General features: G+C 72.7%; 52 protein-coding genes, 2 tRNA genes and 1 pseudogene (2 of these 55 running past the window's edge). 27 read left to right on the top strand and 28 right to left on the bottom strand.

Annotated features, from left to right (window positions below; translation table 11 throughout):
* From GSY65_RS32915 to GSY65_RS32880, 8 genes and pseudogenes are all read right to left on the bottom strand, one after another.
* Nucleotides 1–387, bottom strand: partial view of a TIR-like protein FxsC gene (locus GSY65_RS32915; protein WP_159775381.1) — the 5' end (the start) only. 951 nt of this gene lie to the left of the window's left edge; 387 of the gene's 1,338 nt are visible here — the first part of the coding sequence; its start codon is at nucleotides 385–387; its stop codon lies beyond the left edge, outside the window.
* A 330-nt stretch (nucleotides 388–717) separates the two neighbouring features.
* Nucleotides 718–1,965, bottom strand: a complete 1,248-nt coding sequence (locus tag GSY65_RS32910) for an FxsB family cyclophane-forming radical SAM/SPASM peptide maturase (protein WP_236580158.1) — start codon at nucleotides 1,963–1,965, stop codon at nucleotides 718–720.
* Nucleotides 1,962–2,144 carry an FXSXX-COOH protein gene (locus GSY65_RS32905; RefSeq protein WP_159775379.1) on the bottom strand — a complete coding sequence of 61 codons (183 nt, stop codon included), beginning with the start codon at nucleotides 2,142–2,144 and terminating at the stop codon, nucleotides 1,962–1,964. The genes GSY65_RS32910 and GSY65_RS32905 overlap by 4 nt, the downstream gene beginning before the upstream one ends.
* Nucleotides 2,145–2,318: 174 nt before the next feature.
* Nucleotides 2,319–2,659 (bottom strand): annotated as a pseudogene (locus tag GSY65_RS32900) (hypothetical protein).
* A 750-nt stretch (nucleotides 2,660–3,409) separates the two neighbouring features.
* On the bottom strand, nucleotides 3,410–4,321 hold the full coding sequence (locus GSY65_RS32895; protein WP_159775377.1) for a YceI family protein: 912 nt from the start codon (nucleotides 4,319–4,321) through the stop codon (nucleotides 3,410–3,412).
* A 39-nt stretch (nucleotides 4,322–4,360) separates the two neighbouring features.
* Entirely contained in the window at nucleotides 4,361–5,428 is a 1,068-nt protein-coding gene (locus GSY65_RS32890; protein WP_159775375.1) for a maleylacetate reductase, read from the bottom strand.
* Nucleotides 5,425–6,324 (bottom strand): intradiol ring-cleavage dioxygenase, encoded by a 900-nt coding sequence (locus GSY65_RS32885; protein WP_159776659.1) that lies wholly within the window; start codon nucleotides 6,322–6,324, stop codon nucleotides 5,425–5,427. Before GSY65_RS32885 ends, GSY65_RS32890 begins: the two co-directional genes overlap by 4 nt.
* Before the next feature lie 66 nt (nucleotides 6,325–6,390).
* Nucleotides 6,391–8,148 (bottom strand): FAD-dependent oxidoreductase, encoded by a 1,758-nt coding sequence (locus GSY65_RS32880; RefSeq protein ID WP_159775373.1) that lies wholly within the window; start codon nucleotides 8,146–8,148, stop codon nucleotides 6,391–6,393.
* A gap of 315 nt (nucleotides 8,149–8,463) precedes the next feature.
* Between GSY65_RS32880 and GSY65_RS32875 the strand changes: the two genes are divergently transcribed.
* Nucleotides 8,464–10,299, top strand: coding sequence for a helix-turn-helix domain-containing protein (locus GSY65_RS32875; RefSeq protein WP_443043283.1), 1,836 nt, complete (start codon nucleotides 8,464–8,466; stop codon nucleotides 10,297–10,299).
* Here the strand turns inward: GSY65_RS32875 and GSY65_RS32870 are convergent.
* Entirely contained in the window at nucleotides 10,287–12,386 is a 2,100-nt protein-coding gene (locus tag GSY65_RS32870; RefSeq protein WP_159775371.1) for an ABC transporter ATP-binding protein, read from the bottom strand. The genes GSY65_RS32875 and GSY65_RS32870 overlap by 13 nt on opposite strands.
* A gap of 253 nt (nucleotides 12,387–12,639) precedes the next feature.
* Nucleotides 12,640–12,713: transfer RNA gene (locus GSY65_RS32865), tRNA-Pro, on the bottom strand.
* Between the two features lie 100 nt (nucleotides 12,714–12,813).
* On the opposite strand from GSY65_RS32865, the gene GSY65_RS32860 reads away from it, so the two are divergent.
* The 3 genes from GSY65_RS32860 to GSY65_RS32855 all read left to right on the top strand — a co-directional run bounded on the left by GSY65_RS32860 (nucleotide 12,814) and on the right by GSY65_RS32855 (nucleotide 14,765).
* Nucleotides 12,814–13,341: a DUF309 domain-containing protein gene (locus GSY65_RS32860; RefSeq protein WP_159775369.1), complete on the top strand. Its 528-nt coding sequence runs from the start codon at nucleotides 12,814–12,816 to the stop codon at nucleotides 13,339–13,341.
* Nucleotides 13,342–13,535: 194 nt separating this feature from the next.
* On the top strand, nucleotides 13,536–13,658 hold the full coding sequence (locus tag GSY65_RS34410; RefSeq protein ID WP_268978243.1) for a hypothetical protein: 123 nt from the start codon (nucleotides 13,536–13,538) through the stop codon (nucleotides 13,656–13,658).
* 258 nt (nucleotides 13,659–13,916) lie between these two features.
* On the top strand, nucleotides 13,917–14,765 hold the full coding sequence (locus GSY65_RS32855; protein WP_159775367.1) for an HAD-IIA family hydrolase: 849 nt from the start codon (nucleotides 13,917–13,919) through the stop codon (nucleotides 14,763–14,765).
* Here GSY65_RS32855 and GSY65_RS32850 read toward each other — a convergent pair.
* Nucleotides 14,751–15,524 carry a sulfite exporter TauE/SafE family protein gene (locus tag GSY65_RS32850; protein ID WP_159775365.1) on the bottom strand — a complete coding sequence of 258 codons (774 nt, stop codon included), beginning with the start codon at nucleotides 15,522–15,524 and terminating at the stop codon, nucleotides 14,751–14,753. The two genes, GSY65_RS32855 and GSY65_RS32850, sit on opposite strands and share 15 nt — an antisense overlap.
* A 279-nt stretch (nucleotides 15,525–15,803) precedes the next feature.
* On the opposite strand from GSY65_RS32850, the gene GSY65_RS32845 reads away from it, so the two are divergent.
* The 4 genes from GSY65_RS32845 (at nucleotide 15,804) to GSY65_RS34405 (ending at nucleotide 17,951) form a co-directional block, all read left to right on the top strand.
* Entirely contained in the window at nucleotides 15,804–16,613 is an 810-nt protein-coding gene (locus tag GSY65_RS32845; RefSeq protein WP_159775363.1) for an alpha/beta hydrolase, read from the top strand.
* Between the two features lie 150 nt (nucleotides 16,614–16,763).
* Nucleotides 16,764–17,069 carry a WhiB family transcriptional regulator gene (locus GSY65_RS32840; protein ID WP_159775361.1) on the top strand — a complete coding sequence of 102 codons (306 nt, stop codon included), beginning with the start codon at nucleotides 16,764–16,766 and terminating at the stop codon, nucleotides 17,067–17,069.
* A gap of 21 nt (nucleotides 17,070–17,090) precedes the next feature.
* Nucleotides 17,091–17,576, top strand: a complete 486-nt coding sequence (locus tag GSY65_RS32835; RefSeq protein ID WP_159775359.1) for a Dps family protein — start codon at nucleotides 17,091–17,093, stop codon at nucleotides 17,574–17,576.
* Nucleotides 17,577–17,672: 96 nt separating this feature from the next.
* A complete protein-coding gene (locus GSY65_RS34405; RefSeq protein WP_328707526.1) occupies nucleotides 17,673–17,951 on the top strand; it encodes a DUF3140 domain-containing protein in 279 nt (92 codons plus the stop codon).
* A gap of 108 nt (nucleotides 17,952–18,059) precedes the next feature.
* On the opposite strand, the gene GSY65_RS32825 is transcribed toward GSY65_RS34405, so the two are convergent.
* Together GSY65_RS32825 and GSY65_RS32820 are read right to left on the bottom strand one after the other, a co-directional pair.
* The gene (locus tag GSY65_RS32825; protein ID WP_159776655.1) at nucleotides 18,060–18,527 is read right to left on the bottom strand and encodes a potassium channel family protein; all 468 of its coding nucleotides are present in this window, start codon (nucleotides 18,525–18,527) and stop codon (nucleotides 18,060–18,062) included.
* Nucleotides 18,528–18,529: 2 nt separating this feature from the next.
* Nucleotides 18,530–20,386: a glycoside hydrolase family 15 protein gene (locus tag GSY65_RS32820; protein ID WP_159775357.1), complete on the bottom strand. Its 1,857-nt coding sequence runs from the start codon at nucleotides 20,384–20,386 to the stop codon at nucleotides 18,530–18,532.
* A 246-nt stretch (nucleotides 20,387–20,632) separates the two neighbouring features.
* On the opposite strand from GSY65_RS32820, the gene GSY65_RS32815 reads away from it, so the two are divergent.
* The 7 genes from GSY65_RS32815 to GSY65_RS32785 all read left to right on the top strand — a co-directional run bounded on the left by GSY65_RS32815 (nucleotide 20,633) and on the right by GSY65_RS32785 (nucleotide 27,382).
* Nucleotides 20,633–21,880, top strand: coding sequence for an NAD(P)/FAD-dependent oxidoreductase (locus GSY65_RS32815; RefSeq protein ID WP_159775355.1), 1,248 nt, complete (start codon nucleotides 20,633–20,635; stop codon nucleotides 21,878–21,880).
* On the top strand, nucleotides 21,877–22,176 hold the full coding sequence (locus GSY65_RS32810) for a (2Fe-2S)-binding protein (protein ID WP_159775353.1): 300 nt from the start codon (nucleotides 21,877–21,879) through the stop codon (nucleotides 22,174–22,176). The genes GSY65_RS32815 and GSY65_RS32810 overlap by 4 nt, the downstream gene beginning before the upstream one ends.
* Complete coding sequence (locus GSY65_RS32805) at nucleotides 22,166–23,707, top strand: FAD-dependent oxidoreductase (protein ID WP_159775351.1); 1,542 nt, start codon at nucleotides 22,166–22,168, stop codon at nucleotides 23,705–23,707. The genes GSY65_RS32810 and GSY65_RS32805 overlap by 11 nt, the downstream gene beginning before the upstream one ends.
* A gap of 153 nt (nucleotides 23,708–23,860) precedes the next feature.
* Entirely contained in the window at nucleotides 23,861–24,790 is a 930-nt protein-coding gene (locus tag GSY65_RS32800) for a dihydrodipicolinate synthase family protein (RefSeq protein WP_236580157.1), read from the top strand.
* A 40-nt stretch (nucleotides 24,791–24,830) separates the two neighbouring features.
* Nucleotides 24,831–25,832 carry a proline racemase family protein gene (locus tag GSY65_RS32795; RefSeq protein WP_159775349.1) on the top strand — a complete coding sequence of 334 codons (1,002 nt, stop codon included), beginning with the start codon at nucleotides 24,831–24,833 and terminating at the stop codon, nucleotides 25,830–25,832.
* 198 nt (nucleotides 25,833–26,030) lie between these two features.
* A complete protein-coding gene (locus GSY65_RS32790; protein ID WP_236580156.1) occupies nucleotides 26,031–26,768 on the top strand; it encodes a GntR family transcriptional regulator in 738 nt (245 codons plus the stop codon).
* Nucleotides 26,769–26,845: 77 nt separating this feature from the next.
* A complete protein-coding gene (locus GSY65_RS32785; protein WP_159775347.1) occupies nucleotides 26,846–27,382 on the top strand; it encodes an NUDIX hydrolase family protein in 537 nt (178 codons plus the stop codon).
* Between the two features lie 179 nt (nucleotides 27,383–27,561).
* On the opposite strand, the gene GSY65_RS32780 is transcribed toward GSY65_RS32785, so the two are convergent.
* Nucleotides 27,562–29,016: a tetratricopeptide repeat protein gene (locus GSY65_RS32780; protein WP_159775345.1), complete on the bottom strand. Its 1,455-nt coding sequence runs from the start codon at nucleotides 29,014–29,016 to the stop codon at nucleotides 27,562–27,564.
* Nucleotides 29,017–29,424: 408 nt separating this feature from the next.
* Between GSY65_RS32780 and GSY65_RS32775 the strand changes: the two genes are divergently transcribed.
* The 4 genes from GSY65_RS32775 to GSY65_RS32760 all read left to right on the top strand — a co-directional run bounded on the left by GSY65_RS32775 (nucleotide 29,425) and on the right by GSY65_RS32760 (nucleotide 34,351).
* Complete coding sequence (locus GSY65_RS32775; RefSeq protein WP_443043312.1) at nucleotides 29,425–30,891, top strand: Y4yA family PLP-dependent enzyme; 1,467 nt, start codon at nucleotides 29,425–29,427, stop codon at nucleotides 30,889–30,891.
* A complete protein-coding gene (locus GSY65_RS32770; RefSeq protein ID WP_159775343.1) occupies nucleotides 30,888–32,222 on the top strand; it encodes a pyridoxal-phosphate dependent enzyme in 1,335 nt (444 codons plus the stop codon). The genes GSY65_RS32775 and GSY65_RS32770 overlap by 4 nt, the downstream gene beginning before the upstream one ends.
* Nucleotides 32,223–32,226: 4 nt before the next feature.
* Nucleotides 32,227–33,426, top strand: a complete 1,200-nt coding sequence (locus tag GSY65_RS32765; RefSeq protein WP_159775341.1) for an aminotransferase class V-fold PLP-dependent enzyme — start codon at nucleotides 32,227–32,229, stop codon at nucleotides 33,424–33,426.
* A 154-nt stretch (nucleotides 33,427–33,580) separates the two neighbouring features.
* Nucleotides 33,581–34,351: a class I SAM-dependent methyltransferase gene (locus tag GSY65_RS32760; RefSeq protein ID WP_159775339.1), complete on the top strand. Its 771-nt coding sequence runs from the start codon at nucleotides 33,581–33,583 to the stop codon at nucleotides 34,349–34,351.
* Between the two features lie 422 nt (nucleotides 34,352–34,773).
* Here the strand turns inward: GSY65_RS32760 and GSY65_RS32755 are convergent.
* Nucleotides 34,774–34,847, bottom strand: a tRNA-Pro gene (locus GSY65_RS32755).
* Nucleotides 34,848–35,010: 163 nt separating this feature from the next.
* Between GSY65_RS32755 and GSY65_RS32750 the strand changes: the two genes are divergently transcribed.
* Together GSY65_RS32750 and GSY65_RS32745 are read left to right on the top strand one after the other, a co-directional pair.
* The gene (locus GSY65_RS32750) at nucleotides 35,011–35,730 is read left to right on the top strand and encodes a transketolase (protein ID WP_159775337.1); all 720 of its coding nucleotides are present in this window, start codon (nucleotides 35,011–35,013) and stop codon (nucleotides 35,728–35,730) included.
* A gap of 90 nt (nucleotides 35,731–35,820) precedes the next feature.
* Entirely contained in the window at nucleotides 35,821–36,741 is a 921-nt protein-coding gene (locus tag GSY65_RS32745; protein ID WP_159775335.1) for a transketolase family protein, read from the top strand.
* Nucleotides 36,742–36,771: 30 nt separating this feature from the next.
* Here GSY65_RS32745 and GSY65_RS32740 read toward each other — a convergent pair whose 3' ends face one another.
* The 11 genes from GSY65_RS32740 to GSY65_RS32690 form a co-directional block, all read right to left on the bottom strand.
* Nucleotides 36,772–37,131, bottom strand: coding sequence for an MmcQ/YjbR family DNA-binding protein (locus GSY65_RS32740; RefSeq protein WP_159775333.1), 360 nt, complete (start codon nucleotides 37,129–37,131; stop codon nucleotides 36,772–36,774).
* A 30-nt stretch (nucleotides 37,132–37,161) separates the two neighbouring features.
* On the bottom strand, nucleotides 37,162–37,722 hold the full coding sequence (locus GSY65_RS32735; protein ID WP_159776647.1) for a GNAT family N-acetyltransferase: 561 nt from the start codon (nucleotides 37,720–37,722) through the stop codon (nucleotides 37,162–37,164).
* Entirely contained in the window at nucleotides 37,722–38,300 is a 579-nt protein-coding gene (locus GSY65_RS32730) for a helix-turn-helix domain-containing protein (protein ID WP_443043282.1), read from the bottom strand. Before GSY65_RS32730 ends, GSY65_RS32735 begins: the two co-directional genes overlap by 1 nt.
* Nucleotides 38,301–38,358: 58 nt before the next feature.
* Complete coding sequence (locus tag GSY65_RS32725; RefSeq protein ID WP_159775331.1) at nucleotides 38,359–39,258, bottom strand: LysR family transcriptional regulator; 900 nt, start codon at nucleotides 39,256–39,258, stop codon at nucleotides 38,359–38,361.
* Between the two features lie 77 nt (nucleotides 39,259–39,335).
* On the bottom strand, nucleotides 39,336–40,535 hold the full coding sequence (locus GSY65_RS32720) for a glycine C-acetyltransferase (protein WP_159775329.1): 1,200 nt from the start codon (nucleotides 40,533–40,535) through the stop codon (nucleotides 39,336–39,338).
* Nucleotides 40,536–40,642: 107 nt separating this feature from the next.
* The gene (tdh, locus tag GSY65_RS32715; protein WP_159776644.1) at nucleotides 40,643–41,671 is read right to left on the bottom strand and encodes an L-threonine 3-dehydrogenase; all 1,029 of its coding nucleotides are present in this window, start codon (nucleotides 41,669–41,671) and stop codon (nucleotides 40,643–40,645) included.
* Between the two features lie 317 nt (nucleotides 41,672–41,988).
* Complete coding sequence (locus GSY65_RS32710; RefSeq protein ID WP_159775327.1) at nucleotides 41,989–42,546, bottom strand: GAF domain-containing protein; 558 nt, start codon at nucleotides 42,544–42,546, stop codon at nucleotides 41,989–41,991.
* Nucleotides 42,543–43,142, bottom strand: a complete 600-nt coding sequence (locus GSY65_RS32705; RefSeq protein WP_159775325.1) for a GTP-binding protein — start codon at nucleotides 43,140–43,142, stop codon at nucleotides 42,543–42,545. Before GSY65_RS32705 ends, GSY65_RS32710 begins: the two co-directional genes overlap by 4 nt.
* Nucleotides 43,120–43,491, bottom strand: coding sequence for a DUF742 domain-containing protein (locus GSY65_RS32700; RefSeq protein ID WP_159775323.1), 372 nt, complete (start codon nucleotides 43,489–43,491; stop codon nucleotides 43,120–43,122). The genes GSY65_RS32705 and GSY65_RS32700 overlap by 23 nt, the downstream gene beginning before the upstream one ends.
* Before the next feature lie 2 nt (nucleotides 43,492–43,493).
* The gene (locus GSY65_RS32695; protein WP_159775321.1) at nucleotides 43,494–43,925 is read right to left on the bottom strand and encodes a roadblock/LC7 domain-containing protein; all 432 of its coding nucleotides are present in this window, start codon (nucleotides 43,923–43,925) and stop codon (nucleotides 43,494–43,496) included.
* 83 nt (nucleotides 43,926–44,008) lie between these two features.
* On the bottom strand, nucleotides 44,009–46,216 hold the full coding sequence (locus GSY65_RS32690) for a sensor histidine kinase (protein ID WP_201452746.1): 2,208 nt from the start codon (nucleotides 46,214–46,216) through the stop codon (nucleotides 44,009–44,011).
* A 723-nt stretch (nucleotides 46,217–46,939) separates the two neighbouring features.
* Here GSY65_RS32690 and GSY65_RS32685 point away from each other — a divergent pair.
* Nucleotides 46,940–49,099, top strand: coding sequence for a glycoside hydrolase family 9 protein (locus GSY65_RS32685; protein ID WP_201452745.1), 2,160 nt, complete (start codon nucleotides 46,940–46,942; stop codon nucleotides 49,097–49,099).
* 127 nt (nucleotides 49,100–49,226) lie between these two features.
* Here the strand turns inward: GSY65_RS32685 and GSY65_RS32680 are convergent, their stop codons facing one another.
* Nucleotides 49,227–50,000, bottom strand: coding sequence for an SDR family oxidoreductase (locus GSY65_RS32680; RefSeq protein WP_159775317.1), 774 nt, complete (start codon nucleotides 49,998–50,000; stop codon nucleotides 49,227–49,229).
* Between the two features lie 185 nt (nucleotides 50,001–50,185).
* Here GSY65_RS32680 and GSY65_RS32675 point away from each other — a divergent pair, with 185 nt between their 5' ends.
* Nucleotides 50,186–51,064 (top strand): helix-turn-helix transcriptional regulator, encoded by an 879-nt coding sequence (locus GSY65_RS32675; protein ID WP_159775315.1) that lies wholly within the window; start codon nucleotides 50,186–50,188, stop codon nucleotides 51,062–51,064.
* Nucleotides 51,065–51,119: 55 nt separating this feature from the next.
* On the opposite strand, the gene GSY65_RS32670 is transcribed toward GSY65_RS32675, so the two are convergent.
* On the bottom strand, nucleotides 51,120–52,055 hold the full coding sequence (locus tag GSY65_RS32670) for a LysR family transcriptional regulator (protein WP_159775313.1): 936 nt from the start codon (nucleotides 52,053–52,055) through the stop codon (nucleotides 51,120–51,122).
* A gap of 143 nt (nucleotides 52,056–52,198) precedes the next feature.
* On the opposite strand from GSY65_RS32670, the gene GSY65_RS32665 reads away from it, so the two are divergent.
* The 4 genes from GSY65_RS32665 to GSY65_RS32650 form a co-directional block, all read left to right on the top strand.
* Nucleotides 52,199–53,386 carry a CaiB/BaiF CoA transferase family protein gene (locus GSY65_RS32665; RefSeq protein ID WP_159775311.1) on the top strand — a complete coding sequence of 396 codons (1,188 nt, stop codon included), beginning with the start codon at nucleotides 52,199–52,201 and terminating at the stop codon, nucleotides 53,384–53,386.
* 66 nt (nucleotides 53,387–53,452) lie between these two features.
* Nucleotides 53,453–54,619 carry an acyl-CoA dehydrogenase family protein gene (locus tag GSY65_RS32660; RefSeq protein ID WP_159776640.1) on the top strand — a complete coding sequence of 389 codons (1,167 nt, stop codon included), beginning with the start codon at nucleotides 53,453–53,455 and terminating at the stop codon, nucleotides 54,617–54,619.
* A complete protein-coding gene (locus tag GSY65_RS32655) occupies nucleotides 54,616–55,395 on the top strand; it encodes an electron transfer flavoprotein subunit beta/FixA family protein (RefSeq protein ID WP_159775309.1) in 780 nt (259 codons plus the stop codon). The genes GSY65_RS32660 and GSY65_RS32655 overlap by 4 nt, the downstream gene beginning before the upstream one ends.
* 144 nt (nucleotides 55,396–55,539) lie before the next feature.
* Nucleotides 55,540–55,870 carry the start of an electron transfer flavoprotein subunit alpha/FixB family protein gene (locus GSY65_RS32650; RefSeq protein WP_159775307.1) on the top strand. Its footprint extends 632 nt past the window's final position, so 331 of the gene's 963 nt are visible here — the first part of the coding sequence; it begins with the start codon at nucleotides 55,540–55,542; its stop codon lies off the right edge, out of view.

Here is a 55,870-nt window from a genome sequence, read left to right as displayed (position 1 = left end):
GGCACCTGCCGGAATGCTCTGTACGGGCTCCCACAGGACGGGGATGAGGGCCTTGGCATCCACTCCGGCCCGTTCCCGGTGGCTGCGCTGTCGGTCCTCGAATGCCTTCCATTCGCGGCCGCAGAAGTCGCTTCTGAAGTAGTCCGGGGTGTAAAGCGCCAGCATGGTGCGGCAGTGGCCCAGGGCGTCCCCGAGGGCCGCGTTCCAGTCCTGGCCGATTTGAATGGACTGGACGTCCAGAAAAGGAGGGTCGAAGGCCGCAGGCTTGCCCGTGCGTAATCGCCGTAGTTCTTGGCGCAATTCTGCGCACAGGTCGTCGTAGAACCGCTTGACGAGGACCCGTGGTCCGCGTCTGCGTGCATAGCTCAGGAAGAAGTACGGTTCCACCGAGCCCCCGACGTGCCGCGATCGCGGGGTCCCTACCGTGGGGTGGATGGATTCTCGCGTCCTGGAAGGTGACCGACACCGGCGGAAGTGCGCGTTGTCCGGTTGCCTCCCACACCTCCTCACCCCCCAACCGGTACCCCTCAGCCATTGTCTTGGTTGAGTCGTGCCGAGACAGAGAACTGTACCCCTGTCCGGCCTGACGGGCCCCTTCTCGGCGGGGCCCGATGCATGCATTCCCCTGATCTCCGCTTCCAACGCCCGTTCCCCGCATGCTTGTTGCCAGGATGCGCCGCACAGGGCACACGTGTGCGCCCTGGTCGCGCTCCGGGCTCAGGGGAGGACTGACGGCTGTTCCGGAGGGGTCTCGGTGGTCCTCGTGAGTTCCGTGTGGATACGGGAGTTGACGTGCGTGATGAATGCGGCGAGGTCGTGGCAGTAGACCGACGGATTGTCGAAGTCGGTGGCCGGGTGGTGGCGGTGGGTGTACAGGCCGCCGCCGCAGACGCGGACCAGGGTGCAGTCCCGGCAGACGGGGGCGAGGCCCTGGAGTCCGGACTGTCTGCGGCGGACCGTGCGCGTCGCCAGCGCCTCGGAGAAGGAGTGGTGGAAAACGTCGAAGCCGGTCTCGGGTGCGCCCGGTGCGACGACCTTGAGTGAGTCGGAGTGTTCCAGGGTCCCGTCGGTCTCGACGACGACGAGGTCGACGGGGGCGAGTCCGAAAGCCTCCGTGTTCACCGCCCCACCGAGCACCCCGGACATCACCTCCTCGAACATGCGGACCCGGGTCTCCATGCGCGGCGCGTCGAACCACCGGTCGAACGCCGTGCCGAGCCAGCGCGCGTACGGGGTCGGCCCGTCCGGGGGCGACCCGACGGACGGGGGGCGCTCCGGAGGGGTCACGCGGTTCTCCAGGCCGGGCGGAGGGTGCCGCCATGTGCCGTGCGGCAGCAGGAAGTCGACGCGGGGCGGGGCGAACTCCAGCAGGGCCTCGAAGGTAGCGATCGGGTCGTTGTGCAGGTCGATGGTGCACAGCAGTCCCACGAAGAGGTCCCTGTGGCGGGGGTCGTTGAGCAGCCGCAGCCCTTCGGCGACACGGGCGTGGCTGGGGCGACCGCCCGCGAACCGGCGGTGCCGGTCGTGTGCCGCCGGGTCCCCGTCCAGACTGACGGCCACGCCCACGCGGTGGCGGTGCAGGAGGGTGAGGAACTCCTCGTCGAGGAGGATGCCGTTCGACTGCATCGAGCAGCGGACCTCGACCCCAAAGGCGGCGAGGCGTTCGGCGAGGACGGTGAGGAGCTGGTCCAGGTGTGCCTTGCCCACGAGGAGGGGTTCGCCGCCATGGAGGATGACACGGACGGCGGGCAGCCGGTGTTCACGGGCGTGCTCGGCGATCCGGTCGGCGGTCTGCCGGACGATGTCGAGCGACATCGCTCCGGGCCGTCTGCGCCAGCTCTGGTCAGCGGCGAAGTACACATAGCAGTAGTCGCACGACAAGTTACATAAACTATGCACTTTCAGCAGGAACTGCCGGAAGGGAACCACGGGCGCGTCCCCCGAACCGGCGTCCGTCGTCGTCACAGCGCACTTTCGAAGACGACGTCGATCGTCCTCACCGAGCCGTCTCGCTCCCGGAGGTGGCGTCGCACGGCGTGACCCCACGCCGTGTTCTTCCGGGCCACCACCATCAGCCGACGGGTCGGCACGGTGGAGATGTCGACCAGTCGTGTGCTGTCGTGGCTGTTCTGAGGCGCGTCCATGCCGTGCTGCCTCCCTGAGAGCCGCTGGATGCGGAGATGGTGCCCCGCCCGGATACATTCCCTGTCCATGCTCTGTCAGTGCTGTTCGCTCGTCCACAAGACAGTTGGCGTCAACCGGGCCATGGAGGTGCCGGGGCGCTTCCCTCGCTGATTTGCCGGGGTGGCCGAATTCGGTCAGGGGGTGTTGGGGAAAAGGTTGGTCTTTGTGGTTGACCGTCCAGGGAAGTCGCGGGTGGCCAGCCAGATGGTGAGGTCGTTGACGATCCCGGCGATGCGGTTGTCGGTGTCGACCTCGTGTTCGCGGCGTGTGCTGTCGCGGCGGACGATTTCGTAGCCGCCTTCGTCGAGGACGGCCACGGAGACGAACCAGGGGGGTCGTCCTCGTCGGGCTGGATGACGACGAACGTGTCGTCCGCGTCGTTCAGTTCGCTGATCAGGTCGTACAGAGCGTCCTCGGACGGGTCGTCGAGGTGGCGGCCGTCCTCGCCGTCGGCGCGGTAGTGGGCTGCCTCCACGGTTCGCTCTCCTCTTGTACCGACGTTCCTGCCGGGTTGCCGCCGTCAGCATCGCACGCAGGCCCGACGGACTCCGGTCGGTCACAGTGACTCGTTGACCGTGGGGATGCGGACGATGGCCTCCACCGGGTGGCGGCGAACCCATGGCGCTTGAGGTGGCTGACACCGCACCCGATCGCGTGCCGGGATGAGCAACCCTCGCGACCGAGGGCCCGAGGACGTGCGCTTCTTCGGCCAGGGCGCTTGCGGTGCGGGCGTGGTTGGCGGGTGAGGAGTACACAGGGAGACAGTGACATTCAGGGCTGGTACAGGCCGTGATGAACGCCTGGGTTTGCAGCGGATGCAGCGGATCCGGCCATGGGACTCATGAGTCGCTTCCGGGCAGGCGCGGTGACCGAGGGCTGGACGGTCCTACTCGACGACGATGCTCCTGGTGAAGGGCTGGTCACTCTGGTGACCAGCCCTTCACCAGGAGCATCGTCTGTCTGGACTCCCGCCATGGGGCAGCCCGAGACTCCCGCGGTCGTCGAACGACGGTGTGGACGTGATCGGCTCCGTCACCGCGGAGCCAGTGGTGATCCCAGGGGCTGCGCGCGGCAGGCGCTGGATGAGTGGGAGGAGAAGAGTGCGGAGCGAGAGACCTGACCAGGCACGAAGACGCGGGACGGGATGCCGGCCTCGGGGGCCGGTGTGAGGAGGGCCGTCGGTCCTGGCCCCCCTCGGTGCGCTTCAGTGAGCCGCGGGGCAGGTCTACTCCGGCGGCGTGGGCGTGTCGTGGGTGCGGTACATCGCCTGGACGTCGAGCTCCAGTTGGACCGTGGGGCCCACCACGGCTATGCCTCGGGCGAGCATCGTGCGCCAGTTCAGGGTGTAGTCCTCGCGGTGGAGTTCGGCCTTGGCGAGGGCGGCGCAGCGCAGTTCCTCGCCGTAGCCGCCGTTGACGGTGCCCAGGTAGGTCGTGTCGAGGGCGACGGAGCGGCTGACGCCGTGCATCGTGAGGGTGCCCTGGAGCGTCCACTTGCTGCCGCCCCGGTAGGCGAAGCGGTGGCTGGTGAAGTCGATGTGCGGGAAGCGCTCGACGTCGAGGAAGTCCGCTGAACGCAGGTGCTTGTCACGGGTGTTGTTGCCGGTGTTGATGCTGGACGCGTCGATGCGGACGTGGACGCGCGACTCGGTGACGTCCTGGGCGACCTGCAGTCCGCCCTCGAAGCGTTCGAAGCGGCCGTGGACGTGGGCCATGCCGACGTGCTTGGCGATGAAGCGGATCGCGGTGTGCGGCGGGTCGAACATCCAGGTGCCGGGGACGGGGAGCTCCAGCTGGCGGGCCGAGCGCAGCGAGACGCGCTCCGGGGCAGGGGCGGCGTCCGGGACGATCTCCACGGACTCCCGGTGGGGTTCGAGCCCCTCGGCCACGACCAGCAGGCTGTAGACGCCCGGCGGCAGGACGGCCATGAAGTAGCCGTACGGGTCGGTGGTGCCGCGTGCCGCGACCCGGTGGCTGCGGAGTTCCGTGACCGTCACCTCGGCCGCGCCCATGGGCTGGTTCACCGGGTCCAGGACCTCACGGACGAGGGCCCCCGCGCCGGGCGGGACGGGAAGCGTCAGGCCCGCGGCTCCCCGGGTGGCTTGTGAGGATCGCCGCCGGAGCAGTCCGAGGGGCATGCTGTTCACCTTTCAGTCGTCGATGTGCCGTAGGTCGGGTCAGGTGGGTGACGGTCGGTCGCCCGCGTACGCCGCTGTGAGGACGGCCAGGACGCCCGTCTCGGTGACCTCGCGCGGATTGGGATACGCCTGTCCGGCTGCCTGCGCCGCGGCCACCGCCAAGTCGGTCTCCTTCAGACCGAGTTCGGCGAGCGAGCGCGGGGCGCCCAGACGGCCGGACAGCTCCCACAGGGCGTACGGGGCGTCGTCGGCGTCCAGGGCCGCGCCGAGCGCCGCGAGGGCCTCGGGGGCCGCGGGGGCGTTGTGGGCCAGCGCGTACGGGAGGACGACCGTGTGGGTCTGCGCGTGGGGCAGGCCGAAGGTGCCGCCGAGGACGTGGCAGAGCTTGTGGTGCAGGCCCATCGTGGTCGCGCCGAGCGCGGTACCGCACAGCCAGGCGCCGTAGAGCGCGCGGCCCCGGGCGTCGACGTCCCGCGGATCGGCCGCCAGGTCGGGCAGCGCGCGCGTCATGGCGCGGGCGCCCTCCGCGGCCGTCAGCGACACCAGCGGGTTGGTGTCCGGCGCGTAGAGGGCCTCCGCGGCGTGGGCGACCGCGTTGATGCCGCTGGTCACGGTCAGCGGCAGCGGGAGGGAGAGGGTCAGTTCGGGGTCGTAGACGACGCTGCGGGGCAGCACCGACGGGTCGCGTCCGGTGCGTTTGGCGCCGTGCTCGGTCAGGCCCCAGACGGGTGTCATCTCCGAGCCCGAGTACGTCGACGGCACCGCGATCAGCGGCAGGCCGGTGCGCAGGGCGATGGCCTTGCCCAGGCCGATCGCGGAGCCGCCGCCGACGGCGACGCACCCGTCGGCCCCGGCGGCGCGGGCCACGTCGACGGCCCGTTCGGCGACCTCGACGGGCACATGCATACGGGCCTCGGTGTGCAGCCCGGCGCAGGCGTCGCCGAGGGAGTCCGCGACGGCGCGGGCCGTGTGCGCGCCCCGCGGGCCGGACACCACCAGCAGGCGTCGCAGGCCCAGGCGTTCGGCCTCGCCGGGCACGGCGGTCACCGAGGCGCCGGCGCGGAGGACGACGCGCAGGGGCGGTGACTCGTGGACGAACTCCCTCACGCCTCCTCCCGGTCGAGCGTGTCGAGCACGAGGTCGAAGCGGGCGTGCCGGAACGGTTTCGGGATGCCGAACTCCCGTGCCAGCTCCGGGTCGTCGGTCTCGGTGAAGTCCTGGACGAGGCTCTCCTTGACGGCGAACACCGCGTCCGAGTCGAGGTGGTCGCTGCCCGCCACGAAGATGTGCGTGGTGACCGTCCGGTGCCCCTCGGCGGAGCCGATGAAGTGGATGTGGGCCGGGCGGTAGGGGTGGCGGGCCGTGGCCTTCAGCAGCGCGCCGACCGGGCCGTCCGTCGGGATCGGGTACGGGCTCGGCACGCAGGTGCGGAACCAGAAGCGGCCCTCGTCGTCCGTCGTGAACAGTCCGCGTCCGTTGCCGGGCGGCTGCACGTCCGGCTGCTGCACGTCGTAGAAGCCCTCGGCGTTCGCCTGCCAGACGTCGAGGACCGCGCCGGGCAGCGGGGTGCCGTCGCGGGAGAGCACACGCCCGCTGATCACGCACGGCTCGCCGCCGCCGACGAGGTCGATGTCCGCGCCGAGCGCGCGGGCCGGGGACTCGGTCATGTGGAAGGGCCCGAGGACGGTCGACTCGGTCACGCCGTCGCCGCGCCGGTCCTCACCGCCGCCCCGCTCGCTGTTGATCGTCTCCACGAGCATCGAGACGCCGAGCACGTCCGAGAGCAGCACGAACTCCTGCCGGGTGGCGGTACAGGTCTGTCCGGTCGCGGTGAGGAAGGCGATGGCCCGCTCCCACTCCGCCATGGTCGGTCCGGTCTCGCGGACGAAGGCGTGCAGGTGGCGGGTGAGGGCGGCGAGCAGTTCCCGCAGCCGGGGGTCGGGGGTGCCGGCCATGCTGTCGACGACCGCTTCGGTGATCCGGGTCGTGAACGCGCTGCTCATGTCGTCGCCCGTCTCGTCGCTCATGTCGGTACGCGTGTCGGTGGTCATGTCCGGGCATCCTTCCCGTCAGGCGTGTCCGAGGATCCGACGCAACGCCGCCGTCAGCAAACGCTCCGCTTCCTCGGCCGACGCGGCGGCCGTGGCGTGCCGGAAGGCGACGAATCCGTCGGGGCGGACGAGCAGGGCTCCCCCGTCGGCCGTCCCGCTCAGCCGCGCCCAGTCGCCATACGGGTCCTCGTACTGCCGGCCGGGGCCGATGACGACCGTGGTGATCGCCAGGCCCTGGGCCTCGGCCGCCCGCGTCCAGTGGTCGCCGCCGATGCCGGTGATCAGGGTGAAGCGGCCCTGCCCGACGGTGTCGAGGGTGGACAGCGCGCGGGTGCCGGAGGTGATCCAGGCGTGCGGGAGCCGGGCGCCGGGGCGGGTGCTGGGCTGGTGGTACAGCTCGGGGTCGCGGTCGAAGCCGGGTTCGGGGGTGCCGTCGGGGACGATCGCCTGCGAGGTGTACCGCTGGTTGAGGTCGACGCCGTGCGCGTTGAACTCGTACACCTTGAACGCGATGGCCTCACGCAGGCGCGCCCGCTGCTTCTCGGCGGCCTCGGTGGCGTCCTTGCGGGCGGCGATGTTGGCCCACAGCTGCTCGGGGGTCTGCGGGGCGAGCCCGTCGAGGGCCTCGAAGACGGGCGCGGTCTCGCCGATGGACTTGTTGGCGCGGGTGACGATCTGCCGGCCGATCGGGGCCCGCTCGGCGGTGTAGGTGTCGAGCAGCCGGGGGGAGGCCGTGCCGTCGAGGACGAGTTTGAGCTTCCAGGCCAGGTTGTAGGAGTCCTGGATGGAGGTGTTGGAGCCGAGGCCGTTGGACGGCGGGTGCCGGTGCGTGGCGTCGCCGGCGCAGAAGACCCGGCCGTTGGAGTACGTCTGCGCGTACATCTCGTTGACCGTCCACGCGGAGGACGACTTGACGGTCACCGGGATCTCGTCGTCGCCGATCAGCTTGCGGACGACGCTCTCGGCGTACTCGGTCGTGAGGTCGGGGGCGCCCGCGGTGACGTCGTACCCCCACACGATCAGCCACTCGTTCCAGGGGCGGACGCAGCGCACGAGGCCCGCGCCGATGCCTCCGACGGTGGCGCCCGGGGCGAGCACCCAGTAGAGGGTGGACGGCCGGTGCGCGGTGTACTTCGCGAGGTCCGCGTCGAAGACGATGTTGATGCTGCCGGCCACGCCCATCTGGCCGCCCATGGGCAGTCCCGCGTCCTCCGCGACCTGGGAGCGGCCGCCGTCGGCGCCGATCAGGTACTTCGCGCGGATCGTGTACGTGTCGCCGCGCAACCGGTCCTCGACGGTGACGGTGACGCCGTCGGCGTCCTGGACGAAGGACCTGTAGACGGTGCTGAACCGCAGGTGGGTGCCGCGGGCGACGGCCGCGTCGATCAGGACGGGCTCCATGAGGTGCTGCGGCATGTCGCACATGCGGGTGGGGCTGGCGAGTTCGTGCGCGGCCTGCACGAGCGGGTCGTTGCCCCAGGAGCGGACCCGGCCCAGTTCCTCACCGGCGAGGCTGGTGCAGAAGGTGGTGTCACCCATCAGGTGCTGCGGGGTGGCCTTCGCGACGACCTCGTCCTCGACGCCGAGGTCCCGCAGGACCTCCATGGTGCGCTGGTTGGTGATGTGCGCGCGGGGCGTGTCGGCGAGACGGGCGTGGCGGGTGACGACGATGTTCGGCACGCCGTACGTGCTGAGCGCGAGCGCGGCGGAGGCTCCGGCGGGGCCGCTGCCCACGATCAGTACGTCGGTCACGACATCGGGCTCGACGGTGTGCACGGGGAACGCTCCAGGGACATGAGGACGGACACCGACCGTCGAAGATCATGGACGCGGGTGCGGGAACGTGGGTGTCTCAGTTTGAGACAGTGCGGCGCCGATGCCGGGCGGCGCGTCAGGGGACGCGGAACCCGGGGCGTTCGCGTCCGGGCTGCCCGCGCCCTGCGGCGCGGCGGCCGTGGGCTTGGGAGCCCAGGATGTGAGGGCCCGGGGGTGCAAGGGCCCGGGGTGTCCGCTGGGACTGCCCACGCCGCGATGTACGGAAACGGGGCGCTTGTTGCTCATTCAACTGGTGCCGGTACGGTGAATGGCGTCGTGACCACCACAGAGCAGCCCTCCGTCTCCGACCGCCCCGCCCTGACCTCGCTGCGCAGGGCGCGGGAGTCGTTCCTGCTGGGGCGGCAACTGCCGGACGACGTACCGGAAGAGGTCGTCGCCGCGTGGAGGCGTGCCCGGTTCTTCGGCGTACGGCACGACATGCCGGCCCCGGTCCCGGACCCCGCGCCGCCTCCCGTACGGCCCGAGGACCCGGCCCTGCTGGCGGCGGCCCGGCCGGTGCTGGAACGGATCGCTCCCGCCCTCGGCACGGAACAGGCGGCCCTCCTCCTCACCGACGAGCGGCTGCGGGTGCTGTGGGCGGCCGGCGGCGGACGGCACGACCTCAGCCGCCTCGACCTCTCCGAGCGCACGGTCGGCGTCAACAGCGCGGCCCGCGCGCTCAGCACGCGCCGGCGGGCCGAGGTGCACGGGCCCGAACACTTCCTCGACCTCTGGCAGGACGTGTCCGCGGTCAGCGTGCCGGTGCTCTCCCCCGACACCGGGCGCCCGCTGGGCACGGTGACCGCGGCCTCCACGCTGTGCGCGGAGTGCGGCCCGCATCCGGGTGCCGCACTCGCCGAGGCCGCCGCCGACGCCGTCGAGGCCGAACTCCTCGCGCGGTCGCAGGGGGCGGAACGGGTGCTGCTGGACGCGTACTTGGCGGCGCTGCGGGGTGCCCTGCCCCCGGGCCGGGACGGTACCGCGGGTCCGGAGCGCGGCGGGACCGGGCGCCCGCCGGCCGGGCGGGCGGTCGTCGCCCTCGACGGACGCAGCCGGCTGGTCAGCGAGGCGGCGGGGCGGCTGCTGTCCCCGGAGGGCTTGGAGGCGCTGGAGCGCGCCGCGGTCGCCGCGAGGAGAGGCGCGGCCCGCGCGGCCGTGCCGCTGCCGGAGGGGTCGAAGTGCCGCGCGACCCTCACCCCGGTGACGCACATGGGCTCGGTGATCGGCGCGGTCGCCGTGCTGGAGCCGGTGGGGCGGACGGCCACCTGGGCGGACGGGCCGGGCGGCGCGACGCCGGGCGGGCCCCGTTGTGGCGGCGGTGACGGTGTCGGCGTGGGGGTGGGCGGACGTTCGGTGGCCTGGCGGCACGCGGTCGACCGGGCGACGGAGCTGGCGCGGTCGTCGTCGGAGCCGCTGCTGCTCGTCGGGGAGCGCGGCACCGGGAAGGCGTCGCTGGCCCGGGAGTTGACCGAGGGGCCGCTGCTGACGGCGGACGCGGCGGAGGGGGCGGTGCACGCGGCGCTGGAGGAGTGGGCCGGTGGTCGGGCGGTCCTCGTCCGGCACGCCGAGCGTCTGACGCAGCGCGATGTGGCGGCCCTCAACTCGCTCCTCGAAGCGCCTCCCGCCGCGCTCCTGCTGGTGACGTACACCCCGGGCCCCCCGCCCGGCCCCTGCCTCCAGCGACTGCTGGACAGCCTGGCCGCGCGTTCGGTGACCCTGCCCGCGCTGCGCGAACGCCCTGAGGACATCAGGGACTTGCTCGACTCCGTCACCCCCCGGCCGGCACCCGGGCAGCCGCCGCTCACCTGGTCGCTGGACGCGCTGCGCGCTCTGGAGCAGCATCCATGGCCCGGCAACGTCACCGAACTGGTGCACCTGGTACGGGCGTTGACCGAGCAGCGCCGGGCGACGGGGCCGGTCCGGCGGACCGAGCTGCCGGACCCGGTGCGGGAGGGCCCGGCAGCCCGGCAGCTCAGCCCGATGGAACGGGCCGAGCGCACCGCCATCCTGGACGCCCTGCACCGCCATGGCGGCAACAAGGCCCGTACCGCGATGGCCCTGGGCATCGCCCGCGCCACGTTGTACCGGAAGCTGCGGGGCTACCGGGGCTGAACGCCCAGCGGATCGGCCGGCCGGTCATGGGCGGAGGTCGCGTCGGCGGACGGTTGACCAGGACCCTCGGTGCCGGTGGGCCCGGCATCGACGGGCGGGGCCTCGGTGGTCCCGACATCGGTGGTCGCGACATCGGTCGGCGTGATGTCGGTCGGCTTGCTGCCCGCGGGCTTGGGGACGGTGGGCGTGCTGCCGGTCGGCTTGATGCCGGCGGGCCCGCTGCCCACGAGCCTGCCGGCGGTCGAACTGCCGTCCGTGACTGCCTCCGTGACGGTATCCATGGCCGCGTCCGTGGGGCCGTCGTCGAGGAAGCCCCCCGACTGGTGCTGCCACAGCCTGGCGTAGGCGCCGTCGCGGGTGAGCAGTTCCTGGTGGGTTCCCTGTTCGATGATCCGGCCGTGGTCGAGGACGACGAGCTGGTCCATGCCGGCGACCGTGCTCAGCCGGTGGGCGACCACGAGCGCCGTACGCCCCTCCATGAGCCGCCACAGCGCCTCCTGGACGAGGCGTTCGCTCTCGGAGTCGAGGGCGCTGGTCGCCTCGTCGAGCAGCAGGATCGGCGCGTCGCGCAGGATCGCCCTGGCGAGCGCGACCCGCTGGCGCTGTCCGCCGGACAGTTTGACGCCGCGCTCCCCCACCAGCGTCTCGAAGCCGTCCGGCAGGGCGTCGGCGAACTCCGTGACGTGGGCCGCCTCCGCCGCCCGCCGGATCTCGGCGTCGGTGGCGTCCGGCCGGGCGAACGCGATGTTGTCCCGCAGAGTGCGGTGGAACATCGCCGGGTCCTGCGGCACGTACGCGATGAGGCTGCGCAGGTCGGCCTGGCGCAACCGGCTGATGTCCTGGCCGCCGACGAGGATGCGGCCGGCGTCGATGTCGTTCATCCTCAGCAGGAGCCGGGAGAGCGTCGTCTTGCCGCCGCCGGACCGGCCCACGAGACCGACCTTGGTCCCGCTGGGCACCGTCAGGTCGAGGCCCCGGAAGAGCGGTTCGGCGCCCGCGTGGGCGAAGGTCACCTTCTCGAAGCGCACATCGGCGGGGCCGGGCCGCAGCGGCTCCGGGTCCGCCGGGTCGAGCACGGTCGGCGGGTTCCGCAGCAGGTCGGTGAATTGCGCGGCCTCCGTCATCGCGCTCTCCATCCGGCGGTAGATCTGGTTGAACTCGAACATGATCCGCGTCGCGTTGGTGTAGTACGTGAACGCGACGACGACCGCCTCGACGCCGTTGCCGCCCGCGCCGAGGGCGATCGCCAGCACCAGGCCCAGCACGTTGGTCAGCACGGACAGCGGGGCGACCAGGGTGTCGATGCGGAGGTTGCCGTAGTCCCACGACCGCAGGGACAGCCGACGGGACTCGGCGACCCGTGACCGGTGTTCGGCGGCCTCCCGCTCCTCGGCGGCGAAGGCGCGGACGGTGTCCATGTTCATCAGACTGTCGGCGACATGGCCGGACACCCGGGCGATGGCCTCCTCGCGCAGGCCCACGAGTGCCTGGCGGCGGCGGATGAGGGGCACCACGCAGACCGCGGTCAGCGCGATCATCACCAGGAGTCCGGCGACGAGCAGCGGTTCGTACCGCCAGAGGACCACCGCGCCGAACAGCAGCGGAACGACGTTGCCCAGGACCGAGAAGGTCAGGGTGTCGACGAACTGCTCGAAGCGGGACGCGAAACTCAGGACCCGTTTGGTCAGCGAACCGGCGAAGTTGTCGTGGAAGAACGTGGCGTCCTTGGCGAACAGTTCGTCCATGCCGATGACGTACAGGCGCTCGATACCGAGGGCGTCGAGACGGTTCAGACAGTGCAGACCGAGGCGCCAGAGCGTCTCGGCGCACAGGAGGACGCCCGCGAAGCCCAGGATGTAGGGCAGCGTCGAGCCGAGGCTGACGTCGGCGTCGTCGGCGACACGGCCGACGAGTTTCGCGACGACCAGCGGTGCGGCGTAGTAGATGCCGATGTTGCCGAGGGCCGGCAGGAGCATGCCGGGGACGGCCAGCAGCCGCAGCCGGGCCAGTTCCCGTCCGTAGTAGCGGAGTGCGAGGAGGACCGGGCCTTTGCCCGGCGTTGCTGTGTGCGAATCAGGTGATCCCATCCCGCCTCTGTGGTGTCGTGTGGCAGTCGGCCACGGGCCTCTTGGGGAGATGCCCTGCCTGAACGGCCGCGTCATACGCATATAAAGAGGGCATAAGACGAAGTCTCCCGTGCCGGACCGGACGGGGTCCAAGGCTTTTGGCGCTGCCGACGACGGGCCGCACACGGGTGCGAATCGATCCGGCCATACCGTTCGCGGCGGCAAAACGAGCAGCGGGCCCGCCGTGTTCGGCGGACCCGCTGGCCCTGCACCGTCGGGACGACAGGATTTGAACCTGCGACCCCTTGACCCCCAGTCAAGTGCGCTACCAAGCTGCGCCACGTCCCGGTGCGCTGTCCGCGGTGGAACCGCGTGATCGCGCAGACAGAACTTTACCGTACGTCGGCCGGTGCCCCGCGGTCGGTGAGGGACGGGGGACAATCGGGGCATGGACGCGACTTCGGACGGCGGGACGGCACGGCGGCGGGACCGGGACCCAGAGGGGCGTGCGCGGAACGCGCGCCCGCGGGACGGGCTGGGGCGGCCGTTGCCGTACGGGGCGGACGGTGTGGAGCGGCAGCCGGAGGGGGTCGCGCGGAGGCCGGAGGAGACCGTCGCGCAGGCGCAGGCGCTGCTGGACGCGGGGAGGCCGTTCCACGCGCACGAGGTCTTCGAGGACGCATGGAAGGCGGGGCCGGAGGAGGAGCGCGCCCTGTGGCGGGGTCTGGCCCAGCTCGCGGTGGGGCTCACGCACGCGGCGCGCGGCAACGCCACGGGCGGTGCCCGGCTGCTGCGGCGCGGGGCCGCCGCGGTCGAGGAGTGGGCGGCGGCCGCGGGCCACGACTGCCCGTACGACATCGACCTGACGCACGTCGTGGCCTGGGCCCGCGACCTGGCCGGGGTCGTGGAGGGCGAGCCGCGGCCGGTGGACGCGGGCAGCCGGGCGCCGCGTCTGCGGGGGCACGGCCCCCGGTAGCGGCCCCGAGCGCCCTCCTCGGTACCCGCGCGGAGCGTCTCCGCACGCACGCCGCGGCCGGGCGGTGTGATCGTGACGCCGCGACGTCCACTCAGGACGCCGCCCCCCTGCCTGTCTCCTTGCGGAAACGGTGGCCACCGCGCTCATCGGCACGTTCGGCGAGGAGACTGGCGCTGATCGCCTCGTGTCGCCGTATGCCGCTGCCGGAGGTCCTGGTGCCGGTCTTCGACCGCGTGGCGGAGGAGGGGTACCTCACCCGTGACGGCACGCCGCCCTCCCTCATGGAGGCGGGTGCCCACGAGGCCCGGGTGGGGTGACCAGCGCGGCCTGGGGCGACTGGCTCCGCCGAGGGCTGGAGGAGGACTACGGCCGTCCCGTCGACGGGGACCGGTGCACCGCCGTCGACGCCGTCGCCAAGCGGCTGCTGCGGGAGGACCTCATGCGAGGGCTGTCGGCGCGGGATCGCGCGTCGCCCCCGTCCGGCGCGACGGCGACCACCGGCTGGCGGGCCCCGGCTGGTCCAGGCCGACCAGCGGCAGCCTGCCGGCCGATCGACTCGGGCGTATCGTCCCGGTATGACGGATAAACGTGCTGTTCTGGTTGACATCGACGGCGTGCTCACCGTCTCGTGGAAGCCCTTGCCGGGTGCGGTCGGGGCGTTGCGGGAGATCCTCGGGGCGGGGCTGGGGATCGCGCTGGTGACGAACACGACGTCCCGGACGCGGGCGTCGATCGCCGGGGTCCTGAGCGGCGCCGGGTTCCCCGTGACCGCCGACGACATCCTGACCGCGCCGACCGTGACCGCCGCGTATCTCGCCCGGCACTGTCCCGGAGCGCGCTGCGCGCTGCTGAACAGCGGTGACGACATCCGGGAGGACCTCACGGGGGTCCGGCTGTCCGGCTACGACGCCACGGACGCGGGCGTGGACGAGAACGAGGGCGTGGACGCGGGCGTCGACGTGGTGATCGTCGGCGGGGCGGGGCCCGGTTTCGACTACGAGGCGCTCAACCGGGCCTTCGGGCAGCTCCAGGGCGGTGCCCGGCTCGTCGCCATGCACCGCAATCTGTACTGGCGGACCGACGACGGACTCCAACTGGACTCGGGTGCGTTCCTCGTCGGGCTGGAACGGGCGGCGCGCAGGGAGGCCGAGATCACGGGCAAGCCGTCGGCCGCGTTCTTCGAGGCGGCGCTGGCGCACCTCGGCGTCGCGGCCGGGGAGGCGCTGATGGTCGGGGACGACATCGAGTCGGACGTACTGGCGGCGCAGCGCGCGGGCATCACCGGTGTGCTCGTCAGGACCGGGAAGTACCTGCCGGAGACCCATCGCGCCGCGAGCGGCAGCCCCGACCACGTGGTGGACTCGTTCGCGGATCTGCCGGCGCTGCTGGGGATCGGCGGGGGGACGGCGTCAGCGCAGCAGTAGCTGGAGGCCGCCGAGGACCGTCGCCGCGATCACCAGGTGCTCGAACAGCCGCTGGTTGATGCGGTGCACCGCCCACTTGCCGAGGAGGGCGCCCGGCACCACGAACAGGGCGAGCGCCGCGTCCAGCAGCAGGGAAGGGCCGTCGATGAGGCCGAGGCCCACACTGAAGGGGACCTTGGAGACGTTGACGATCAGGAAGAAGAACGCCGACGTGCCGAGGAAGCCGAGCTTGCGGAAGCCCGCCGACAGCAGGTACATCGACATCACAGGGCCGCCGGCGTTGGCGACCATGGTGGTGAAGCCGCCGAGGACGCCGTACGAGCGGGCCTTGACGCGGCCGGCGCGGGTGGTGACGGAGTCCGGTGCGTCGTCCCGGTCGACGGTACGGCGGCGCCACACGGTCACCGCCGTCATCAGCAGCAGGATCGCGCCGATCGAGGTCCGGACGATCTGGTCGTCGGCCCACATCAGGAACAGCGTGCCGAACACGACGCCCGCGCCGACCGCGGGGAACAGCCGCCACAGGGTCGGCCAGTGGGCGTGCCGGCGATAGGTCAGCACGGCCAGGACGTCCCCGACGATGAGGATCGGCAGGAGCACACCGGTCGAGGCGCGGGCCGGCAGCACGGCCGCGAAGATCGCGAGGCTGACGGTGTTGGCGCCGCTCACGGCGGTCTTGGAGAAGCCGACGAGGAGGGCGGCGAAGGCGAGTGCGGCGAACTCGGCCGGGGACAGGTGCCAGAGAGTCATCGTGTTCATGCGGAGACCGATGCTATGCGCACCTAACGGCCTCCTGGCAGGACCGTCTCGCCTGCCGGCCCTGAGCGGGGCGGCGCGGGACGAGCGACGCGGGACGAGCCGGGCCGGCGGCGCGGGGCCGGTCACACGAGGCAGCCCGCACGGACGAGGGGTGCGGGCGGTGCTCGGTGCCGGCCGGGGGTGACCGGTTCGGGTGGGGTGCCGGTCGGACCATGGACCGGCGGCGGGTGGACTGGCAAGATCCACCGGGTTACCTTCACCGACGCAGCTGGAGGAGTCATGGCCGACTCGCGGGAGCACGCCTTCGCCGGAACCCGGGGTGGTGTCACCGCACGCGAGTGGCCGCGCGAGGGGGCGCAGTACGTGGCGCTCCTGGTCCACGGCTACGGCGAGCACATCGGCCGGTACGAGCATGTGGCGCACGCCCTCGTCGGCCATGGCGCGGCGGTGTTCGGGCCGGACCACATGGGGCACGGCAGGTCGGCGGGCGAACGGGTCATGATCGAGGACTTCGAGGACGTCGTGACCGATGTGCGCGCGGTGGAGGAGCTGGCCCGGGCCGCGTACCCGGGACTGCCGGTGGTGCTGATCGGCCATTCGATGGGCGGTCTCGTCGCCGCCCGGTACGCCCAGCGGTACGGCGCCGGGCTGGCCGCACTCGTGCTGTCCGGCCCGGTGATCGGTGACTGGAAGGCGGTGCGGGCGCTCCTCGCGCCGCCGGAGGTGCCCGAGGTTCCGCTCGACCCGAAGCTGCTGTCGCGGGATCCGTCGGTCGGCGCCGCGTACGCGAACGATCCGCAGGTGTGGCACGGCCCGTTCAAGCGGCCGACATTGGAGGCTCTCGCGCGCACCCTGGAGGCGGTCTCCGCGCACGGGAGCGTCGGGGCGCTGCCGCTTCTTTGGGTGCACGGCGACGACGACCGGATCGTGCCGCCGGCCGGCACCCGTACCGGCGTCGAGGAGTTGCGCGGCGCCGTGTGGGCGGAGCGGCTGTACCCGGGTGCCCGGCACGAGGTGTTCAATGAGACCAACCGGGACGAAGTCCTCGCGGACGTCCTGGAGTTCGTGGACGGCGTGCTCGCCGGCTGAGGCCCTCGACAGGCCCGGCGGGCGGATACGCGAAGCCCCACGGGCGGGTGCGCGGGCCCGGCGGGCGGGTGCGCGGGAAATGTGGAAGGCTCGCGTCCCACCTGGGGCGGGCCGCGTTTCCCCGCGTGCGTCCTGGGCACCCGGCCTCCCATGGAGTGGTTGCGGCAAGCGGCCTGCGTGGGTGAGGACCCAGAGTTGTCCTTCCCCGTCGGGACGACAGGACCGGCGCTCGACGACGTCGAAGCCGCCAAGCGCGTCCGCGCCCGGTGCCCCGTGCTGCGCGAGTGTCTGCATGGGGCGCTCGGCAGCGGGCAGACGTCCGGCGTGTGGGGCGGCATGTGCGAGACGGAACGCACCGCACTGCTCCGCACGGCCGGGAGCGCAGAGGCGGCCCGGCACGAGGCGTCGGCGCGGCGCGGGGCGACGCGCCACGAAGCGATGACGACGCGCCATTGATGTGATGAGGAGTTGCACCTGATGACGATGGTGAGGAGCACCCTGCCCGAGTCGGCTCTCCGGGTGACCGGGGACGCGTTGCAGGAGACGCTGGTCGACCTGCTGGGGCTGTCCCTGATCGGCAAGCAGGCCCACTGGAACATCGTGGGCCCGAGGTTCCGTTCGATCCACCTCCAGCTCGACGAGGTGGTCTCCACGGCACGGTCGTACGCCGACCAGGTCGCCGAACGCGCGGCGGCACTCGGCGTGGCGCCCGACGGCCGCCCCGAGACGGTCGCCGCCCGGTTCGCCCTGCCGGGCACCAAGGAGGGCTGGCTGCGGGACAACGACGTCGTGCGGCTCATGGTGGAGGCGCTGACGACCGCGATCGGCCGCCTGCGGGAGCGTATCGAGGCCACCGAGGAGGCGGACAAGGTGTCGCAGGACCTGCTGATCTCCCTGACCGCCGAACTGGAGAAGCAGCGCTGGATGTTCGAGGCGGAGAACTGGCCGCGCGAGGACGCCTGAGCGCACGCCCCACAGGGGTAAGCGAGCACGAGCAGCGAAGAGGGCTGCGATGACCGACGCCCTGGAACGGACGCGGTGTAGGAGGAGTTCCACCGCGTGGTGAACAGGACCTCGCAGGAGCCGGCCGCCTGGCTCCGCACCCGGTACGCAGGCCAGGAGAGCGAGGCGCAGCCCGGACGGCCGGGGTCCCCCGCCGGCCGGCAGGTGCTGGAGCTCCTGCGGAAGTGGCGTACGGACCTCACCGTGGACGACGTCCAGGTGATGTACATGGTCGTGGACTCGGTGAACGCGCGGCAGGAGCACGGGCCGGACACGGACGGGACGCACCGCCGCCACCGGCTGATGGCGCTGGGACACGACCCGCTCAGGGCGTAGCCGTCCACACCCGTCCCTCACCACCCCGTGCGTCCCCGACCCGCCCGTCCCCGTCCCCCACTGGCGGCGTCCGCGCGAGCGCGGGCGCCGCCCCGGCGCGCCCAGGGGTCAGTCGGGGCCGCCGCGGGTGAGCATCCGCTCCAGCCGGTCGAAGCGCTCGTGCAGGGCGCGGGCGGTCTCGTCGCACAACTCGTGTGCGTGGTGGCCGAGTTGGTGGCGCTTCTGCTCCCGGCCCACGAACCAGGTGGCGAGGGCCGCCGTGACCATGCCGTACGTGGTGATGCCGACGACCATGACGACCGTGCCGACGACCCGGCCCCAGAAGGTCACCGGGTAGAAGTCGCCGTACCCGACGGTCGTGGCCGTCTCGATCGACCACCACAGGGCTTTCGGGTACGACGTGAGGTTGGCGCGCGAGGCGTTCTCCTCGGCGGCGGTCACCGCCCAGGAGCCGAGGATCATGACCACGACGAGGACGACGGTGGCGCCGCCCGCGGCCCGCAGGTGCAGGGGGCGGCCCTTGCCGTCCCGGCCGAGCAGCAGTTCGACGGCCCTGGTGAGGAAGCCCGGCAGCACGGTCACCCCTCCGCCGGGTCCGGCGGCGCGCCGAGGTGGCCGCGGCGGGCGTGGGTGGCGTGGCGGTCGAGTTCGTAGGCGACCCGGATGAGCGGAACGTGGGTGAACGCCTGCGGGAAGTTGCCGAGTTGGCGGCGGGCGCGGGGATCGTACTCCTCGGCGAGCAGTCCGACGTCGTTGCGCAGGTCGAGCAGTCGCTCGTACAGGGCGCGGGCCTCGTCGTCGCGGCCGATCGACAGCAGGGCGTCCGCGAGCCAGAAGGAGCAGGCGAGGAAAGCGCCCTCGCCGCCGGTGAGGCCGTCCGGGGAGTCGGTGCCGCCCGCCGAGTAGCGGGCGACGAGGCCGTCGACGAGGAGTCCGCGGCGCACCGCCTCCACGGTGCCGACGACGCGGGGGTCGTCGGGCGGCAGGAACCCGGCCTGCGGGATCTGGAGCAGCGCGGCGTCGAGCGCGCGGGAGTCGTACGACTGGGTGAAGGTGCCCCGGTCGGGGTCGAAGGCCCGTGCGCAGACCTCGCGGTGGATGCGGTCCCGGATGCGGCGCCAGTGGGCCACCGGGCCGGGGCGGTCGTGCGCCTCGGCCAGACGGACCGCCCGGTCGAAGGCGACCCAGCACATCACCTTGGAGTGCGTGTAGTGGCGTGGGGTGCCGCGCATCTCCCACAGGCCCTGGTCGGGTTGGGTCCACACCTGCTCCAGATGGTCGAGGAGCACCGCCTGGAGGTCGACGAGGTGCCGGCGCGGGCGCAGTCCGCAGCTGATGGACAGGTGGATGGTGTCCATCACCTCACCGGGCACGTCGAGCTGGAGTTGGGCCGCGGCGGCGTTGCCGATCCGCACCGGGCGCGACCCCTCGTACCCCGGCAGCCAGTCGGCCTCCCATTCGGTCAGCCGCCGCTCCCCGGCGATGCCGTACATGATCTGCACGTCCTCGGGCCGGCCCGCGAGGGCCCGGGCCAGCCAGCCGCGCCAGGCGTCCGCCTCGGCGGTGAACCCGCTGCGCAGCAGCGCCTCCAGGGCCATCCCGGCGTCACGCAGCCAGCAGTAGCGGTAGTCCCAGTTGCGGACGCCGCCGATCCCCTCGGGCAGGGAGGTGGTCGGCGCGGCGACGATGCCGCCGGTCGGCTCGTACGTGAGGGCCTTGAGGGTGATGAGCGAGCGGGCGACGGCGTCTCGGTAGGGCCCGTCGTACGTCAGCCGACGCAGCCACAGCCGCCAGTACGTGTCCGTGGCGGTCAGCGCGTCGAAGGCGTCGACGGGGTCGGGGGCCGGCAGGTGGGAGGGACGCCAGACGAGCACGAGGGGAACGCGCTCGCCGGGGGTGACACGGAAGACGGCGCGGTGGGAGGTGCCGTGGGCGGTCAGCCTGACGGGGGTGTCGAGCCATACCGCGTCGGGCCCGGCGATGCCGGTCAGCTGCCCGCCCTTGCGCCGCATCCACGGCAGCACTCGGCCGTAGTCGAAGCGCAGCCGCAGCTCCACGCGCATGTCCACGGTGCCGGACAGCCCTTCGACGATCCGTACGACGCAGGGAGCTTCCTCGCCGCGCGGCGGCATGAAGTCGGTGACCAGGGCCCGCCCGGAGGGGGTCTCCCACTCCGTCTCCAGGATCAGTGTGTCGGCCCGGTAGCGGCGGCGGGCCACGGCGCCCGCCTCGTCGGCGGGGGCGACCCGCCAGCGGCCGTTGTCCTCGTCGCCGAGCAGGGCGGCGAAGCAGGCGGGCGAGTCGAACCGGGGCAGGCAGAGCCAGTCGATGCTGCCGTCCTTGGCGACCAGGGCCGCGGTGAGGAGGTCGCCGATCAGGGCGTAGTCCTCGATGGCGCTGGGTCCCGACCGCGCGCCGGGGGCTTGTCCTGGCATGGGGTCAGTGTCGGGGCGCGCGGGGACGGGGGCATGCGGGGCGGGGCGTTCGAGTTGCCGGGGATCGACGGCTGACCATGCACAGGCCGCCCGGCGAACCCGACTGCGGCCGGGGGTGCCGCCGTCCCGGAGTCCGGCGCCGCGGACGCCCGGCGCCCGCGTGATCGACGACCGGCGCTGGGCCGCCACTGCCGTGCTCGGTGTCGCGGCATTCCGAGGCACGGCACCATGTGACATAGTACTGACGTGACCGAGCGACTGACCTGCGACGTCGTGGTGGTGGGCGCGGGGATGGTGGGCGCGGCCTGCGCCCTGTACGCGGCCCGGGCAGGGCTGGGCGTGACGGTGGTGGACCGCGGCCCGGTGGCCGGTGGCACGACCGGGGCGGGCGAGGGCAACCTCCTCGTCTCCGACAAGGAACCCGGTCCCGAACTCCGACTCGCCCTGCTGTCGAACCGTTTGTGGACCGACCTGGCCGCCGAGCCCGGCCTCGGAACGGCGTTCGAGTACGACCCGAAGGGCGGACTCGTCGTCGCCTCGGCACCGGAAGGGCTCGCCGCGCTGGAGGCGTTCGCGGCCGGGCAGCGCACCGCCGGGGTCGCGGCGGAGACCGTCACCGCCGGGCAACTCCGTGAACTGGAGCCGGAGTCGGCCCCCGGTCTCGCGGGCGGCGTGTACTACCCGCAGGACGCCCAGGTCATGCCGACCCTGGCGGCGGCCCATCTCGTACGGGCCTCCCGAGCCCGGCTGCTCACCGGCTGCACGGTGACCGGGGTGCTCCGCTCGCGCGACGGCGCCGTACGCGGCGTACGGACCGACCGCGGCGAGATCCACGCCCCGGCGGTGGTGAACGCCGCCGGTACCTGGGGCGGGGAGGTCGCCGCGCTCGCCGGGGTGCACCTCCCCGTACTCCCCCGGCGCGGGTTCGTCCTCGTCACCGAACCGCTGCCGCCCCTGGTGCGGCACAAGGTGTACGCGGCCGACTACGTGGCCGACGTGGCCAGCGACTCGGCGGCGCTGCAGACCTCGCCGGTCGTCGAGGGCACGGCCGCCGGGCCGGTGCTCATCGGGGCGAGCCGGGAGCGGGTCGGTTTCGACCGGTCGTTCTCGCTGCCGGTGGTGCGGGCGCTGGCGGCGGGCGCGACCCGGTTGTTCCCGTTCCTGGAGCGGGTGCGCGCGATGCGGACGTACGTCGGGTTCCGGCCGTACATGCCCGACCATCTGCCCGCGATCGGGCCGGACCCGCGGGTGCCGGGACTGTTGCACGCGTGCGGGCACGAGGGGGCGGGCATCGGACTCGCCACCGGCACGGGGCAGTTGATCGCCCAGGTGCTCGGCGGTCGGACACCCGACCTGGATCTCACACCGTTCCGCCCGGACCGGTTCGCGCCGCGGGACGAGGAACCGGGGCTTCGCGGGCGGCGGTTCGCCGCGCGGGACGGGAACCCGGGGCGTCGTGGCCGGTTCGTCGCGCACGAGGAGGAGGCGGAATGAATCCGTCGGAACTGGCGGGCGCCGAACCGGGTGCCGCGTTCACCGTCACCCTCGACGGGCGTGAACTGGACGCCCTGCCCGGTCAGACGGTCGCGGCGGCGCTCTGGGCGGCCGGCGTGACCTCCTGGCGCACCACCCGCGGCGGGGGCCGGCCGCGCGGGGTGTTCTGCGGCATCGGCGTCTGCTTCGACTGTCTGGTGACCGTCAACGACCGCCCCAACCAACGGGCTTGTCTGGTGCCGGTCCGGCCGGGCGACGCGATCCGCACGCAGGAGGGGACGGGGCATGAGCACTGAACCGGTCGGGCCGTACGGACAGGCCGGGGCGTACGGACAGGCCGGGCCGCGCGGTGGCACGCCGCCGCGCCTCGCGGTCGTCGGCGCGGGGCCCGCCGGTCTCGCCGCGGCGCTGGCGGCGACCGCGCGGGGCGTCCACGTGACGCTGGTGGACTCCGCGCAGGCGCCCGGCGGTCAGTTCTACCGGCAGCCCGCCGCGGCGCTCGGGGCGCGGCGCCCGCAGGCGCTCCACCACCAGTGGCGGACCTGGCGGCGGCTGCGCGACGGCCTCGCACGGCACATCGCCGCCGGGGGCGTGACCCTTCTTCCCCAGCACCACGTGTGGTGCGTGGAGCGGCGGTCCGAGGGGCCGGCCGGGCGACCGCACGCCGGCGGCTTCACCGTGCACGCGCTGCTCGGCCCCGGGCAGGAGGAGCCCGTCGAGGTGCGGGCCGACGGCGTCGTGCTCGCGACCGGCGGCTACGAGAAGGTGCTGCCCTTTCCCGGCTGGACGCTGCCGGGCGTGATCACCGCCGGGGGCGCGCAGGCCATGCTGAAGGGTGGGCTCGTGGTGTCCGGCCGTACGGCGGTCGTCGCCGGGACCGGCCCGTTGCTGCTGCCCGTGGCGACCGGGCTCGCGGCGGCCGGTGTCCGGGTGGCCGCGCTGGTCGAGTCCGCCGCCCCCCGGGCGCTCGCCCGACGGGTGGGGACGCTCGCGGGCCGGGCGGACAAACTGGCCGAAGGGGCCGGGTACGCGCTGGAGTTGCTGCGCCGCCGGGTGCGGACCCTCGTCCGTCACACCGTGGTCGAGGCGCACGGCACCGACCGGCTGGAGGCCGTGACCGTGGCCGCGCTGGACACTGCGGGGCGGGTACGGCCAGGCAGTGAGCGGCGCATCCCCTGCGACACGCTGGCCGTCGGGCACGGCATGGTTCCGCACACCGACCTCGCCGAGTCCCTGGGGTGCCGCGTCGACGCGCACGGTATGAGCGTCGCCGTCGACGACGAGCAGCGCACGGACGTGCCGGGCGTCTGGGCGGCGGGTGAGGTCACCGGTATCGGCGGGGCGGCTCTGTCCCTGGCGGAGGGCCATGTCGCCGGGCGTTCGGCGGCGGCCCGGCTCCGGGGCCGGGAACCGGATCCGCGGGAGTGGGAGGCCGCGGCCGCGTCCCGTACGCGGCTGCGGGAGTTCTTCGCCGCGCTCGACACGGTGTATGTGCCGCCGGCGCACTGGGCGGAGCAGCTCACCGACGACACGGTGGTGTGCCGGTGCGAGGAGGTCACCGCCGGGGCGGTCCGCGAGGCAGTCGGTGAGCTGGGAGCCGGGGACGTCCGGACGGTGAAGCTGCTCACCAGGGCCGGGATGGGCTGGTGCCAGGGCCGGATGTGCGGGCCGGCGGTCGCCGGGCTCGCGGGGTGCGCGGAGACGACGGCCCGGCGGCCGTTCGCATGCCCCGTACCGCTCGGCGTGCTGGCGCGGGCCGGGGAGAGGGGCGAGCCGGGACCGCCGACCGGGGAGACCCAGGGTCGGGGAGGGCCGACCGTGGAGTGAGCCGTCGTCGAGAAACCGCCCGATCTGCCTTACGTTGTCCGATCCATCCGACAGCAGCCAGTCCGAGCCGTCCGACAGCCAGTCAGCCGGCCAGTCCGACCCGTTCGACTCCTCCGGCCCGTTCGAAACGCCGTCAGTACCATGTCACACCGTATGAAGGGACCACAGATGACCACGTCCGCGCGCTCGACCGGCACCGGCAACCGCCCCTGGCGCGGTGTCCTCGTCGCCACCGCACTCCCCCTCCGCGACGATCTGTCGGTGGACTACGACAAGTACGCCGAGCACTGCGCCTGGCTGGTGGAGAACGGCTGCGACGGTGTCGTGCCGAACGGTTCCCTCGGCGAGTACCAGGTGCTGACGCCCGAGGAGCGGGCGCGGGTCGTGGAGACGGCGGTCGCGGCGATCGGCGGTTCACGGGTGATGCCGGGGGTCGCCGCCTACGGCTCCGCCGAGTCCCGCCGCTGGGCCGAGCAGGCACGGGACGCGGGCTGCGCGTCCGTGATGCTGCTCCCGCCGAACGCCTACCGCGCCGACGAGCGTTCGGTGCTGGCGCACTACGCGGAGGTCGCGAAGGCGGGCGTGCCCGTGGTGGCGTACAACAACCCGATCGACACCAAGGTCGACCTCGTCCCGGAGCTGCTGGCCAAGCTGCACGGCGAGGGGTACATCCAGGCCGTGAAGGAGTTCTCCGGGGATGTGCGCCGGGCCTACCAGCTGGCCGAACTCGCCCCTGAACTGGACCTGTTGATCGGCGCCGACGACGTGCTGCTGGAGCTCGCGCTGGCGGGCGCGAAGGGCTGGGTCGCCGGCTACCCGAACGCGCTGCCCGCGGCGGCCGTGGAGCTGTACCACGCGGCGGTGGACGGTGACCTGGCGACGGCGAAGGGGCTGTACGCGCAGTTGCACCCGCTGCTGCGCTGGGATTCCAAGGTCGAGTTCGTGCAGGCCATCAAGCTCTCCATGGACATCGTGGGCCGGCCCGGGGGGCGCTGCCGGCCGCCGCGGGTGGAGCTGCTGCCGGAGCAGGAGGCCGTGATCCGGTCCGCGACGGAGAAGGCGGTCGCCGCGGGACTCTCGTGACGCGCGGGAAGGGAAGGAGAGCGGAAGAAGGAGAACGGTCATGCGCAGCAAGCTCGTCCTGCACGCCGTCGACTCGCACACCGAGGGCATGCCCACCCGGGTGATCACCGGTGGGATCGGCACGATCCCCGGCGCGACCATGAACGAACGGCGGCTGTGGTTCCGTGAACACCGGGACGACGTCAAGCAGTTGCTGATGAACGAGCCGCGCGGTCACGCGGCGATGAGCGGTGCGGTCCTCCAGCCGCCCACCCGCCCCGACTGCGACTGGGGCGTGGTCTACATCGAGGTCTCCGGCTATCTGCCCATGTGCGGCCACGGCACGATCGGGGTCGCGACGGTCCTGGTCGAGACCGGCATGGTCGAGGTCGTCGAGCCGGTCACCACCATCCGTCTCGACACGCCGGCCGGGCTCGTCGTCGCCGAGGTGGCGGTCGAGGACGGCGCGGCGCGGGCCGTCACCCTGCGGAACGTACCGTCGTTCTCCGTCGGCCTCGACCGCAGGATCACCCTGGCCGACGGCCGGACGGTCACCTACGACCTGGCGTACGGCGGGAACTTCTACGCCATCCTTCCGCTGGAGGAGTTCGGGCTGCCCTTCGACCGCTCCCGCAAGGACGACATCCTCCGGGCGGGCCTCGATCTGATGGCGGCCGTCAACGCCGAGGAGGAGCCCGTGCACCCCGAGGACCCGTCCATCCGCGGAGTGCACCACGTCCACCTGTACGCGCCCGGCGCCACCGCCCGCCGTTCACGGCACGCGATGGCCATCCATCCCGGCTGGTTCGACCGCTCGCCCTGCGGCACGGGCACCAGCGCCCGCATGGCACAACTGCACGCGCGGGGCGAACTCCCGCTGCACACCGAGTTCGTGAACGAGTCCTTCATCGGCACCCGGTTCACCGGACGGCTCCTAGGCGAGACCGAGGTGGCCGGGGTCCCGGCCGTACTGCCGAGCTTCACCGGCCGCGCCTGGATCACCGGCACGGCCCAGTACCTGCTCGACCCGACCGACCCGTTCCCCTCCGGATTCGTGCTCTAGTGCCCCGTCAGGCAACGTTCGCCCCGTCGCGACGCCCGGCACGCGCTCTCGCCGCACCTCGCACAAGCCCGAGTACATCCCGTACGAGGACGTGCGCCCGGCACACCGAGAGCACGCACCGGACGCCGCTCCTCGACGGGCGAACGTTGCCTGCCGCGGCACTAGGATTCCGGGCTCCAGGACTCCAGGAGAGACCCCATGTCCCCCACGGCCCCGCAGCGCACCGGCGCCCCCTCCACAGCACCGGACGCCACCCCGCCACCGGACGCTCCCCCGGCGCCCGTACTGCCGGTACTCGGCGGCAAGCGGAGCAGCTACCGGGAACGGGTCGCCGACGCGCTGCGGGCCGCGTTGATCGCCGGTGAGCTGCGGCCCGGTCAGGTGTACTCCGCGCCCGCGCTCGCCACCCGCTTCGGTGTCTCGGCCACACCGGTCCGCGAGGCCATGCTGGACCTGGCCAAGGAGGGCCTGGTCGACACCGTGCCCAACAAGGGCTTCCGGGTCACCGCCGTGACCGAGAAGCAGCTCGACGAGTACACCCAGATCCGCTCGCTGATCGAGATCCCCACCACCGTCGCCCTGGCCCGGACCGCCGATCCCGTCTCCCTGGACGCGCTGCGACCCGCCGCGCGGGAGATCGTGGCCGCCGCGGCCGCCGGGGACCTCATCGCGTACGTGGAGGCCGACACCCGCTTCCACCTGGGCCTGCTGGCGCTCGCGGGCAACGCGCATCTGGTCGAGGTGGTGGGCGACCTGCGCAAGCGCTCCCGGCTGTACGGGCTGACCGCGCTCGTGGAGGCGGGCCGTCTGCCGGCGTCCGCACAGGAGCACCTGGAACTCCTCGACGCCCTCCTCGACCGCGACGAGGACGCCGTCCGGGCGGTGATGACCCGCCATCTCGGACATGTCCGGGGCCAGTGGGCCGCCCACGGCTGAGCGGCCGGGGACACGGGAGCTCCGCATGTGATCGGCGCTACGCCCACACCGGCGGACGTGGAAAGTATGATCGGCCAATGTCTGACATGACCGAAACCACGCCTGGCTGGCTGACGTCCGACGAACTCGAATCGGCGCGCGCCCGTATGCCGATCCTGTACGTCGAGGCCGTGCCCGTGCGCGTCGACGACAGCGGCGAAGTCACCAGCATCGGCCTGCTGCTGCGGATCGGCCCGGACGGAACGGTCAGCCGCACGCTGGTGTCCGGCCGCGTGATGCACCACGAGCGGGTGCGCGACGCGCTCCTGCGCCACCTGGAGAAGGACCTCGGCCCGGTGGCGCTGCCCCGCGTCCCGGCCTCGCTGCAGCCCTTCACGGTCGCCGAGTACTTCCCGACGCAGGGCATCACGCCGTTCCACGACCCCCGGCAGCACGCGGTGGCGCTCGCGTACATCGTCCCCGTGTCCGGCGACTGCCGTCCCCGGCAGGACGCGCTCGACCTGGTGTGGTTCAGTCCGCAGGAGGCCGCCTCACCGTCGGTCCGGTCGGAGATGCCGGGCGGCCAGGGAGTCCTGCTGAAGCAGGCCCTCGCCCATGTCGGCTGCGTGTCCTAGCCACCGTCCGCCACCTGAACAGGGACCCCCGGCGGCACGTCCTCGTACCGCCGGGGGTCCGGAACCCCGCCGGCCGTGCACCGCCGGGGGTCCGGAACACCGCCGGCCGTCCGGAGCACCGCATCCCGCGCGGACCGGAGCCGGGCGCGGCCAGGGCCGCGCCGTGCGGGGGCGGTGTGTCAGGGGGTACGGATGAGATACGGGCGGTGCAGGTGCCGGTCCAGCCGGGTCGCGGCGGTCGCCGCCAGCTCGGTCGCCGTGTCCCGGGCGACGGCGGCGCGGCCGGCCTCGCCGAGCGCCTCGGCGAGCCGGGCCTGGCGCAACCAGTTGTAGGGGCTGTGGGGGCTCAGTCCGGTGCGCTCCCCGAGGAGGAGGCGGGCAAGGTCGGCGCGTCCGGCGCGCAGCGCCGACTCCAGGAGGGTGCGCTGGACGGCGTCCCGCTGGGCGTGGCTGCCGCCGAAGGTGTGGACGCGGCGGCGGATCGGCCACAGCAGGTCGAGCACCGTCTCGTGGTCCCCTCGGACGTAGGCGACCAGCGCCTCGCCGACGGGCAGCCCGATGCCGGCGGTCATCGCGTGGTTGGTGGTCCGGTGGGCGTCGTCCCGTTCCAGCCAGCGTCGGCGCTCGGCGAGGAACGCGTCCGCCTCGGCCAGCCGGCCCGCCCCGGCGAACGCCATGACGGCGTGGACGTCGTTGAAGGCGTAGAACGGCGGGTCGGCGCGGGCCGCCCAGGCGTCGGCGAGGGCCTGCCAGCGGGCGTCCTGGTCCAGGTCGGCGAGGAGGAACCGCCACAACAGGGAGGCCGCGTCGAGGAGTTCCATGACGAACCCGCTGGAGTCCTCGTGGTGCAGTACGGCGTCGTAGATCGCCAGGGCCGTGTCGGTGTCGCCGGCCTCCAGCGCGTAGAGGGCGTAGTGCCACCAGTTGTGCACGGTCAGCAGGGTGCCGCTCGACCAGTCGTCGAGTCGGGCGTCGAGGTAGTCGATGCCGTCGGCGAACCGGCCGCGCATCTCGTGGACGTGGACGACGGCGTGGATGGCCCAGACGTCACGGGGGTTCTGCTCGACGGCGGCGAGGGCGACCTCCTGGGCACGGTCGTAGTGCCCCGACTCCTCCAGCCCGAACGCGTACATGCCCATCAGGGGGCCGCGGTGGGGGTCGGCGGCGTCCCAGGCGGGGAGCGCTCCGCCGATCCGGTCCCGCAGCCGGGTCGCGTCGCCGGTGAAGAAGTCCAGTTGGTGGCCGACCGCGAGGGCCAGCGGGTCCCGGGGGCTCTCCAGGACGAGTTCTTCGAGGACGTGGGCCGCCGTGCCCAGGTCGCCGCCGAGCCAGGCCTGCGCGGCGGCGAGGTGCAGGCGTTCGCGGCGCGGCAGTGCCGTCCGGTCCAGGTCGGCGGCGTACGCGGTGAAGCGGCTCCGGGCCTCGGCGGCGTCGCGCGGCTCGGTGCCCAGCACGCCCAGGTACGCGGAGAACGCCTGGGCGAGCGGTGCGGTGGGGGATGCCTCGACGGCGTCGGCGACCGCGGTGGGAAACTCGGGGCGGAAGAACAGCAGCCCCTCCACGGCCCGGTCCAGATGCGCCGCCGCCTCGGCGGTGCACTCGAACAGGGGGTTGCCGTACCGATCCGACACCATGGCAGCTCCACTCCGACGTGTGTGCGGTGGGGGGTGGCTCACCCCCGGCCGGCACGGGGATCCGCGCCACCCCCATCCAAGCGAGCGGCGCTCCGCTCGGTCCACCGGGAACACGCGGAGCGACGCGAACCACCACCGTGCGCCCCCGGTCGCCGCCGGTCCGCGGACGGCTGCGGCGGGGTGGCCTGAACCAACCGCCGGACGGCGCTTCCCGGCCCGCAGGATGGCGCAGACCGTGGCGCATCCCAGGGCTTAAAGGGACATTCGCCGGGAAATGCTGACCCCCGAACGGCTGTGTGAGGCCTGCCGGTACTCCACGGCGGTCCTCGACTGCCGGGAGCCGCCATCACCGGTGCACACCAGAGGGGGCCGCCTGCCGTGCGTACGCCTTTGTACCTGCGACCACGACTGGAACCACCGCTCGACGCGTTACTGCAAGCCGCACCCTTCCTGCACATGCTCGCCGACGCGCTGGGCTCACCGCTCAACGTCCTGCTCCCCGACCGGATCGCGGACAACGCCGCCGGCTTCCGCGCCGTCCTCCGCGACCACCGCCTCGGCGGCCGGGTGTACTACGCGCACAAGGCCAACCAGGCCCACAGCCTGGTGCGGCGGCTGACGGCGACCGACCCGGCCGCGGTGGGCATCGACGTCGCCTCGCTGGGCGAGCTGCGCCACGCGCTGGAGTGCGGCTTCACCCCCGACCGGATCATGGCCACCGGCCCCAAGGACCCCGAGTTCCTCTGGCTGGCCGCCCGCACCGGTGTCCGCGTGAACCTCGACTCCCCCGCCGAGCTGGACCAACTGGCCTTCCTGGTGCGCAAGTACGGCCTGCCGCGCACCGATGTGCTGCTCCGGCTGTCGGAGTTCGAGGCGTCCGCGTCCGCGGCGGCCGGCACCCGGGTCCTCTTCCGGCGCAGCCGCTTCGGCTCACCCGTGCGCGAGGTAGACGCCCTGGTCGACACGGTCGAACGGCACGCGGACGCCGTCCGGTTGACGGGGGTCGCCTACCACCTGGACACCACCGGCATCGCGGAGAAGGCCGTCGCGCTGGAGACCTGTGTCGCCGTCATGGACGCGTGCCGCGCCCGCGGCCTGGACCCCCGGGTCGTCGACGTCGGCGGCGGCTTCGGCGTCGGTTACGTGGCCGACGCCGCCCAGTGGGAGCGCTACACCACCGAGCTGGCCGAGGCCGTACTCGGCACCCGCCCCGCCCTGACGTGGCGCGGCCACGGCTACGGGCTGCGCAACGAGGGCGGCACCCTGCGTGGGGCGCAGGCGCTCTACCCGGCCCACCGCCCGACCGCGGGCCCCGGCTACCTCGACGAACTGCTCCGCCACCCCGCCCCCGTCTCGGGCCGCCAGGCGGCCACCCTGCTGCTGGAGCACCTCTACGACCTGGCCGTCGAGCCGGGCCGGGCCCTGGTCGACCAGTGCGGGGTGACGCTGGCACGGGTCCTCGACGTACGCCGGGCCGGAGCGGACTCGGGCGACCTGCTGGTGCGGCTCGGCATGAACGCCGGTGACGTCAGCCTGGAGGAGCACGGGGTGCTCGTCGACCCGGTCCTCGTCCCCCGCCCCGGGACGCACACGGACGCCGGTGAGGGCCCGGTGGGGGTCTATCTCGCGGGCAATCTCTGTCTGGAGGCCGATCTGATCACCCGCCGCGAGGTCCATCTGTCCCGGCCGCCGTGCGTGGGAGACCTGTTGGCGTTCGCCAACACCGCCGGATACGCGATGGACTTCCACGCCCACCGTGCGCAGCGGCAGCCGCTCGCCCGCACGGTCGCCGTCACCCGGGAGCGGGACTCCTGGAGGTGGCGTCTCGACGAGGAGTACTGGCCGATCACGGAAGCGGGTGGACCGGTTTCATGAGGTACGACAGCATCACGGAGGCCATCGGCAACACGCCGCTGGTACGGATCGACCCGGCCGTGCACGGGCTGCGCCGCATCGACCTGTACGCCAAGCTGGAGATGCTCAATCCGTTCGGCTCGGTGAAGGACCGGGCCGCCTGGCACATGGCCCGGCCGGGACTCGGCTCGGCCGCGGAACGCGGCGCGACGGTCGTGGAGCTGTCGAGTGGCAACACCGCCAAGGCCCTGGCGTTGCTGGCGGGAATGCACGGGCTGCGCTTCAAGAGCGTCACCAACCGTATGCGGGTGCCCGAGATCAAGGACCTGCTCCTGCTGCTGGGCGCGGAGATCGAGGAACTGCCGGGGCAGAGCGAGTGCCTCGACCCGACCGACACCGAGGACCCGCTGACCCGCTTCCACCGGAGCCTGTCCGGCCCGGACGACACGTATCTGCACACCGACCAGTACTTCAACACGCGCAACACCGAGGCCCACGCGGCGGGTACCGGTCCGGAGATCGTCAAGGACCTCGACGGCCGGGCCCCCGACTGGTTCGTGGCCTGTGTGGGCACGGCGGGCTCCTCCACCGGCGTGGCCCGCGTCCTGCGCGAACACGACCCCGGCGTACGGGTGGTGGGCCTCGTCGCCCACAAGTCGGACTTCATCCCCGGTATCCGCACCATCGACGAGGTGCACCAGGTGGGTCTGTTCGACCCGGCGACGTACGACACGATCGAAACCGTGACCGCCGACGAGGCCATCGACGGGATGCTGACCCTGATCCGCCGCTGCGGGCTGCTGACCGGCCCCACGGGCGGAGCCGCCTTCCAGGGCGCGGTACGCCATCTGCGCCCGCTGGACGCCGAGTTGCGGGAGGGTGAGCGGCGGACGGCGGTCTTCATCGTCTGCGACCGGGCCGAGAGCTACCTCGGGTACGTACGGCAGCGCCGCCCCGAGCTGCTGGGCCGGCCGGCCCGCCGGCACTCCGTGTCGGCGCTGTCCGACGCGGAGGTGCGGGCGGAGGGCGCGGTGATCGACGTGGCGCGGGCGCGGCGGTGGATCGAGGACGGTGTACCCCGGCCGCTGGTGGTCGATCTGCGCGGTCCGCGGGCGTACGCCACGCTGCACATCGACGGGTCGGTCAACATCACCGACGAGCTGTTCGAGGAGCTCGTACGCGGCGGCCTGCCGTTCAGCAAGCGGCAGCCGGTGCTGCTGGCCTGCCCGGTCGGCGAGAGGTCGGCCCGGTTCGCGGCGCTGCTGACCCGTATGGGCCATCCCGACGTGCGCAGTCTGTCCGGCGGGATCGTCGCGTGGCGTGACGCAGGTGCCCCGCTGGTGAGGGACTGACCTCATGCCGGGAACCGATCTGGAGGAGCTGGCCGACTGGCAGCGTGCGGTGCGGGAGCAGTTCCCCATCATCACCGCGCACCCGGACCTCACCTACGTCGACAGCGCGGCCACCACGCAGAAGCCGCAGGCCGTCCTGGATGCCGTGCAGACGTATCTGACGTCCTCCAACGCCAATGCCGGGCGGGGCGGTTACCCCTGGGCCAATCGGACGACGGCCCTGGTGGAGCGCACCCGGCGGCGCGTCAAGGACTTCCTCGGCGACCCCGCGCCGGACCGCTCGGGCGTCCACTTCACCGGCGGCACCACCGAGGGGCTTCGGTCGGTCGCCCGGGACTGGCTCGCGGACCTCCTCTCGGACGGCGACGAGATCCTCGTCCCCTTCGCCGACCACCGGGCCAATCTGGACCCCTGGCTGGAGGTCCGGGACCTGCTGGCACGGCGGGGCGTCACCGTACGGGTGAGGCCGCTGCCGTACCAGGAGTCGTCCGGTGACTACGACCACCGTGCGCTGCCCTCGGTGATCGGCCCGCGCACCCGTTTCGTCGCCGTCACCCACGTCCACCACGTGTACGGCGGCGACATGAACGTGCACCGTGTCCGCGAGGCCGTCGGCCCGCACGTGCCGATCTGTCTGGACGCCGCGCAGAGCGTCGGCCACCTCCCCCTTTCCGTGGACCGTCTCGACGTGGACTTCGTCGCGTTCTCCGGGCACAAGGCCCTGGCCCTGCCCGGCTCCGGGGCCGTGTGGGCCCGCAACTCCCCCTATCGTGGGCCGGAGTTCCGGCCGGGCGGCTGGCAGGGCACCCCCAACACGGTGGGGATCGCGGCGCTGGAGGCGGCGCTGGACTGGCTGGACGCCACCGGTACGGACCGGATCGCCCGCTGGACCCAGGCGCTCACGGCCCGGTTCACGGAGGGGTTGCGTCACCTCGACCCCTACGAGGTCCTGGGCTGCCGGGCCAGCCTGGCCGCCGGCTCCCGGGTCCAGCGACGCCATGACATCGTCACCTTCCGCCACCGGGACCTCCCGTCGGACGACCTGGGCTTCATCCTGTACAGCCACGGCTTCATGGTCCGCGCCGACAACCTCTGCCAGGCCGGCACCGACAAGCGGGACGGGTCGGTGCGGGTCAGCGTGCACGTGTACAACACGGCGGAGGAGATCGACGGGTTGCTGGAGGTGCTGGCGGGGCTTGCATAGCCGCACGCCCTACGCCGTCCCCCCTGCCCCTGGCCGCCCCTCTGCCCCGTGCCGCACCCCTGCCCCGCACACACGAATGGAAACCGTTTCCAATAACCGGTAGGTTCTGATCACGACCGGCGGTGCGGGACGGAAGAAGAGGCGACGCGAGGCCATGGGCGTGAGCATGGAGACGGCCGAGGTGTGGATCGAGCGCTGGGAACGCCAGCAGCAGCACTACGCCGTCGCCCGCGAGGAGCGGTTCACGGTCATCGGCGACGTCGTCGAGCACATCATCACCGGGCGGCCCCGGCCGCTGCTGCTCGATCTCGGCTGCGGTCCCGGGTCGCTGGCCGCCCGGCTCGCCGCGCGGCTCCCGGACGCCGGGATCGTCGCCGTGGACATGGACCCTCTGCTCCTCGAACTGGGCCGTACGCACCACGCGGACGCCGCCCGCTTCGTCGACGCCGTCATCGGCGAGGCCGACTGGACGGACGTCCTCGCTCTGGAGGGCCCCCTGGACGCGGTCGTCTCCTCAACCGCCCTGCACTACCTCTCCGAGCGGACCCTGCTGCGTACGTACCGGAGCCTGTTCGCGCTGCTGCGGCCCGGCGGCGCCCTCGTCAACGGCGACCACTTCCCCCTGGACGACCGACGGTGCGCGGACCTCACCACCGTGGTGGGCCGCCGCCGTGCCGAGCGGTCACGCACCCGCGAGCACGAGGACTGGCGGTCCTGGTGGGCGGCGGCGGCCGAGGACCCCGAGCTGGCCGATCTGTTCGCGCAGCGCGAGAAGCGCCGGGCCGCGTCCGGCAACCACGACGGCAACGACAACGACCTGCCCCTGGCGTGCCACGTCGAACTGCTGCGCGCGGCGGGCTTCGCCCACGTCACGCCCGTCTGGCAGTACGGCGACAGTCATGTCCTGGTCGCCCTGAAGAACTGAACCCCAGGGTCCACGGCAGAAGGAGGCCTCCGCGACCGGACGGCAACCGGCCGATCAGCACTGCCTCGGCGAACCGGCGAGGTGCTCCCGCACCAGCGACGCGAGGTCCGGGTCGGGTTCGAGCCCCGGCGCGGCGGCGCGGGAGGAGTCGAAGGCGGACGGCCAAGAGCCCACGATGCCTCGACTGCGGCTTCGGGAGCGCCGGCGACGAGGTCGGCGACGGCGCCATCGGCGATCTGCCGCAAGGGGTCGCGGATGACGCCGGAGAGGCACCCGGAGGCTGCCGTGTTCGGTTTGTCCTCATGCGGCGCCCCCCGGTGCCCCGGATCTGGAGTGCGGCATGCCCGAGGACCGTTCCGGACACAGGAAGAGGCCGCTTCAGATCTGCTCTGAAGCGGCCTCTGACCTTCGACTTCGAAAAGTCGGGACGACAGGATTTGAACCTGCGACCCCTTGACCCCCAGTCAAGTGCGCTACCAAGCTGCGCCACGTCCCGTTGCCCGCCTGACCTGGGCTTTCCCCTGGCCGAACGCGCACGGAAACAATACCGCACTCGGGCCGGTGATCGCGCACCCGTTTCTGCCGCGACCGGCCACCGTGAGACCCCCGCAGGATCACCACTTGACCTCAAGCTTGGTTGAGGTTGAACGCTTCTCTACATGACTACCACGACGCGACGCACCCACGGTTTCACTGATCTGCCACGACTGATGGCGCTGATGACGGGCGACGAGAAGCACGGCCCCGCGGCCACGTCCACGCTGGACGCGCTGTGGGTGCTCTACGACCGGGTGCTGCGGGTGGACCCGGAGCGGCTGGACGACCCGGAGCGCGACCGGTTCCTGCTCTCCAAGGGCCATGGGCCGATGGCGTACTACGCGGTGCTCGCCGCCAAGGGATTCCTCCCGGTCGAGTGGCTGCCCGGCTTCGGCTCCTACGACTCGCCGCTCGGCCACCACCCGGACCGGGTGCTGGTGCCGGGCGCCGAGATCGGCAGCGGGTCGCTCGGCCACGGCCTGCCGATCGCGGTGGGGACGGCGCTCGGTCTGCGCGCCCAGGGGCGGCCCGGTCCGGCGGTGTGGGTGCTCATCGGGGACGCCGAGCTGGACGAGGGCAGCAACCACGAGGCGATCGCGTTCGCGGGACCGGCCGGACTCGACCGGCTGCACACGATCGTGATCGACAACTCCTCGGCCAGTCACGCGCGACCCGGCGGCATCGCCGCGCGGTTCGAGGCGGCGGGCTGGTCCGCGGAGACGGTGGACGGCCGGAACCACGAGGCGCTCCACGCCGCGTTCACCGCCCCGCATCCGGGCCGCCCCCGGGTGGTGGTGGCCCGCGTGGAGCCGAAGAACGCCCCCGCACCCGTCCAGACCTGACCCGACCCGCTCCGCGCTCCCCTCGCACTTCTCACCCCTCTCAGCTCTCCCCCTCTCTCGTCATCTCTTCCGAAAGGACACTCCGCGCTCATGGACACCATGCGGGAACGCTTCGCCCCTGTCGTCTCCCGGCTGCTCGACGAGGACCCCCGGGTCGCGGTGGTGCTCGCCGAGATCGGCAGGGACCGTTTCGCGGAGGCGGAGCGGCGACATCCGGACCGGGTCGTCAATGTCGGCATCCGTGAACAGCTGCTGATCGGCGCGGGCGCGGGACTGGCGCTGACCGGGATGCGACCGGTGCTGCACACCTTCGCCAGCTTCCTGGTGGAGCGCCCCTTCGAGCAGGTCAAGCTGGATCTCGGGCACCAGGACGTGGGCGCGGTCCTGGTGAGCGCCGCCGCCTCGTTCGACTGGCCGGCCGGCGGCTACACGCACATGGCACCGGGCGACGTGGCCCTGCTCGACACGCTCGACGGCTGGACGGTCCATGTGCCGGGGCACCCCGACGAGGCCGAGACGCTGCTCCGGCACGCGGTGGGCGCGGGCGGGGCCAAGGACGACAAGGTGTACGTCCGCCTGTCCGTGCAGGCGAACAGGCGTGCGCTCGCCGTGGACGGCCAGCGGTTCCTCACGGTGCGCGAGGGGCGTCGCGGGGTGGTCGTCGCCGTCGGGCCGATGCTCGACGCCGTGCTCGCGGCGACGGAGGGGCTCGATGTGACGGTGCTGTACGCGACCACCGTGCGCCCCTTCGACGGGGCGGCGCTGCGCCGGGCGACCGGGGCGGCGGGCACCGATGTGGTACTGGTGGAGCCGTATCTGGCGGGCACGTCCACGGCCGCCGCGAACGACGCGCTCGCCGATGTGCCCCACCGTGTCCTCGGACTCGGGGTCGGGCGCCCGGAGCTGCGGCGGTACGGGCAGATCGAGGAACACGTGACCGCGCACGGCTTGGACGCACCCTCGCTGCGGACGCGGATCGCCGGTTTCCTCAAGCCACGGGCGGGCGCCTGATCCGGCGCCGCGCCGGGCGCCCGACGGCCTTCACTCGGCGGCCGGTATCCCCAGCTCCGGGTAGGCGTCGAGGAGTCGCCCGGGGGCGGCCTGGCGCCAGGAGTCGGCGAGGATGTCCCGTAGTTCCGGCTCGTCCTCCAGGGCGGCCAGCCGCACCCGCACCCAGGCGAACCCCGCCTCGTGGTCGGCGATCCAGAACTTCTCGGGCTCGGCCAACACCAGCTCGTCACGCTCCTCCTTGGGGCAGCGCACGGCGATGGACGTCTCGTCCTCGGGCAGCGTCGCGAACATCTTGCCCGCGACCCGGAAGGTGGGCATGTTCCAGGCGACCTTCTCGGTGGTGTCGGGCAGCGAGAGGGCGACACGTCGTACGTCTTCGGCATCCGGCATGCGACGCACAGTAGCGGCCACCACTGACAATCACCCGGCGGTAGCCGCCGCCCCCGCGGTGTCACCGGCCGCCGGCCCCACGCGCTTGTAGTAGAGCGACGTGGGCCGCAGGCGTCCGTGCGGGTCCGCCGCGTAGTCGGGGATCGCTCCGATCCTCGTCCAGCCGGTCCGGGCGTAGAGGTGCTCGGCCGGGCTGTCGGTCTCCGTGTCGAGGTGGAGCAGGGTGACGCCGGCGTCGTGGGCCGCCCGCTCGGCGGTCGCGAGCAGCGCCTTGCCGACGCCCCGCCCCCGCCCGTCGGGGTGGACCATCAGCTTCACCAGCTCGGCCCGGTGGCGGCTGTTGGGCTTGTCCGGGAGGGCGAGACTCACGGTGCCGATCAGCCGGTCCCCGTCGCGCGCCACCCACACGGCGAGTTCTGCCCGCTGGACCGCGTCGGCGCGCCCTCGCCACCAGGCCGTGGCCGCCGCGCGGTCCAGCGGCGCGAGGAAGCCGACGGAGGCCCCGCCGTTCACGGTGCGGACCAGCAGGTCCGCCAGGTCCTCCAGGGCCGACAGCAGTCGAGGGCGGTCGTCGAGCCGCTCGATCGTGATCACGGTTCGACCACCACCAGCGCGTACCGCGCGTCCCGCGGACCCGGGCAGGCGAAGCGCACGGGTCCCCAGACCCTCATCCGCAGACAGTCACCGGCGGCCAGTTCGTGCTCAACGCCCCGCTCCGTCACCCGGAGGACGCCCTCCAGGACCCAGATGTGCTGTTCCAGGCCGGGCACGGACGGGCCGTCGTACGCGAGGTCGGCGCCCGCCGTGAGCCGGCCCTCGACCAGTTCCCCGCGCAGCCCGGCCGCGGGCGGCGACACCGAGCGCCGCACGAAACCGGACGCCCTGTCCTCCCAGACGAGCTGGTCGGCCACGCGGACGACGGTGACGGGCTCGGCCTCCACCTCGCTGAGCAGCTGGGACATGGTCCGGCCGTAGACATGGCAGAGACGGTTCAGCAGCGCCGCCGTCGGGCTGGTCTCGGCCCGCTCGGCACGGGACAGCGTCGAACGGCTCACCCCGCTGCGCTCGGCCAACTCCCCCAGCGACCAGCCCCGTTCGGCCCGCAGTTCGGCGAGCCGAGCGGCGAGGCGCAGGTCGACAGGGTCCAGCACCTCTTCCGCGATTCCCACATCCGGGATGCTATCCCAGAATCGGGGACACCCTGAGGCGCCGCCACCGGCCGCGCGCCTACCCGGCCGCCTCCCCGAGCGCCTCCAGCACCGGCTTGATCAGCGGGTGTCCCTCGGCACCGCGCCGCACCGCGGCGAAGACGCGGCGGGTGGGGGCCACTCCGTCGACGGGGCGGACGACCACCGCGGCCAGGTCCATGCCGCGCAGGGCGGAGCGTGGCACGAGGGCCACGCCCGCGTCGGCGGAGGCCAGGGCGACGACGGCGCGGAAGTCGTCGGAGGAGTGTTCGAGGCGGGGCTGGAACCCGGCGTTCTCGCAGGCCAGGACGACCACGTCATGGCAGGGGTTGCCGGGGTAGGGGCCGATCCACGGGTCCTTCGCCAGCTCCGCGAGCGGCACCTCCTCGGCGTCGGCCAGCCGGTGGTTCAGGGGCACCACCGCGTCGAAGGGCTCGGCGTACAGCGGGACATGGGTGAGCCGGGGGTCGTCGGCGGCGGGTGCGCCCCGGTACTCGACCGCCACCGCTATGTCGACCTGCCGGTCCAGGACCATCGGGAGGCTCGCGTCCCCCTCGGTGTCCTGGACGCGCAGGCGTATGCCGGGGGACGAGCGGGCGAGGAGGGCCACGGCGGGCGCGACGACCTGGGCGATCCCGGTGGCGAAGGAGGCCACCGTGACCGTGCCGGCCGCGCCCGAGCTGTACGCGGCCAGCTCCGCCTCGGCCCGCTCCAGCTGGGCGAGGACGGCGTTGGTGTGGCTCAGCAGGATCTCACCGGCAGGGGTGAGCCGTACGCCCTTCGCGCCCCGCTCGACCAGCCGGTGGCCGGTCTCCTGCTCCAGCGCGGTGAGCTGCTGGGAGACGGCGGACGGGGTGAGGTAGAGCGCGGCGGCAGCCGCCGTCACCGTGCGGTGGTCGGCCACCGCACGCAGGATGTGGAGCCGCCGTGCCTCGATCATGGGACCGATTCTCTCAAACCCCCGCTTTTCCCCTGACCGGTCCCGTCTTCCCCTGACCGGTCCCGCCCGGCCCCGGGTCAGCCCTCCAGCTCGGCCCGCGCGGCGACGAACGCGTCCACCGCGCGGTTCACGTCGTCCGTCGAGTGCGCCGCGGACAACTGGACCCGGATGCGGGCCTGGCCCTGCGGGACGACCGGGTAGGAGAAGCCGATCACGTACACACCGCGCTCCAGGAGCAGCTCGGCCAGCCGGCCCGCCTTCGCCGCGTCCCCGATCATCACGGGCGCGATGGGGTGGTCGCCGGGGAGGATGTCGAAGCCCTCCTCGGTCATCCGGCGGCGGAACAGCGCCGTGTTCTCGGCGAGCCGGACCCGCAGGTCGTCGGCGGATTCGAGGAGGTCCAGGACCTTCAGGGAGGCTGCGGCGATCACCGGGGCGAGCGTGTTCGAGAAGAGGTAGGGGCGGGACCGCTGGCGCAGCAGGGCCACGATCTCGGCACGGGCGGCGACGTAGCCGCCGGAGGCGCCGCCGAGCGCCTTGCCGAGGGTGCCGGTGATGATGTCGACGCGGTCCATGACGCCGTGCAGCTCGGGTGTGCCCCGGCCGCCGGGGCCGGTGAAGCCCACGGCGTGGGAGTCGTCGACCATGACCATGGCGTCGTGGCGGTCGGCGAGGTCGCAGATCTCGTGGAGCGGGGCCACGTAGCCGTCCATGGAGAAGACGCCGTCGGTGACGATCAGCTTGCGCCGGGCGCCGCCCTCGGTGGCCTCCTTCAACTGCCTTTCCAGGTCGGCGAGATCACGGTTGGCGTAGCGGAAGCGGCGGGCCTTCGACAGGCGGATGCCGTCGATGATGGAGGCGTGGTTGAGGGCGTCGGAGATGACCGCGTCCTCGGCGCCGAGGAGGGTCTCGAAGACACCGCCGTTGGCGTCGAAGCAGGAGGAGTACAGGATCGTGTCCTCCTGGCCGAGGAACGCCGACAGCCGTGCCTCCAGCTCCTTGTGCACCTCCTGCGTCCCGCAGATGAAGCGGACGGAGGCCATGCCGTAGCCCCAGCGGTCGAGGGCCTCGTGGGCGGCGGCGACGACCTCGGGGTGGTCGGCGAGACCGAGGTAGTTGTTCGCGCAGAAGTTGAGCACCGCGCCGGGGCGGCCGCCCGCGGTGACGTTCACCGTCGCGGACTGCGGGGTGCCGATGACCCGCTCGGGCTTGTGCAGTCCGGCGGCGCGGATCTCGTCGAGGGTGGCGCGGAGGTCGTCGCGCACGGAGTCGAACATCGGAAGGCTCCCAGGGGTGCGGGCCCGGCGGTGCGGGTCCGGGGACACGGATTGCTGGCGCGGTGCGGCGGCTCGCCCGTCCGGGTTCGCCGCGCCGGGCAGGTGACTTACGAGGTCCAGTCGAGGATGACCTTGCCGCCGCGTCCGCTCGCCGCGTCCGCGAAGGCGGCCTCGTGGTCGCGGTAGCCGTAGCGGCCGGTGATCACCGGGGCGAGGTCGAGGCCGCCCTCCAGCAGCACCGACATGGCGTACCAGGTCTCGAACATCTCCCGGCCGTAGATGCCCTTGATCGTGATCATGGAGGTGACGATCCGGGACCAGTCGACGGCGAACTCCTCGGACGGCAGTCCGAGCATGGCGATCCGGCCGCCGTGCGTCATGTTGGCGATCATGTCGCGCATCGCGGCGGGGTTGCCCGACATCTCCAGGCCGATGTCGAAGCCCTCGCGCAGCCCGAGGTGCCGCTGGCCCTCGGCGATGCTCGACGCGGACACGTCGATCGCCAGGCTGACGCCGATCTTGCGGGCGAGTTCCAGCCGGTCCGCGCTGACGTCCGTGACGACGACGTGCCGGGCGCCGGCGTGCCGGGCGACGGCGGCGGCCATCAGACCGATGGGGCCCGCCCCGGTGATGAGGACGTCCTCCCCGACGAGCGGGAAGGACAGCGCGGTGTGCACGGCGTTGCCGAACGGGTCGAAGATCGCCGCGACGTCCAGGTCCACGGGGAGGCGGTGCACCCACACGTTGGACGCGGGCAGCGCCACGTACTCCGCGAACGCGCCGTCTCGCCCCACGCCCAGGCCGACGGTGGCACGGCACAGGTGGCGGCGCCCGGCGAGACAGTTGCGGCACTTGCCGCACACCAGGTGGCCCTCGCCGCTGACCCGGTCGCCGACCTTCACGTCCACGACGTCCCGGCCGGTGTCGACGACCTCGCCCACGAACTCGTGGCCGACCACGAGCGGGGTGCTGATGGTCTGCCGGGCCCAGCCGTCCCAGGACCGGATGTGCAGGTCGGTACCGCAGACACCGGTCCGCAGCACCTTGATCAGTACGTCGCCGGGCCCGATCCCCGGCTCCGGTACGTCCACGAGCCAGAGTCCGGGCTCCGCCTTCTCCTTGACCAGTGCCTTCAACTCCACGGCTCCTGTGGGTGCGGTCCCGCGGCAGGGCACGACGTGTACGCCCGTACCGGGGAGAGGGGTGGGATCACCGAGCAATCTGCCGTACGGCGGCCCCCTGGGTCCATCGAGGTTTTCTTAACCTCCGCCGCAGCTTTCCTTCACGCCGCGCCCGCCCCGACCCCGTTCCTTCACCCGTTCGTACGTCCGCTCCCCCGCCGCGACACCTCACCCGCCCCCGGCGCTCACCGTCGGCGGCGGTCCGGTGGGTGCGGGGTGCACGAATCCGCCATGAAGTGCCGTGCGGATTCCCGGGGGGCGAGGACGGGTCCTCAGGGCAGTGCCTCACGCCCCCCGATGCTTCCGGCCAGCTCCGCCGCCATCGCCTTGATGGTGTCCAGGCCGCCCCTGCCCCACGGCCGGGGCTGTACGTCGAGGACACAGATCGTGCCGAGGGCGAGACCGGTGCGGTCGATCAGCGGGGCGCCGAGGTAGGAGCGGATGCCGTGGTCGTCGACGACCGGGTTGCAGGCGAATCTCGGGTAGTCGCCGACGTCCTCCAGCGCGAGCGCCTTGCGCCGGACCACCACGTGGGGGCAGAAGCCGTGGTCGCGGGCCAGACGGCGGCCCGTCCCGAGCGCGGGCGCGTCACCGGTGGCCGTGGCCGGGGCGTGCAGGCCCGCGAAGAACTGGCGTTTCTCGTCGATGAAGTTGACCATCGCGTAGGGGACGGAGGCGACCTCGGCGAGTCGGTCCGCGAAGGCGTCGAAGGCGGGTTCCGGGTGCTCACCGAGGCCCAGCAGCCGCAGCCGCCGTACACGCTCGGGGGCGTCCCGGTCCTCGGGGGTGAGCAGCAGCCGGCCGACGGGGCGGGGTGGGTCGTACGTCACGTGCGGGCCCCACGGCTCGGGAGGTGGGCCGGGGTGTGCGCGAGCAGGTGCCGCACCAGGGTGAGCAGGGTCTGCACGCCCGAGCTGGAGATCCGGGCGTCGCAGCAGACGACCGGGATCTCCGGGTCGAGGTCGAGCGCCACGCGCACTTCCTCGGGGGCGTAGCGGTAGGACCCGTCGAACTCGTTGACGGCGACGATGAAGCCGAGGCCGCGCTGTTCGAAGAAGTCCACGGCGGCGAAGCAGTCCTCCAGGCGCCGGGTGTCGGCGAGGACGACCGCGCCGAGGGCGCCTTCGGAGAGTTCGTCCCACATGAACCAGAAGCGCTGCTGTCCGGGTGTGCCGAACAGATACAGCACATGCCGCGGATCGAGGGTGATGCGGCCGAAGTCCATGGCCACGGTCGTCTCGACCTTGTTCTCGATGCCTTCGAGGCTGTCGGTCGCCGCGCTCACGGTGGTGAGCAGTTCCTCCGTGCTCAGCGGCGCGATCTCGCTCACCGCGCCGACGAAGGTCGTCTTGCCTGCCCCGAACCCTCCCGCCACCAGGATCTTGAGTGCGGTGGGGAAGGGGTCACAGCTGTCGTCGTAGTCCATCGAGCACTGCCTCCAGAAGAGACCGGTCTGTCGGGTTGTGGTGGAAGGCCGGGGGCTTCGTGGTGAGGGCCCCGCAGTCGACCAGGTCGGACAGCAGCACCTTGGTGACCGCCGCCGGCAGCTTGAGGTGGGCGGCGACCTCGGCGACCGAGACGGGTGCCCGGCACAGGTCGAGGGCCTGTGCGTGTTCGGGGCCGAGATAGCCGAGGGGGGTCGCCCCGGTGGCCATCACCTGTGAGAGGAGGTCGAGCGCGGCGGTCGGCCGGGTCCGGCCGTTGATGACGGTGTACGGCCGCACGAGGCGGCCGGCGGCGTCGTCGTACAGGGGCCCGTCGCCCGACGCGGCCACGTTCAAGGCCTCATCGCCGAGGGTTCGACGGCCTGGCGGGGCTGGGTGACCAGGTACGGGCGGACGCTCTTGACCAGCATCGCCATCTCGTAGCCGAGGACCGCCGCGTCGGCCTCGCGTCCGGCGAGCACGGCGAGGCAGGTGCCGGAGCCCGCGGTGGAGACGAACAGCAGGGTCGAGTCGAGTTCGACGACGACCTGGCGCACCTCGCCGCCGTCGCCGAAGCGGACTCCCGCGCTGCGTCCGAGGGAGTACAGGCCGGAGGCCAGGGCCGCCATGTGGTCGGCGCTGTCCGGGTCGAGGCCGTGGACCGACTTCACGAGCCCGTCGCACGAGAGCAGGACCGCGCTCGTGGTGTGCGGTACGCGCTGCACGAGTCCGCTCATCAGCCAGTCGAGATCGGATACGTGACCGGTCGGCGCATCGCTCGCCATGGTGGATCGACTCCTTGGGGTCCGAAGGTCTGCGGGAGCGGAGAGGGTGGGGACTGCGGTGGGGGTGGTGTGCAGGGGGGTGTTCATCCGGCCGGTGTGCTCCCGTCTTGCCGGGTCGTCAGGTCGTGTGCCGCGTCGAGGGCCGACGGCGGTACGGCTGCGGGGGCGGCGCCCCGGAGGGGTCCGGTCGGCGGCTGGGCAGCGTCCCGGTGGGGCCCGTCCATGGGGGCCGGTTCCCTGCGGGGGGCGTCGGTGCGGCCGGGGCCGGGGGGCGGCGTCCCGACGAAGCGGCCCGAGCCGAGGGGCGACGGCATGACCGCGCGGTCGGCGTCCCGGCGTACGGGTTCGCCTGGGGTCACGGTGCGCGGGGGCGTCAGGTCGAGGGAGGCCGTGCCCAGCATGGCCGCGTCCCAGTCGGAGCTCTCCCGCTGGCGGGACTCGGCGAGGCCGATGCCGCGCTGGAACGCGGCCATGAGCCCGGGGTCGTGGCCGACGTAGTGCTCGGGGTCATGGCGGGAGTTCGGCGGGGGGCCGCCCCGCAGCTGGGGCACGATGTGCTGCTGTGCGTGGCGCCGGGGCAGGTGGGGCCTGCCCATGGTGCCCCGGACCGTACCGCCGACGCGCGGAGTGGGGGGCGCGGCGCCGTTGTCGGCGACGGTGCGCCGGTCCTCGGGGCGGATGCCGGGTACGGCCTCGGCCGGGTTGGGCCGGTCCTCGCGGGCGCCGCGCACCGGCAGCGGGGGGATGCCGTCGGCCCGGCCCGCGCCCTGCTGACCGCCGCTCCGTCCGGTGCCCTGCTGCGCGCGGTCGCCGCGGGCCGTCTTCCGGTCCTGCTGGGTGCCGCCGCGGCCCGGCCCTTGCTGTTGCGGGACGGAGGTGGGGGCGGGGCCCGGTGCGGCGGGGCCGGGGTCGGGGTGCCCGGACTGCGCCGGACGGCCGGACGGGGTGGTGGGCAACTGCTGGGCGGGCCCGGCCGCCGGTCCGGGCGGAGCCGTCCGCGGCCCGGCGGGAGGCTCGGCGTGGCGGGGGCCGGTGGGCTGCCGGGTTCCCGCCACGGGGAGCGGTACGTCGTCGGAGGCGGACTGCTCGGTGCCCAGCAGTCCTCCGGGGACGACGAAGGCGGCCTGGACTCCGCCGTAGATGTTGCTCTGGAGGCGGACCTGGATGCCGTGGCGGCGGGCGAGCTGGGAGACCACGAAGAGGCCGATACGGCCGTCCTGGAGGAGGCTCGCGACGTTCACCTGGTCGGGGTCGGCGAGCAGGGCGTTCATCCTGTTCTGCTCGGTGACGGGCATGCCGAGGCCGCGGTCCTCGACCTCGACGGCGAGTCCGGAGGTGACGAGGTTGGCGCGGAGCAGGACCTGGGTGTGGGGGGCGGAGAACACCGTGGCGTTCTCGACGAGTTCGGCCAGCAGGTGGATGACGTCGGCGACGGCGTGGCCGCGCAGGGTGCCGTCGACCGGGGGCACCAGCTTGACGCGTGCGTACTGTTCGACCTCGGCGATCGCGGAGCGCAGCACCTCGGTCATGGGGACGGGGTTGCTCCACTGACGACGGGAGACGGCGCCGCCGAGGACGGCGAGGTTCTCGGCGTGGCGGCGGATGCGGGTGGCGAGGTGGTCGACGTGGAAGAGGCCCTTGAGGAGGTCGGGGTCCTCGATCTCGTTCTCCAGGTCGTCGAGGATGGAGATCTCGCGCTGCACCAGCGACTGCAGCCGCCGGGCGAGGTTGACGAAGACCTCCAGCTTCTGCTCGTTGCCCGCGTGGCTGGAGAGCTGGGATGCCTGGACCACGGCGGTGACGGCGCTGTCGTGGGCGCGGGCCAGTTCGGCGGTGAGGAGTCCGAAGTCGTCGGCGCCCGGGCCGGCCTTGGGGCGCGGGCCGCGCGCGGGCGGCTGCTCGCCGCGCCGGAGGGCCTCGACGAGGGCCCGCAGGTCCTCCTCGCCTTTGGCGCTCGACTCGCGCAGGGCGCCGAGGCGTTCACGTACGGACCTGGCGGTGCGGCCGGCGGCCACGGCGGCGATCAGGACGGCGGCGAGGGCGACCGCGGCGGTGCCGGCGAGCACCGCCCACAGGACGGGGCCGGGACGGTGCGCGCCGGCGCGGACGGTGAAGAGCACGGCGGCACAGGCGCTGAGGGCCACCGCGGTGGGGGGCAGGACCGCCAGGCGCAGCAGCTGTGGCCGTATGTGGATCTCGGTCAACGCCGGGGCGGCACGGGCGACCGATCGCCCGTGCCGCCCGCCCTCACGGCGGTCTGCGCGTGCGGCCGGTGCGCGAAGGTGAGACATCAGCGTCCTCGTACTGGTCCGTCTGGGTGTGGGGGGTGCCGCGTCTGGACGACATGGGCGTGCGCCATCGCGTGTCGGTCGGGAGATTCGAAGAATTCGGCACTGCGTCGACCGACGGCAACTCACAGTAGTCGCCAACGCGTCATGTGCGGTGCGCAGTTGACAAAGAGCCCCGTAAAGCGTGCAGCTCTGGTATGAGGCTTCGCACGACAGGCCGACGTTTCTTCGGACAGACGTTCCTTTCGCTTTCTTTGTGCGACATGATTTCGATCAGAGCCGGTCAGAACGGGTCGTCAATAAGCAGCGAGGGTCGCGAGACAATGCGCTCCACGGCCCTCGCTGTCCATCGAAAAATCACCCTGTCGGGAGAATTCCGGAGGACCCGAAGCGTCCGACGAAGCCGTTCGCGCCATTCCGACGGGACGCATCCCCATAGGCCGGCTTCTCAAAGACCGGCTCCCCAAAGGCCGACTTCCGAAAGGCCGGCTTCGGACGGGACGGCTTCCGAAAGCCGACCCGTGGAGGGTCGGCCGACGGCGTGCGCCGCGGCACGAACGGCTCGCCCTGCCGCGGCGCGGCCGGGGGCCCACCTCGCCCGAGCGCATCGCGGTGACCGTCGGCACGAGACACCCTGTCCGCGCTCTTGAGCCCACAGCCCCACGAGCCCCACCATGGGAGCGCTCCCAACCCAGGAGCGCCCCCACAATGATTCAGGAGCCGCTCATGCCCCCCTCCGAGTCGTTACGCCGACGCAGAACCCTCTGCGCCGTCCTCCTCGCCGGTTCGCTCCTCGTCGGCGGCGCGCTGACCGCCCCGGCCGCCGCGGCAGTCCCCACCGCAGCGGCGGCGACCACGGCCGTGCGCGTCAACCAGGTCGGTTACCTGCCGGACGGCCCCAAGCACGCCACCGTCGTCACCACGTCGCCGCAGGCGCTCACCTGGCAGTTGCGCACCGCGTCCGGCACGGTGGCCGCCTCGGGATCGACCGTCCCGCGCGGCGCCGACCAGGCCTCCGGACAGTCCGTCCAGGTGGCCGACTTCTCCTCGTACCGGGACACGGGGTCGGGATACGTCCTGACCGTGGACGGCAGGAGCAGCGACCCGTTCGACATCCGCGCCAACCTCTACGACGGCCTGCGCTCGGACGCGATGGCCTTCTTCTACCACCAGCGCAGCGGCATCGCCATCGAGTCCTCCCTGGTGGGATCGGCCTACGCGCACCCGGCCGGACACCTCGGCGTGGCGCCGAACAAGGGCGACACGTCCGTCCCCTGCCAGTCCGGGGTCTGCGACTACACGCGGGACGTCCGGGGCGGCTGGTACGACGCCGGCGACCAGGGCAAGTACGTCGTCAACGGGGGCATCTCCACCTGGCTCGTCGTCAACTCCTTCGAGCGTGCCAAGCGCGCGGGTACCCACGAGGCGCTGGGCGACTCGACCCTGCGCGTTCCCGAGCGGGGCAACGGCGTGCCGGACGTCCTCGACGAGGCCCGCTGGGAGCTGGACTTCCTGATGCGGATGCAGGTGCCGGACGGCAAGCCGTACGCGGGCATGGCGTTCCACAAGGTGCACGACGCGGCGTGGACGGCGCTGCCGACCCGTCCCGAACTGGATTCCCAGGTGCGGGAGTTGCACCGCCCGTCCACCGCGGCGACCCTGAACCTCGCGGCCGCCGCCGCACAGTGCGCCCGCGTCTACCGGGCCTACGACGCGGCGTTCGCCGACCGCTGCCTGGCCGCCGCCCGCAAGGCGTGGACGGCGGCGCGGGCCAATCCGGCCCTGTACGCCCCGGATTCGGACAGCACGGGCGGCGGGGCCTACGGCGACACCCAGGTGACCGACGAGTTCTACTGGGCGGCCGCCGAGCTGTACGCGACGACCGGCGAGAGCGCCTACCGGGACGCGGTCACCTCCTCGTCGTGGCACACCTCCGCCGCCGCCTTCACCCGGTACGGCTTCGGCTGGGCGGACACGGCCGCGCTCGGCCGGCTCACCCTGGCCACCGTGCCCAACGGGCTGCCCGCCGCCGATCTGACCCGCGTCCGCTCCTCGGTGACCGCGGCAGCCGACACCCACCTGTCGACGATGGCCGGGCAGGGCTACGGGGTGCCCATCCCGACGGACGGCTACTTCTGGGGCTCCAACAGCGAACTCGCCAACAACGCGATCGTCCTGGCCGTCGCCGGCGAACTGACCGGTGACGGGCGCTACCGCGCCGGCGCGCTGGAGGCCATGGACTACCTGCTCGGACGCAACGCCCTCGGGCAGTCCTACGTCACCGGCTACGGCGAGACGTCCTCGCGCAACCAGCACCACCGGTTCTGGGCCCACCAGGTGGACGCATCCCTGCCCAACCCGCCGGCCGGCTCGCTCGCGGGCGGCCCGAACAGTGGTCTGCAGGACCCGGTGGCGCAGGAGAGGCTGACCGGCTGCGCACCCGCCGCGTGCTACATCGACGACATCGGCTCGTACTCCACCAACGAGGTGGCGGTCAACTGGAACGCCCCGCTGGCCTGGCTCGCGGCGTACGCCGCCGAGCGGGCGACCGACGGCGGTGAGCAGCCCACGGCGTCCTGCGCGGTGACGTACACGGTGGACAACTCCTGGAGCGACGGGTTCACCGCGACCGTGACGGTCAAGAACACCGGATCGTCCGCCGTGGACGGGTGGCGGCTGGGGTGGAGCTACTCGGGCGGCCAGCGCGTCACCAGCGCCTGGAACGCGACCGTCACCCAGAGCGGCACCGACGTCGTCGCCCGCAACGTGGACTGGAACCGGGTGATCCCGGCCGGCGGGACGGCGAGTTTCGGCGTCCAGGGCTCGAAGAGCGGGAGCAACCCGACGCCCACGGCCTTCACGCTGGACGGGGGTGCCTGCGCCTGACCTCGGTGTGATCGCACCGCGGGGGACTGCCCGGGAGGGGCCGCCCGCGTCACGGCCCGCCGCTTGCGCGCGGCGGGCCGTGGCGTGTCCTCGCGCGCCTCGCGCACCGGCGGTGGTCCCGCGGAGGTCAGCCCTGGCGGGTCGGCATGACGGTGACCTGCTGCAGGTTGACGTGGCGGGGCAGGGCCGCGGTGAAGGCGACGATCTCGGCGATGTCCTGCGGGCGGAGGAACTCGATGTCGCCCTGGGCGCCGGCGTACCAGTCCTTGGCGCCCTGGTCGGTGACCTTGTCCCACAGGTCGGTGCCCACGATGCCGGGCTCCAGGGCGCTGACGCGGACGTCCTTCGGGCCCAGCTCGGTGCGCAGGTGGCGGGTGAGGTGGGTGACGAACGCCTTGGTGGCGCCGTAGACGGCGAAGGTCGGGAACAGGTACTGGGCGGCGATCGACGAGGTGTTGATCAGGTCGGCCGGGCCACCGGCCTCGGCCGCCGCGACCAGGTCGTCGACGAAGACGTCCAGCGTGGTCAGCGCGGCGGTGACGTTGAGGTCCACCTGCTGCTGCCACTGGTCCGTGCGGTGCTCGGTCACGGGGGCCGGGAGCATGATCCCCGCGTTGTTGAAGACCAGGTCGGGCCGGCCGAGCTCGGCACGCACCCGCTCGGCGGCGCGAGCGACCGCCTGCGGGTCGGTGACGTCGGTGGTCACGGCGAGGGCCGTCCCTCCGTCGGCGGTGATCTTCTTGGCGAGTTCCTCCAGCCTGTCGGTGCTGCGCGCCAGCAGCGCGACCTTCGCGCCGCGGGCGGCGAGGACCTCGGCGGTGTGCGCGCCGAGGCCGCCGGAGGCGCCCGTGACGACGGCGACGCGGCCTTCGAGGGAGGAGAGGACGGTCTGGACGGTCATGTGAGGGTCAGCCCTTCGCTGATCGGTGCGGGATCGAGGGGTCCGGCATCGGCCGCGGCCCCTGTTCCTCCAGACAAACACCGCGCGGAGGGACCACGGAGGGGTCGGCCGTGCCCCCTCGTGACTGGTACCGGCAGGGCCACCTTCGGGCCGCCGCGAGCGGGACGGACGCCCACACTGGAGGTATGGACCGCACCGCCGAGATCGCCGGCTTCCTGCGCGGCAGACGCGCACAGGTCACCCCCGACCAGGTGGGACTTCCCGACGACGGGCGGCCCCGCCGGGTGCCGGGCCTGCGCCGCGACGAGGTGGCCCGGCTGGCGGGCGTGAGCACCGAGTACTACACCCGTCTCGAACAGGGCCGCTCCGCGAACCCGTCGACCGCGGTGCTGGACGCCCTCGCACGCGCGCTGCGCCTCGACGAGACCGAGCGTGAACACCTCGCCGACCTCTGGGGCAGCGGCTCACGGCCGCAGCGCCGCTCCCCCGAGCCGCCGCAGCGGGTCCGGTCGGGCCTGCACCTGACCCTGCGGACCCTGGAACAGGTGCCGGCCTTCGTCCTCGGCCGCCGCACCGAGGTGCTGGCCGCCAACCGTCTGGCCCGGGCCGTCCTGACCGACTTCGAGGCACTGCCCGCACCCAGACGCCAGCTCGCCCGCTGGATGCTGCTGGACCCCGGGGCGCGCGAGCGCTGCCACGACTGGGAGCAGCTCGCCGCGGAGACCGTCGCCATCCTCCGCTTCGAGGCCGGACGCCACCCCGACGACCGGCGGCTGGCCGATCTGGTCGGCGAACTCACCCTGTCCTGCCCGGAGTTCTCCGGCTGGTGGAACGACCACCGGGTGCTGCGCCGCACTCACGGCGTCAAGCGGTACCGCCACCCGGACGTCGGTGACCTCACCTTCGCCTACGAGTCGTTCCCGGTCCCCGGCAGCACCGACCAGACCCTGTGCGTCTACAACGCCGAGCCCGGCTCCCCCACTGAGCGGGCCCTCCGTCTGCTGGGCGACTGGACGACACCGGCCGTCGACCCGGACGCGGTCGACGGCGTGCGGCGGCCGTAGTGGCCGCGCCCGCTCCGTCACGGGCGGGCGGCGGGCCGGCCGTCCGCTCGCCGCTTCACCGGGCCGGTGCCGGTACGGCGGAGGGCCAGCGGCCCTGTGCGACCGCCTCCCTCACCAGCCGCACCAGTTCCCGGGCCACCACCTCCACCGCGGGCGGTGTCCGCCCCGCCCGGTGCGTCGCCAGAACGATCGCGCGCCAGACGTCGGGGTCGCTGAGCGGCGACGCGCTCAGCGACCCCCGGGCGACGTCCTCGGCGATACCGAGGCCCGGCAGCACCGTCCACCCGTGCCCCGCGAGGACGAGCCGTTTCTGCATGCGCATGGAGTTCGTCTGCACCGCGATGTCCATGCGCACGCCCGCTCGTGCGGCGGCCGTGTCGATGAGGCTGCGCAGGGCGTGACCGGGGGCCGGCATGACCAGCGGATGGGCGGCCGCCTCTGCGAACGGGACGGGACGGCCCGCCGACAGACCGGCGCCGGGCGGTGCCGCGGCCCACAGCTGTTCGCGGACCAGCGGCCAGGCGTTCAGGGAGGGGGTGCTGTCGAGGTTGTAGAGCAGGCTGAGGTCGAGCTGCCCGTCGTCGAGCCACTCCTGAAGGTGTCCCGAATAGGCCGTCGTCACGCGCAGATCCACACCGGGGTGCCGCCCTCGCACGCAGGACACCAGTGCTTCGCCGAGCAGGTCGCAGGTGCTGTCGAGAAGGCCGACCGTGACGATGCCGGAGACCGAGCCGGGAGCCGGCTGCACCTCGACGCGCCCGCGTTCCAGCTCCGCGAGGGCGCGCCGGGCCCGTTCCACCATCACCGCACCGGCCTCGGTCGGCCGCATGCCCTGCCTGCTCCGCTCGAAGAGCGGAACACCCAGTTCCTCCTCCAGCGAGCGGATGTGCCGGGTCACCGCGGGCTGGACGAGATGCAGCAGCTCCGCCGCGCGCGTGACGCTGCCCGCCTCGGCGACCGTGACCAGCGAGGTGAGCTGCTTGAGATCCATCCGCGCCGCCTCCGCTCATCCGCAGTGAACATGCTTCCATCACGGATCGCTATTTTTCAGCACGAACCATGAGTGCTCATGATGGTACTCCCGCGGAGCGCGCGGGTTCGGACATCTCGCGCCCCCGGCATCGGAGGTATCTCATGAGCGGTCTCCCGCTTTCCGGCATCACCGTCGTCAGCATCGAGCAGGCGGTGGCCGCACCGTTCGCCACCCGGCAGCTGGCCGACCTCGGCGCCCGCGTCGTCAAGGTCGAGCGCCGCGGGGAGGGCGACTTCGCCCGCCGCTACGACACCACCGTGCACGGCGAGTCCAGTTATTTCGTGTGGCTCAACCGGTCCAAGGAGTCGCTCACCCTGGACCTCAAGTCGGGGCGCGGCCGGGAGGTGCTGGACCGGCTGCTGGGACGCGCCGACGTGTTCGTGCAGAACCTGGCACCGGGCGCCGCGGCCCGTCTCGGCCTGGGCACACCGGAACTCGCCGAGCGCTTCCCCTCGCTGATCACCTGCTCGGTCTCCGGGTTCGGCAGCAGCGGGCCGTGGGCCGACCGCAAGGCCTACGACCTGCTGGTGCAGTGCCAGACCGGGCTGGTCTCCCTGACCGGCGACGAGCACGGCACGGCCCGGGTCGGCATCTCGATCGCGGACATCGCGGCCGGCATGTACGCCTACTCCGGCATCCTGACGGCCCTGTACACCCGCGCGGCGACCGGAGCCGCGCGGGCGGTCGAGGTGTCGCTGTTCGAGGCGCTGGCGGAGTGGATGAGCCAGCCGGCCCACTACACCCGCCACTCCGGCGTCCAGCCCCCGCGCCTGGGCACCCGGCACGCCACCATCGCGCCGTACGGCACCTACACGGCCGCCGACGGCAAGGACGTCCTGCTGTCCGTGCAGAACCCGCGCGAGTGGGCGGCCCTGTGCGAACGTTTCCTGTTGGCTCCCGGGCTCATCGACGACCCGCGCTTCGCCACCGGCTCCGCCCGCGTGGCGCATCGCGCGGAACTCGACGCGATCATCGCCGAGCGGTTCGCGGAGTCGGACAGCGACGAGATCCGAAAGGTCCTGGACGAGACGGGCATCGCCAACACCGTCGTGAACGACGTGCGGGCGTTCCTGGACCACCCGGTGCTCGCCGGGCGTGATCGGTGGAGGGACGTACGGATACCCGGCGGGACGTCCGTTCCGGCGCTGCTGCCGCCGACCGACCTGGCCGGTGTCGCACCGCGCATGGGCCCGGTCCCGGCACTGGGCGAGCACACCGACGCGATCCTGCGCGAACTGGGCTTCGGGGTCGCCGAGACACAGGCCCTGCGCGCCGAAGGCGCGGTCTGACCCCTTCCCCGCTCATCTCCCGAGCAACCCGTTTCCCCACCACCGCCGCACCGAGGAGCCATGGCCATGGGCACATACGACGTCCTGTCCGAGGAGGAGTACTTCCTCGTCAGGACCGTGCGCGATTTCGTCGACAAGGACGTCCGTCCCGTCGTACGGGAACTGGAGCACGCGAACACCTACCCCGAAGCACTCATCGAGCAGATGAAGCAGCTGGGCGTCTTCGGACTGGCCGTACCGGAGGAGTACGGCGGCACGCCGGTCTCCATGCCCGCGTACGTCCTGGTCACCGAGGAACTGGCCCGGGGCTGGATGAGCCTGGCCGGCGCGATGGGCGGGCACACGGTCGTCGCCAAACTGCTGGCGCACTTCGGCACCGAGGAGCAGAAGCGGCGTTACCTGCCCGGGATGGCCACCGGCGAGATCCGCGCGACCATGGCGCTGACCGAGCCTGGCGGTGGTTCGGACCTCCAGGCGATGCGCACCGTCGCCCGCAAGGACGCCGACGGCTACCTCGTCAACGGGTCGAAGACGTGGATCACCAACTCCCGCCGCTCCCAGCTGATCGCCCTCCTGTGCAAGACGGATCCGGACGCGAGCCCCGCCCACCGCGGCATCTCCGTCCTGCTGGTCGAGCACGGTCCGGGGCTGACCGTCTCCCGTGACCTGCCCAAGCTCGGTTACAAGGGCGTGGAGAGCTGCGAACTGTCCTTCGACAACCACCGGGTCCCGGCCGACGCCGTGCTCGGTGGAGCCGAGGGCCAGGGATTCGCGCACATGATGAAGGGGCTGGAGACCGGCCGTCTGCAGGTGGCCTCCCGTGCCCTGGGCGTCGGGCGTGCCGCGCTGGAGGACGCGCTGGCCTACGCCCAGGAGCGCGAGTCGTTCGGCAAGCCGATCTGGCGGCACCAGTCCATCGGCAACTACCTCGCCGACATGGCGACCTCGCTCACGGCCGCCCGGCAGCTCACCCTGTACGCGGCACGTGAGGCGGAGGCCGGACGCCGGGTGGACATGGAGGCGGGGATGGCCAAGCTGTTCGCCTCGGAGACGGCCATGCAGATCGCCCTCAACGCGGTGCGCATCCACGGCGGATACGGCTACTCGACGGAGTTCGACGTGGAGCGGTACTTCCGGGACGCGCCCCTGATGATCGTCGGTGAGGGCACCAACGAGATCCAGCGCAACGTGATCGCGAGCCAGCTGATCAAGCGAGGAGGACTTGACGCATGAAGATCGTGGTGTGTGTGAAGTACGTGCCCGACGCCACGGGCGACCGGCACTTCGCCGATGACCTGACCGTCGACCGCGACGACGTGGACGGTCTGCTGTCCGAGCTGGACGAGTACGCCGTCGAGCAGGCGCTGCAGATCGCCGACGAGGCCGACGACGCCGAGATCACCGTTGTGACGGTGGGTCCGGAGGACGCCAAGGACGCGCTGCGCAAGGCGCTGTCGATGGGTGCGGACAAGGCGGTCCACGTCGAGGACGACGACCTGCACGGCACCGACGCGATCGGCACCTCCCTGGTGCTGGCCAAGGCGATCGAGAAGGCCGGCTACGACCTGGTGATCTCCGGGATGGCCTCCACCGACGGCACGATGGGTGTCGTCCCGGCGCTGGTCGCCGAGCGGCTGGGCGTCCCGCAGGTCACGCTGCTGTCCGAGGTCTCCGTCGAGGACGGCGTGGTCACGGGCCGCCGTGACGGCGACGCCGCTTCCGAGCAGCTTCAGGCGTCCCTGCCGGCGGTCGTCTCGGTGACCGACCAGTCGGGCGAGGCGCGCTACCCCTCCTTCAAGGGCATCATGGCGGCGAAGAAGAAGCCGGTGGAGTCCTGGGACCTGTCCGACCTGGGCATCGAGGCCGAGGACGTCGGCCTGGAGGGCGCCTGGACGGCCGTCGACTCCGCGGCCGCGCGTCCGGCCCGCACCGCCGGCACGATCGTGAAGGACGAGGGCGAGGGCGGCAAGCAGCTCGCTGAGTTCCTCGCGGGCCAGAAGTTCATCTAAGGCCCCTTACGGCTCGGCCCGGCAGCCCCCCTGCGGCCCGGCCCCGGGCCCCCTGCGGCGCGGGCCGGTCCCCTGGGGCCCGGCCGGTCCCGAGTCCCGCACGTCCCCTCAGACTTCGTGATTCCGCTAGGAGAACCATTTCCCATGGCTGAAGTTCTCGTCTACGTCGACCACGTGGACGGCGCCGTCCGCAAGCCCACCCTGGAGCTGCTGACCCTGGCCCGCCGCATCGGCGAGCCGGTCGCGGTCGCGCTGGGCGCGGGTGCCGCCGACACCGCCGCCGTGCTCGCCGAGCACGGCGCGGCCCGGGTCCTCACCCACGACGCCGCCGAGTACGCCGACTACCTCGTCGTGCCCAAGGTCGACGCGCTGCAGGCCGCCGTCGCCGCCGTCTCCCCGGCCGCCGTGCTGGTCCCCTCCTCCGCCGAGGGCAAGGAGATCGCCGCCCGCCTCGCGCTGCGCACCGGCTCGGGCA

This window comes from Streptomyces sp. HM190 (assembly GCF_009857135.1).
GTDB lineage: Bacteria > Actinomycetota > Actinomycetes > Streptomycetales > Streptomycetaceae > Streptomyces > Streptomyces heilongjiangensis.
Note: the sequence above shows the minus strand (reverse complement) of the source record. Positions and strands in the feature narration are given on the sequence as shown.

Bases quoted from the DNA above. Each gene is read 5' to 3' on its own strand.
- GSY65_RS32835 (WP_159775359.1), top strand. From the start codon at position 17,091: ATGACGATGGTGAGGAGCACCCTGCCCGAGTCGGCTCTCCGGGTGACC.
- GSY65_RS32885 (WP_159776659.1), bottom strand. From the start codon at position 6,324: ATGAGCAGCGCGTTCACGACCCGGATCACCGAAGCGGTCGTCGACAGC.
- GSY65_RS32770 (WP_159775343.1), top strand. From the start codon at position 30,888: ATGAGGTACGACAGCATCACGGAGGCCATCGGCAACACGCCGCTGGTA.
- GSY65_RS32680 (WP_159775317.1), bottom strand. From the start codon at position 50,000: ATGACCGTCCAGACCGTCCTCTCCTCCCTCGAAGGCCGCGTCGCCGTC.
- GSY65_RS32785 (WP_159775347.1), top strand. From the start codon at position 26,846: ATGTCTGACATGACCGAAACCACGCCTGGCTGGCTGACGTCCGACGAA.
- GSY65_RS32855 (WP_159775367.1), top strand. From the start codon at position 13,917: ATGACGGATAAACGTGCTGTTCTGGTTGACATCGACGGCGTGCTCACC.
- GSY65_RS32695 (WP_159775321.1), bottom strand. From the start codon at position 43,925: ATGGCGAGCGATGCGCCGACCGGTCACGTATCCGATCTCGACTGGCTG.
- GSY65_RS32850 (WP_159775365.1), bottom strand. From the start codon at position 15,524: ATGAACACGATGACTCTCTGGCACCTGTCCCCGGCCGAGTTCGCCGCA.
- GSY65_RS32870 (WP_159775371.1), bottom strand. From the start codon at position 12,386: ATGGGATCACCTGATTCGCACACAGCAACGCCGGGCAAAGGCCCGGTC.
- GSY65_RS32780 (WP_159775345.1), bottom strand. From the start codon at position 29,016: ATGGTGTCGGATCGGTACGGCAACCCCCTGTTCGAGTGCACCGCCGAG.
- GSY65_RS32905 (WP_159775379.1), bottom strand. From the start codon at position 2,144: ATGGACGCGCCTCAGAACAGCCACGACAGCACACGACTGGTCGACATC.
- GSY65_RS32690 (WP_201452746.1), bottom strand. From the start codon at position 46,216: ATGTCTCACCTTCGCGCACCGGCCGCACGCGCAGACCGCCGTGAGGGC.
- GSY65_RS32675 (WP_159775315.1), top strand. From the start codon at position 50,186: ATGGACCGCACCGCCGAGATCGCCGGCTTCCTGCGCGGCAGACGCGCA.
- GSY65_RS32745 (WP_159775335.1), top strand. From the start codon at position 35,821: ATGGACACCATGCGGGAACGCTTCGCCCCTGTCGTCTCCCGGCTGCTC.
- GSY65_RS32655 (WP_159775309.1), top strand. From the start codon at position 54,616: ATGAAGATCGTGGTGTGTGTGAAGTACGTGCCCGACGCCACGGGCGAC.
- GSY65_RS32795 (WP_159775349.1), top strand. From the start codon at position 24,831: ATGCGCAGCAAGCTCGTCCTGCACGCCGTCGACTCGCACACCGAGGGC.
- GSY65_RS32660 (WP_159776640.1), top strand. From the start codon at position 53,453: ATGGGCACATACGACGTCCTGTCCGAGGAGGAGTACTTCCTCGTCAGG.
- GSY65_RS32705 (WP_159775325.1), bottom strand. From the start codon at position 43,142: ATGGACTACGACGACAGCTGTGACCCCTTCCCCACCGCACTCAAGATC.
- GSY65_RS32685 (WP_201452745.1), top strand. From the start codon at position 46,940: ATGCCCCCCTCCGAGTCGTTACGCCGACGCAGAACCCTCTGCGCCGTC.
- GSY65_RS32765 (WP_159775341.1), top strand. From the start codon at position 32,227: ATGCCGGGAACCGATCTGGAGGAGCTGGCCGACTGGCAGCGTGCGGTG.
- GSY65_RS32895 (WP_159775377.1), bottom strand. From the start codon at position 4,321: ATGCCCCTCGGACTGCTCCGGCGGCGATCCTCACAAGCCACCCGGGGA.
- GSY65_RS32840 (WP_159775361.1), top strand. From the start codon at position 16,764: ATGGAGTGGTTGCGGCAAGCGGCCTGCGTGGGTGAGGACCCAGAGTTG.
- GSY65_RS32720 (WP_159775329.1), bottom strand. From the start codon at position 40,535: ATGTTCGACTCCGTGCGCGACGACCTCCGCGCCACCCTCGACGAGATC.
- GSY65_RS32760 (WP_159775339.1), top strand. From the start codon at position 33,581: ATGGGCGTGAGCATGGAGACGGCCGAGGTGTGGATCGAGCGCTGGGAA.
- GSY65_RS32790 (WP_236580156.1), top strand. From the start codon at position 26,031: ATGTCCCCCACGGCCCCGCAGCGCACCGGCGCCCCCTCCACAGCACCG.
- GSY65_RS32860 (WP_159775369.1), top strand. From the start codon at position 12,814: ATGGACGCGACTTCGGACGGCGGGACGGCACGGCGGCGGGACCGGGAC.
- GSY65_RS32665 (WP_159775311.1), top strand. From the start codon at position 52,199: ATGAGCGGTCTCCCGCTTTCCGGCATCACCGTCGTCAGCATCGAGCAG.
- GSY65_RS32740 (WP_159775333.1), bottom strand. From the start codon at position 37,131: ATGCCGGATGCCGAAGACGTACGACGTGTCGCCCTCTCGCTGCCCGAC.
- GSY65_RS32670 (WP_159775313.1), bottom strand. From the start codon at position 52,055: ATGGATCTCAAGCAGCTCACCTCGCTGGTCACGGTCGCCGAGGCGGGC.
- GSY65_RS32805 (WP_159775351.1), top strand. From the start codon at position 22,166: ATGAGCACTGAACCGGTCGGGCCGTACGGACAGGCCGGGGCGTACGGA.
- GSY65_RS32750 (WP_159775337.1), top strand. From the start codon at position 35,011: ATGACTACCACGACGCGACGCACCCACGGTTTCACTGATCTGCCACGA.
- GSY65_RS34410 (WP_268978243.1), top strand. From the start codon at position 13,536: ATGCCGCTGCCGGAGGTCCTGGTGCCGGTCTTCGACCGCGTGGCGGAG.
- GSY65_RS32800 (WP_236580157.1), top strand. From the start codon at position 23,861: ATGAAGGGACCACAGATGACCACGTCCGCGCGCTCGACCGGCACCGGC.
- GSY65_RS32845 (WP_159775363.1), top strand. From the start codon at position 15,804: ATGGCCGACTCGCGGGAGCACGCCTTCGCCGGAACCCGGGGTGGTGTC.
- GSY65_RS32810 (WP_159775353.1), top strand. From the start codon at position 21,877: ATGAATCCGTCGGAACTGGCGGGCGCCGAACCGGGTGCCGCGTTCACC.
- GSY65_RS32820 (WP_159775357.1), bottom strand. From the start codon at position 20,386: ATGCCAGGACAAGCCCCCGGCGCGCGGTCGGGACCCAGCGCCATCGAG.
- GSY65_RS32725 (WP_159775331.1), bottom strand. From the start codon at position 39,258: ATGATCGAGGCACGGCGGCTCCACATCCTGCGTGCGGTGGCCGACCAC.